Below are 54823 nucleotides of genomic sequence, written 5' to 3' on the forward strand. Positions count from 1 at the left end.
CGCGGCGAACGCGTCCTCGATCCGCGCGTTCACGACCGTCGCGCCGAGCGGCACGTAGCCCGACGAGATCCCCTTCGCGAGACACATGATGTCCGGGCGCACGCCCCACCCTCGGCTGCCGAACATGCTGCCGCTGCGGCCGAAGCCCGTCACGACCTCGTCGGCGATCAGCAGCACGCCGTAGCGGTCGCACACCTCGCGCACGAGCGGCCAGTAGTTGGCCGGCGGCACGATCACGCCGCCCGCGCCCTGGATCGGCTCCGCGATGAACGCGGCAACCGTGTCGGGGCTCTGGAACAGGATCTCGCGCTCGAGCATCTCCGCACAGATCCGGCCGAGTTCTTCCGGATCCTGGGTGAACGGATTGCGATACAGCCACGGCGTCTCGACGTGGAAGCAGCCGGGCAGGTTCGGCTCGTAGTTGCGGCGGAACACCGTGTTGCCGTTCACCGACGCGCCGCCGAAGTGCGTGCCGTGATAGCCCTGCTTCAGCGAGATGAACTTCGTGCGGTCGGCCTGGCCGCGCACCTTCCAGTACTGGCGTGCGATCTTCAGCGCGGTCTCGATCGAATCGGAGCCGCCCGAGCTGTACAGCACGCGGCGCATGCCTTCCGGTTCGAGCATGTCGATCACCTTCTTCGACAGCTCTTCCGCGCGCGGATGCGATATCCCGTCGAACAGCTGGAAGTATTCGAGCTCGTCGAGCTGGCGCACGATCGCGTCCTTCACTTCCTGGCGGTTGTGGCCGACGTTCACGTTCCACAGGCCCGCGACGCCGTCGACGAGTTTGCGCCCCTCTTCGTCGAACACATAGCAGCCGTCGCCGCGCACGATGCGGATCGGCTTGCGCTGCTTCATTTCGTTCGGGTGCACCATCGGATGCCAGAATTTCGCTTCGTTGTAGCTCATTGCAGTCTCCACTGTCGGATCGTTTGAACCCGGGTCGTTCGAGTTCCGGGTTCGGGGTTGGTGTCGCGCGTCAGTGCGCGATGCAGACGGATTTGGTTTCGGTGAAGCCTTCGATCGCGTACTGGCCGAATTCGCGGCCGATGCCCGATTGCTTGTAGCCGCCGAACGGCATCGACGGGTCGAGCGGGATATGGCAGTTCACCCACACGGTGCCGGCCTCGATCTGTGGCACGAGATTCATCACGCGCTTCAGGTCGTTGCTCCAGATGCTCGCGGCGAGGCCGTACGGCGACGCGTTCGCGAGGCGCACGGCGTCGGCCGCGTCGTCGAACGGCACGACGACGATCACCGGGCCGAACACCTCGTCGCGCACGATCGCGCTGTCCGGATGCGGATCGGCGATCACGGCCGGCTTCACGTAGTAGCCGGGCAATTCGTCGGCCGGCGTGCCGCCCGCGAGGAACGTGAGGCCGGCGCGGCGCGCGCCTTCGATGTGCTGGACGACCTTGTCGCGATGGTGCGCGGAGACGAGCGGGTTGATCTGCGCGGTCGTGTCGAGGCCCGCGCCGAGCTTCATCGACTGCGCGACGCCCGCAAGGCCGTCCGCGAGCTGCGCGAACTTGCTGCGATGCACGTAGATGCGCGACGCGGCCGCGCACACCTGCCCCTGGTTGAAGAACGCGCCGGCGGCGACGCCGTCGAGCGCCTGCGCGACGTCGATATCGTCGAGCATCACGATCGGGTTCTTGCCGCCGAGTTCGAGCGAGAAGCGCGTCATGTTCTGCACGGCCGCCGCACCGACCAGCTTGCCGGTCGCGGTCGAACCCGTGAACGAGATCTTCGCGATCGACGGGTGGCTCGCGAGCGCGGCGCCGCAGACGCGGCCGCCCGTGACGACGTTGAACGCGCCGGGCGGCACGCCGGCTTCAAGTGCGAGCTCGGCGAGGCGCAGCGCGGTGAGCGGGGTTTCCGGCGACGGCTTCAGCACGATCGTGCAGCCGGCCGCGAGCGCCGGGATCAGTTTCCACACCGCGATCATCAGCGGGAAATTCCACGGCACGATCGCGGCGACCACGCCGACCGGCTCCTTGCGCGTATAGGCCGTATAGCGCGCGCCGGGCGGGAACGGGATCGACACGTCGAGCGTCTGGCCGGTGATCTTGGTCGCCCAGCCGGCCATGTAGCGCGCGTATTCGACGCTCGCACCGACTTCGATCGCGCGCGACACGTGGATCGACTTGCCCTGGTTCAGCGTTTCGAGCTGCGCGAGCGTTTCGGCGTCGCGTTCGATCAGGTCGGCGAGTTTCAGCAGGATGCGTTCGCGGTCGGCCGGGCGCAGCCCGCTCCACACGCGCGCGTCGAATGCGCGCTTCGCACTGGCGACCGCGCGCTCGACGTCGTGTTCGTCGGCGTCGGCGACCGTCGCGAGCCGCTCGCCCGTCGCGGGTTCGTACACGTCGAGCCGCGCGGCCGCGTGCGCGGGCTGCATTTCACCGTCGATGAAGAGGCCGAAGTCGCGCGCAACGAAGGTGCGCACGGTGTCGCTGACGGCGACGAAGTTCGTGGTGCTCATGGGCGTCTCGATGATTGTCGTGGCTGGACCGCGGGCGCGTGGGCACGCGGGCGTCGGACCACTGTATCGAGGGGGGATCGCGCCCGGTGAGCGCAAATTGGCAGCGCGTGGGGCACTACGGAGCGGGTTCCAACCAGCGGAACGTCTGGCGGAGCGAGGCAGAAAGCCGGCCCGTGATCGGCGCAGGCTGCTGCCTGTTTTGGCGCCGGACCAAAGTCCGGTCGTTGAATCGTCAGTTTCTGAAACCGTGCGCCATCGACGCAAGGAAGTCGTACGCCTGGTAGTCCAGCCAATAAACGCCGAGCGCAAGCGGGATCAGGAAGTACAGCGAATCGTAGGTCCCGCTTCTTGCGGTTCTGATGATGAAAATCGGCAGCGCAATGCTCAAGGCGATGACTACAAGCGAAGCAGCAATGATCGCGACATCCATTTTTCCCGGCCCTCGATTGTTTTAGAAACGACGATCGCGCATGGTACTGCACGATCTCGAGGGCCCGCGAGCAGAACGCTTACAGGAACAGCGCCCCGACCAGTTCCGTGCGGTTCGACACGCCGAGCTTGCGATACATGCGCATCAGGTGCGTCTTGACGGTCGGCTGCCCGAGCGCGAGATCGCGCGCGATCTCCTTGTTCGAGCGGCCGTCGCGCACGAGGCGCGCGATCTGTTCCTCGCGGTACGTCAGCCGTTCCTCGCAGCCGATCCGGTTGATCCCGCGCCGCGCACGCAGCAGCGGGGCCAGCGCCGCTTCGGCGACCGGCTGCAACCTTGCCAGCGCGTCGATCTCGCCCGGCGCGAACCGTCCCGCCGTGCTGTTGCCGTCCGCGTCGCCTTTCCCGAAGCGCAGCAGCGAGAACGCGCCGACCGTGCGACCCGCGTCGCGCAGCCAGATCTCGACGACGTCGGCCACGTCGTGCCGCCGCAGGAAACGGGTCCAGTACGCGGACGCGTCGCGTCTTTCGTCAGGCAATTGGGAAGCGAGCGTGACGACCGCGCTGACGCCCGCCGCGCAGCGCGACGGATGCAGCGGATCGAGCATCCGGTAGCGCGCGACATAGATGCGATGCATCGATTCCGGCATCCCGAACAGCTCGAAATCAGCCGGCTCGCCGCTCTGGTCGAGCCGGTAGAACACGATCGCGGACGGGCTCGCGAACGCGTCGAACGCGTCCACGCAAGCGCGCAGCGCGCGTTGCCAGTCGGCGGCGTCGTGATCGGCGGAAACGGATGGGGGCGGCATGGTGGAATCGGCTGGCGGGCGAACGTATCGAATCTCGAAGTCCGGGCCAGCCTACCGGCGCCGAAAAGCGCCGGTGAGCACAAATCGGCAAATCGTCCCGGTTCAGTCGATTCGACCGGGACGATGCGCTCGCGCGCCGGGGCGCGCGCCGACTTTCAGCGCGCGTTCGCGGCGAACGTATCGCAGGCGCTCACCTCGCCCGACTCCATCCCGCGCCGCAGCCAGTACATGCGCTGCTCGCTGGTGCCGTGCGTGAAGCTTTCCGGCACGACGTAGCCCTGCCCTTGCTGCTGCAGGCGATCGTCGCCGATCGCGGCCGCCGCCTTCAGCCCCTGCTCGAAATCGCCGGGTTCCATCAGCCGCTGGTTCGCGTGCTGCGCATTGTTCGCCCACACGCCGGCAAAGCAGTCGGCCTGCAGTTCCATCCGTACCGACAGCGCATTCGAGCGCGCCTGGCTGGCGCGCCTGCGCGCGGCGTCGACCTTGTCGGAAATGCCGAGCAGGTTCTGCACGTGATGGCCGACTTCGTGCGCGATCACGTAAGCCTGCGCGAAATCGCCGCCCGCGCCGAAGCGCTTGCGCAGTTCGTCGTAGAAGCCGAGATCGATATACACCTTGCGGTCGGCCGGACAGTAGAACGGCCCCATCGCGGTCTGGCCCGTGCCGCATGCGGTCGGCGTCGAGTTCGTGAACATCACGAGCTTCGGCGTCTCGTACTGCGCATGCAGCTGGGTGTTGAACACGCCCGTCCACGTGCGCTCGATATTGCCGAGCACCTTGCGCGTGAACACCGCGCCCGAATCGTTTGCCGGCGCACCCTGGCTCTGCGCCGGCGCAGGCTGCGCCTGCTGCTGGCGGCCCTGCAGCGCCGACGCGCCTTCGAGCACCACGCGCGGGTCGATCCCGAAGAAATACGACGCGGCCAGCGCGACCACGATCGTGCCGATGCCGATCGTCGCACCGCGCCCGCCGCCGAAACCGCCGGCGCCGCGGCGATCCTCGACGTTCATGCTTTCTCTTTCGTCGTCCAGCCTCATTGCCGGCCCCTCCCTGTTCCTGTCGATGGTCCGGCCGCGCCAGCGCGCAACCGGGCGATCAGCCGTGGCGACACGATCCATCGGCAGACGCGGTATCCGCGCATCGGCCGCACGCTCGCGCCGAGCTCGCCGGCCTGCCGCGCCGCTCGCACGACGGCACCGGCCGGCCGACGCGCCGCGCGTCGATGCACGTGCACGCCCGCGCTATTTTGCCGGGCTTTCGTGACTTATCGCAGAAATGTGGAGGATAGAGCGATTCGGCGGCGAACATCGTCAGTCTTTGCAAAATGAGCCCCGACCGTTCCGGCCGGCCGGACGCCGCCCGCGTTCATCCTTTCGGCTGATACCGGCGCTTGCCGGCGCCGCCTAAAGTGACCGGCAACCCCACCTTTCCGGAGAACGACATGACGCACCCGCCCCCCAGCACGATCGCGATCACCGGCGCGGGCACCGGTATCGGCGCCGCGTGCGCGCGCCGCTTCGCCAGCCGCGGCGAGCGCGTCGTGCTGATCGGGCGGCGTCAGGCGCCGCTCGACGCGCTGGCCGCCGAAACGGGCGGCCTCGCGCTCGCCGGCGACGCCGCGAACACCGCCGACTGGGCCGGCTTCCTGCCGCGGATCGCCGAACGCTTCGGCCGCGTCGACGCGCTCGTCGCGTGCGCGGGCGGCCACGGCGTCGGCCGCGCGGACGAAACCGACGACGCGCAATGGCGCGATGCGATGCACGCGAACCTCGACACCGCGTTCGTCAGCGCGCGCGCGTGCCTGCCCGACCTGATCGCACAGCGCGGCAGCATCGTGCTGGTCGCGTCGATCGCGGCGCTCGCGGCCGGGCCCGGCGTATGCGGCTACACGGTCGGCAAGCACGCGCTGCTCGGGCTCGCGCGGTCGCTCGCGCGCGACTACGGGCCGCACGGCGTGCGGGCGAATGCCGTCTGCCCGGGCTGGGTCCGCACGCCGATGGCCGACGCGGAAATGGAACCGCTGATGGCCGCGCATGGCGACACGCTCGACCGCGCGTATGCGCGCGTCAGCGCCGACGTGCCGCTGCGGCGCGCGGCCGATCCCGATGAAATCGCGGCCGTGTGCGCGTTCCTCGCGTCGCCGGATGCGTCGTTCGTCACCGGCGCGACGCTCGTCGCCGATGGCGGCGCGATGGTCGTCGACGTGCCGACGCTCGCGTTCGACAAGCTTTGACGCGCGCGGGCGCGCCGCTCGCGTGACGCATCGTCGCGGGTGGCGGCCGGCGTTCCGCGCCCGTCCCGCGGCACTCGACCGCCCGGCACGCACCCCCGTTAGTTTCCCGCCCCGGAAATCCGCTACCATCGACCGATCCGGCCGCCCCGCCCGGCACCGCCTCACGGCTCTGACCTCGATGAACATCCGGTTTCTTGAAACCTTCGTCTGGCTCGCGAAGCTGGAAAATTTCCGGCTCACGGCCGAGAAACTGCACACGACGCAGGCCGCCGTGTCGAGCCGCATCGCGTCGCTCGAGGAAGCATTCGACGTGCGCCTGTTCGACCGCAACACGCGCTCGGCCACGCTCACGCCCGCGGGCCGGCGCATGCTCGCCTACGCGGAGCGGATCGTGCGGCTCGACGGCGAAATGCGCCGCGACATCGATGCGGCGAGCGACGCGGGCCTGATCCGGATCGGCGTGATCGAATCGATCGTGCATAGCTGGTTCCCCGCATTGATGGCGCAACTGCGCGAGCGCTATCCGCGCCTCGACGTCGAGATCACGAGCGACACGACGCTGCACCTGATCCGCCTGCTCAGCACCGACGGCGTCGACCTGATCCTGCAGACCGACCCGGTGCCGGGCCCCGACTTCACGAACCTGCCGCTGTGCGAATTCCCGGTGCGCTGGGCCGCGAGCCCGCGCCTCGGGCTCGGCGGCCAGCCGCTCGACGTCGCGCGCCTCGCCGAATTTCCGATCATCAGCTTCTCGCGCCACTCGGGGCCGCACGCGACGATCGAGCGGCTGTTCGCGGCCGTCGAGCGGCCGGCCAGCATCAACTGCATCACGTCGGTCGCCGCGATGATCCGCCTCGTCGCCGACGGCTTCGGCGTGGCCGCGCTGCCGCCCGCGATCATCGGGCGCGAGCTGCACGAAGGCGCGCTCGAACTGCTCGACGTCGAACCCGAATTCCCCGCGCTGCCGCTCGTCGCGACGTATCGCAGCCAGGGCCTGCCGGTTGCCGCGCGCATCGCGGAACTCGCGAGCGAAGTCGCGCGCGCGATGCCGGCCGCCGCGAGCCACGCCAAGCCGGCCGTACCGGCCGGGCCCGATAGCGTCGACGCCTCGCCCGCCCGCAAGACGGCAAAGACAAAGCCCCCTGCACAGGCGCAAGCGAAGCGCGCGACGAAAGCCGCGCCACCTGCCGCCACGCCCGCGAAACGCCGTCCGCGCCGCTCATAAGAAAACCTGTTCACCGCGAATTTGTTTTCTTGTTGGACGGGCACGGCGCGTCTTCGGGAAACTGCGGTTCCTGACACCCCCCGTCACGAGGAACCCCGCGATGACCCGCCTTTCCCTTCCGCATGGCCAGCTTTGCGTCTGGACGGATATCGACCCCGCGCACGAAGCCGACTTCAACGCGTGGTACGACCGCGAGCACATGCAGGAACGTGTCGCGATTCCCGGCTTCACGCACGCGCGGCGTTTTCGTGCGACCGATGGCGGCCCGCGCCAGTACCTCGCGCTGTACGTGACGGACGTGCTCGACGTGTTCCGCGGCGATGCGTACCGGCGAGCCTTCACGCAGCAGACCGCGTGGTCGCTCGCGAACTTCGAACGCATGACGGGCACGCAGCGGCGCGTCGGAGAACTGACGATCGAGGCCGGCGACGGCGAAGGCGCGCATCTCGCGCTGTTCGTGCTGCCGCCGGATCGCATCGACGTGCCGCAACTGCGCGGTCGCTTCGATGATGTGCTGCGCGAACCGGGCATCCACGCCGCGCGGCTCTTTCGCACCGCGCCCGACCTGTCCGCGCCGATCGGCGCCGATGCGGCCGCCCGCCCGGCCGCCGATGCGCTCGTGCTGATCGAAGGCAGCGATGCGGCCGCGACGCGCCGCGTGGCCGCCGCGCTCGCCGGGCACGACGACGTGCGCACCTTCGACCTGCTGTGGCGCGCCGCCGCGCCGCTGCCGGTTGCGCGCAGCGAAGCCGAAGCCGAAGCCAAACCGGCCGCCGCTGCCGCACTGCCTGCCTGAACGCCGAACGCCGCCGCCGGCCACCGCGCATCCGCCATGCGCGCCGCGGCGCCGGCTCCGCGCCTCACCCCGTCATCCGTCACGACATGCCCGATACCATGAGCACTCTCGCCCAGCCCGCCGCCCACGCGCCCCGCCGCGTCCGCACCAGCCGACTCGCGACCGCGAGCATGATCGGCACGTCGCTCGAGTGGTACGACTTCACGATCTACAACACGCTCGCCGCGCTCGTCTTCAACCACCTGTTCTTTCCGTCGGTCGATCCGCTGGCCGGCACGATCCTCGCATTCTCGACCTATGCGGTCGGCTACGTGTCACGCCCGCTCGGCGGTTTCGTGTTCGGCAACCTCGGCGACCGTATCGGCCGCCGCGCGGTGCTGATGCTCACGCTCGTGCTGATGGGGCTAACGACCGCGCTGATGGGCGTGCTGCCGACCTATGCGCAGGCCGGCATCCTGAGCCCGATCCTGCTCGTCGCGCTGCGCTTCGTGCAGGGCGTCGCGCTCGGCGGCGAATGGGCCGGCGCGGTGCTGCTGTCGGTCGAGCACGGCGACCAGAAACGGCGCGGGCTGTCCGCGTCGTGGACGCAGATGGGCCCGTCGTTCGGCACGCTGCTCGGCACCGGCTGCATCGCGCTCGTGACGCTGTCGACCACGTCCGGGGACTTCCTGTCGTGGGGCTGGCGCGTGCCGTTCGCGGCCAGCGCGCTGCTCGTCGTGTTCGGTTTCTGGCTGCGGCGCGGCGTCGACGAAACGCCGCAGTTCGAGCAGCTTGCCGAATCGCACGCGACCGCCGACGTGCCCGTCGCCGACGTGCTGAAGTATCACTGGAAGCGCCTCTTGATCGCGGGCGGTTCGCGGATCGGCTCGGACGTGCTGTACGCGCTGATCGTCGTGTTCACGCTGACCTACGTGACGACCGTACTGCACCTGTCGCGCCCCGTCGCGCTGACGGCCGTGATGGTCGGCACGGCCTGCAACGCGCTCGCGGTGCCGTTCTTCGGCGCGCTGTCGGACCGCTTCGGCCGCAGGCCCGTGTATCTCGCCGGCGCGATCGCCGGCATCGTGTGGGCATTCGTGTTCTTCGCGATGCTCGATTCGGCGCGCCCGGGTGCGATCGTCGCGGCCGTCGCGATCGGCCTCGTGATCCATGCGGTGATGTACGGCCCGCAGGGCGCGTTCGTGACCGAACAGTTCCCGACCCGCGTGCGCTACGCGGGCTCGTCGCTCGCGTACACGCTCGCCGGCATCGTCGGCGGCGGCTTCGCGCCGCTCGTGATCGCCACGCTGTTCCGGCAGACGGGCACGACGACGGCCGTGTCGCTGTACGTCACCGCCGCGCTCGTCGTCACGTCGATCGCGCTACTCGCCGCGCGCGAGACCGCGCACCGGCCGCTCGCAGATTGAGCGGCGCTGAAAGCCGATTCATTCCTTCGCACTTCAAACGGATACCCGCATGCAAGCCCTGTCGTTCAACGTGATTTCCCTGCACGGCGCGCCGGCGGCCGTCGACGTCGAGATCGAGCGCGTCGTGATCGCCGGCTGGGCCGGCCGCGACCCGGCCGCCATCCGCGCACACATCGACGAACTCGCGGCTCTCGGCGTCGCGCCGCCGTCGACCACGCCGTGCTTCTATCGCGTGTCGTCCGCGCTGCTCACGCAGGCGCCGTCGATCGGCGTGCTCGGCGCGCGCTCGGGCGGCGAGATCGAATGCGTGCTGGTCGACAGCCCGGCCGGCAGGCTCGTTACAGTCGGCTCCGATCATACGGACCGCGAAGTCGAGGCGTACGGCGTGGCGGTGTCGAAGCAGGTGTGTGCGAAACCGCTCGGCCGCGACGCGTGGCGCTATGCGGACGTCGCCGATCATTGGGATGCGATCGAGATGCGCTCGTGGCTCGTCTCGCGCAACGGCGAACGGATTGCGTACCAGCACGGCGCGGTCAGCGGCCTGCTCGCACCGGACGCGCTGTGGCAGCGTTTCGACGACCGCAGCACGATGCCCGCGCGCTGCGCGATGTATGGCGGCACCGTCACCGTGCATGGCGCGATCGCGGCGATGGCCGACGGCGACGCGTTCGAGATGGAACTGCACGATCCGGTGCTCGGGCGCAGCCTGCGGCACCGGTATGCGGTTGACGTGTTGCCGGTGGTGGCGTGACGGTTAACGGCGCGTGCGACGGGTACTGATGCGAACGACGCACCTGCACGTTTCGCCCGCGGCCGCCTCGCGCTCCGCCGTTGCTTACTTCAGACACCCGAGCCCGGCCAGCGTCGCCTCCACCGCCGTATCGAGCGGCGTCACCGGCTCGCGGCCGAGCACGGCAGTCACCCGCGCGTTATCCAGGCGAATCGGCTCGCGCCACAGGTAGCGCATCTCGAGCAATTCGCGCAGCGTCGTCATGAACGGCGCCGCCACCCACACGAGCCACCACGGGAAATTCCGCACCACCGGCTGCATCCCGTGCCGCTGCGCGACGCGACACACGGCCTGCGCCATTTGCGTGCCGTCGGCGTCCCAGTGCCCGCCGAGATGAAAACGCGCGAACGGCTCCAGCGTGTCGCGGCGCTCGATCAGCTCGACCATCGTGCGGGCGGCGTCCGGCACATACGACCATTGATGCCCGATGCCGCGCCGCCCCGGCACGCTGACGGTCGCCACCGGCTGCCCCGCCTTGACGAACCCTTGCGCAAACCAGCTGTTGCCGGTGAGCTTCGGCCCGAAGAAATCGCCGGCGCGCACGATGATCGTGCGCACACCGTACCCGACCGCGTCCTGCAGGCGTCGCTCCAGCGCGACGCGGATCGCACCCTTGCGCGTCGACGGGTGCTGCGGCGCGTCTTCATGCAGCACCGGAAACGCGTCGGCGCCGTAGTTGTAGACCGTCCCCGGCAGCACGACGGTTGCCTGCTCCGCCATCGCCGCCGCGATCGTGTTGTCGATCATCGGCAGCACCAGCGCGGACCAGTTCCGGTAGCCGGGCGGATTGACCGCGTGCACGATCACGCTGCAGCCGCGCGCGGCCCGGACGACGGCATCGCGGTCCATCGCGTCGCCGCGCATCCATGCAATGCCGTCACGCTCCACGACCTCGGCGTCGAGCCCGCGCTTGAGCGCGCGCACCTGCCAGCCCGCGTCGCGCAACTGCCGCGCGACTTCCCCGCCAATCCCGCCGCTCGCGCCGAGCACGAGTGCCTGTCGTTGCGTCCCGCCTGCGTTCGTCGTCATTGCCGCGCTCCTTGAATGATCCATCGTGAGACGCATTCTGGCGCGCCGGCGACTACAAAGGAATTGCCGAACCTGCTTGATCAGCTATACATTTATGCATGACCACCGACCTGAACTGGGAACGCTACCGCACCTTCCTCGCCGTGCTGACGGAAGGCTCGCTGTCCGGCGCGGCGCGCGCGCTCGGCATTACACAGCCGACGGCCGGCCGCCACGTCGCGGCGCTCGAGGCCGCGTTCGGCCAGACGCTGTTCACGCGCTCGCCGTCGGGGCTGCTGCCGACCGAGGCGGCGCTCGCGCTGCGCGGCCATGCGGAGGCACTGCGCAGCGCGGCGGCCGCGTTCGAGCGCGCGGCCGCGAGCCACGGCGCCGGCGTGCGCGGCATCGTGCGGATCTCGGCCAGTGACGTGATCGCCGTCGAGGTGCTGCCGCCCGTGCTCGCGCAATTGCGGCGCGACCATCCGGGGCTCGTCATCGAACTGGTGCCGACCGACCGCATCCAGGACGTGCTGAAGCGCGAGGCCGACATCGCGGTCCGGATGGCGCCGCCCGCGCAGGACGCGCTCGTCGCGCGGCGCATCGGCGAAATCGAAGTCGGGCTGTATGCGCGCGACGACTACGTGGCGCGCAACGGCGCGCCCGCGACGATCGACGAACTCGCGCATCACGCGCTGATCGGCTTCGATACGGTCACGCCGTTCATCCGCTCGGCGGGGCGCGGAATGCCGCTGTGGAAACGCGACGCGTTCGCGCTGCGCACCGACAGCAACCTTGCGCAGCTCGCGATGATCCGCGCCGGCTACGGGATCGGCTTCTGCCAGACGAGGCTCGCGAAACGCGACACGCGGCTCATGCCCATCCTGCCGGACGGGCCCGTGATGCGGCTGGAAACCTGGGTCGTGATGCACGAGGACCTGCGGACGAGCCCGCGCTGCCGAGCCGTGTTCGACGCGCTGGCCGACGGGCTGCGTGCGTATGTCGACGGAGAAGCCGCCGAGTAGACGGATCCCGGCGACGGGCGCGAATGCATCGCGCGGACCGCGCTACTCGTAGATTTTCCCGGCGAACAGGATGTCCGCGATGCGCCGCCACGGATTGTCGGGCACGTCGTAGAAGCGCAGCCCTTCCTCCGACGCCTCGGCCCAGTCGACCATCGCTTCCAGGTACTCGCCGATCGAGCGGTTTTCCCAGCCGAGCGCGGCGCGGGCGTACGGCGACGGCGGCACGTCGGCCTCGAGCTGCCGCTCCGTATTCCAGTCATGGCCGAGCACGCGCAGGAAGTGGATCAGCGAGCGCTCGTCGACCACGCGCTCCAGCGCGTCCTGCAGCTTCGCGGCCATCTGGCGTTGCAGTTCGTCGTTCATGCTTGTCGTCCCTTGGCGCGCCTCTCAGGTACGCACCGCCGCGTGTCGCGCGGCCCGGTTTTACATCAGCAATTGCCTCGACAACACCTCGCGCGCCTGCGTGACCGACTCGCGTTCGCCCGGCATCGGCGGCGTCAGCGAAAACACCGCGTCGGGCAGCGGCGGCAGCCGGTATTTCGCGCCGAGCCGCATCATGCCTTCGCCGATCGCCGACGCGCACAGGCAGCCGACGCCGAGCCCCGCCGCAAGCATCGACTGCAGCCCCGCGACACCCGACGCGCTGTGCACCAGTTGGTACGGCAGGTGCTGCTCGTCGAGCGAGCGCACCGCGACCTGATGCATCATGCAGTCGTCCGGCAGCAGCACGAGCGGCAGCGGCTCGGGCAACTGCTCGGCGAGCGCGGGCGACGCGACCCACGACAGCGGCTCGCGCCGCAGCACCCAGCGCGTATCGGCCGATGCCGGCCGGAACGGCCCGCTCGACAGGTTCATCACCACGCCGAGATCGACCTGCCCCCGCGCGTGCGCCGCCTCGATATCCGCGCTCTTCATCGCGCTCACGTGCAGGCTCAGTTGCGGGTAGCACTCCCGCAGCCGCGCGAGCAGGCCCGCGACCTCGTTGGTCCGGTAGTAGTCGGTGATCGCGACGCGCAGCTCGCCCTTGATCGCCTGCCCGCGCACTTCGTCGAACGCGGCCTCGTTCAGCGCGACGATGCGCCGTGCGTGCTGCAGCAGCCGCGAACCGGCCGGCGTCGGCTCGACGCCGCGCTTGCTGCGCACGAACAGCGGCACGCCGGCGCGCGATTCGAGCTTGCGCACCTGCTCGCTGACCGTCGACTGCGACAGGTGCAGCCGCGGCGCGGCGGCCGTCAGGCTGCCGGCGTCCGCGACCGCCGCGAAAGTGCGCAACTGATCCAGGTCGAAACCGCGCATCGCCGTTCTCCATCCATCGATTAACCCGATGGATGCTACCACTCTTTCCCGCTTTTCCGAATCATAGACCCCGCCCAGAATACGGGGCAACGGCTTGCCTGCCGCGCTCGCGCATACGGCCCTCATTTTTCGGATCCTGCTTTCATGACGAACCACACCCTCGCCCCCTGCGCGCCGGCCGGCGCGGCCTCCGCGGCGACGCCGCGCAGCCACCACGGCTGGGCGCTGGTGGTCCTGCTGGTTGGCGCGATTCTGCCGCCGCTCGACTACTTCATTGTGAATCTCGCGCTGCCGGCCATCCGCGACGGCATCGGCGCGCGCCCGGCCGAGCTGCAGCTCGTCGTGTCGGCCTATGCGTGTGCGAGCGCGGTCGTGCAGATCACGGGCGGCCGACTCGGCGACCTGTACGGCCGCAAGCGCATGTTCATGATCGGGATGGCCGGCTTCGTCGTTGCGTCGACGCTGTGCGGGCTCGCCGGCAGCGGCGCGGTGCTCGTCGGCGGCCGCGTGCTGCAAGGCCTGTTCGCGGCGATCCTCGCGCCGCAGGTGCTCGCGACGATCCGCAGCGTATTCAGTCCGCAGGAACAGGTGCGCGTGATGGGTTTCTACGGTTTCGCGTTCGGCCTCGCGGCCGTGATCGGCCAGCTCGGCGGCGGCGCGCTGATCAGCCTGCATCCGTTCGGGCTCGGCTGGCGCGCGATCTTCCTCGTCAATCTGCCGATCGGCATCCTTGCGCTGATCGGCAGCTGGCGCTTCATCCCCGAAAACCGGCCGCCGCGCGGCCAGCGCATCGACGTGCCGGGCACGGTGCTGATGTCGCTGTTCCTGCTGATGCTCGTGTACCCGCTCACGCACGGCCGCGAGGCCGGCTGGCCGCTGTGGATGATCGCGTGCCTCGTCGGCGCGCTGCCGATGCTCGGCGCGCTGCTGGCGGTCGAAACGCGCAGGCTCGCCCGCGGCCGCGACCCGCTGCTCGACGTGCGCCTGCTCCGCAACCCGGTCGTCACGCTCGGGCTCATGCTCGCGTTCCTGTTCTACATGCTGAGCGCGTTCTTCCTGAGCTACGGGATCTATCTGCAGGGCTGCCTGAACTGGTCGCCGCTCGCATCCGGCTTCGCGATCCTGCCGCTCGGGCTCGGTTTCCTCGCGAGCCCGCTGCTGATGCCGCGCCTCGTCGGCCGGTTCGGCGGTTATCGCGTACTGACGCTCGGCTTCGTCATGCTCGCGGCCGGCGTCGCGACCGCCGCCGCACTCGCCCGCGAAGGCGCGCCGGGGCCCGGCTTCTACGCGGGCATCGCGGCGATCGGCATCGGGCAAGGGCTCGTGCTGCCGTCAGTCGTGCGGATCGTGCTCGCGGAAGTCGATGCGGCGCGCGCGGGCGTCGCGTCAGGAATGGTCAGCGCGATGCTGCAGATCGGCGCGGCCGTCGGCGCGGCGACGATCGGCGGCGTATTCTTCGCGCGGCTCGGCGTGCATCCGGCCGCGCTCGACTACGTCGAGGGGTTCAGGACGTCGATGTTCACGCTGACGGCGGTATTGCTTGCGTGCATCGCGCTGTCGACGACGCTCGGGCCGCTGCATCGGCGGCGGCATGCAGCCGTGTGACGCGGGACGGAAATCGCATCGTTGGCGCAGCAGACACGGTGTGTGCAACCGCCCACCCGCATCAGGCTAATCGATGATGCTTGCGTTGCGCTTGCCGCGCTTCCCATTCGGCCAGCTCGACGCGGTAGCGCGCGAGCGCTTCGTCGTACAGGTCGAACACGCACGGCGAGCAGCCGCTGTTGCAGCAGTCTTCCAGTTCGGGTTGTACAGGCGGGGTCGGACAGGGATCGTCGACGGACGGATCCCCGGAAGGTTGGTTCGGCACGGCGTGTTCCGGTGAGGTGGAACGGTCAGTATAGGTCGATCCGGGCCGCCGCCGCTTCCAGCGGGCCGAACGCCTATACCGTCTTTCGTCCGATTTTCGTCGACGGTTCATGCGGTTCGCGCAGGCCGGGCCGAGCGAAGGCGAACACATCCATAATGGCGCGATGGCCGACGGCTTCGATCCGTTGCGCTCGGCCCGTTCCCGACCCACAGGAGCTGCGTCATGGCTGAAGCAGTGAATCCGCCGGAAGTCTGGGCGCCGTTCGGCGCGTTCTCGATGGCCGTGATCCAGGGTGACGGCCGGATCGTGCGTCTGAAGGGGCAGGTCGCGCTCGACCGCGACGGGCAGGTGGTCGGCGCCGGCGACATGCGCGCTCAGGTGCGCCAGACGCTCGACAACATCCGCGACGTGCTGGCCGCGATGGGCGGGCAGATGCGCGACGTGATCTCGCTCGTCCATTACGCGACCGACATCGATGCATTCATGCAGGCCGGCGACATCCGCAAGACGGTCTTCGCCGAGCCCTATCCCGTGACGACGACCGTCCAGGTCGCGCGTCTTTACCATCCCGACCTGCTGATCGAGATCGCGGCCGTCGCCGAGATTCCGCTGGCACGGTTTCGTCGCCCCCTGTCGCCCGCGTAAAGTGCGTCAGGCCTGCGCGAAATCGCGCGCCGGCCGGAGCATTCCCGACCGGCGCGCTTGCTCGCAACCCGCGCGCTTACTTCGCCGGCGCGCCCGGCTTCGCAGCCCCCGCGCCCGGCTTGTCGGCAAGCGGCTGCCACGCGGCGCCGAGCGAATACCAGTCGACGCGGCGCGTAAGCGTCATGATGCCGGCGAGGATCGCGAACAGCAGCAGCGAACCGAGCATCAACGCGTTGTCTTCCGACAGCAGCAGCCCGTAGAGCGCCGCATACAGCACCGTGAGCAGCGCCGCGAACGTCGCGCCGCGCTTCACGCTGTGCAGCACGAACGACAGGTAGAAGGCGAGCAACCCGATGCATGCGCCGCTCGCCGCGAGATAGGCATACGCGAACTTGATGTGTTCGGACAGGCTCAGCAGCAACAGGAAGAACAGCGCGAGCGACAGGCCGACCAGCGCGTACTGGATCGGGTGAATGCGCAGCCGCTTCACGAGCTCGTACATGAAGAAGCTCGCGAACGTGAGCATCACGAACAGCGCGCCGTACTTCGTCGCGCGTTCGGCCTGCAGATAGACGTTCACGGGTTCGATCACCGACACCGACGCCATTTCGATCGCACCTTCCCCGTTGCCGGTCGCGATCTGCTCGCGCGCCTTCGTGTTGAACGACGTCACGCGCCAGTTGCCGGTGAAGCCGCGCGCATCGACCGTGCGGTTGTTCGGCAGGAACGCGCCGTCGAAACTCGGATGCGGCCACGTCGATTTCAGCGAGAAATCGTTCTGGTCGCCCACCGGCGCGAACGCGACGGAATCCGCGCCGCGCAGCGGCAGGTCGATGCTGAACGGCACGGCCGCCCCCGCGCTTGCCTCCGTCAGCGCCGCGAGATCGACGTTCGCGTGCACGCCCTGGCGCAGGCTGTCCAGCCGCGTGCCCTGCTCGACGTCGAAGCGCGCGCCGCCGATGCGCAGGTCCGGCTGCGCGGTCAGCCCGCGGATGTCGCCGATACCGATCGCCACATAGGCGTCGTCGACCTTGAAGCTCACGTGGCCGTCGGCTTGCGGCAGCTTCTTCAGATCCGGCAACGGCAGCGTGCCGGTCATCCGGCTCGCCAGCTCGTACACCAGCGCCTTGTGGATGCCGCGATAGCGGACGCTGGTCGTCAGCGTGCCGTCGACGTTCAGCGTCTTCGGAAACACGAGCAAGCGCTTCGTCTCGCTTCGCAGGCTCGTCTTCGTCGCGCCGCCGGCCGGCGTGTCGTCGCGCACGCGCGCGACTTCCGTGTAATGCACGACGAGCACGGGGCCCGCCACCGTCTGCGGCCCCGCATAGCTCGACCAGATGCTCTGCAGCGCATCCCTGCGATACGCGGAGCGTTCCTGCACGATGCTTTGCACCATCTGCAGCGGGATCAGGATCAGCAGCGCGAGAAACGCGGTGATCGCGAATTTGAACAACAGGACTCGATTCATGGCCGACAAGTACCGGAGTAAAAGGGTATGGTCAGCATGAGCAGCCCCGGTGAAGGGCGATTGAAGCCGGTGTGAGGCCGGTGTGAAGCGAATGTGTGGCGAGCGTGAAGCGCGGTCAGCCCGCCGACGGCAGCGTGAGCGTCGCGCACGCGCCGCCTTCGTCGCGATTCGCAAGCGCGACCTGGCCGCGGTGCAGCATCGCGACTTCGCGGACGAAACACAGCCCGAGGCCCGTGCTGCGATCCTGCCCGTCTGGGCGCGGCAGCGAATAGAAGCGTTCGAACACGCGCGACAGTGCGTAGTCGGGCACGCCGGGGCCGTCGTCGACGACGCGCACGACCGCGACGTGCGCCCTGCCCGCCGGCTGCCGTTCGAGCGCGATGCGGATCGTGCTGCCCCGCGGCGCGAAATCCAGCGCGTTGTCGAGCAGGTTGCCGAGCGCCTGGCGCAGCAGGAACGGATCGCCTTCGACGACCGCCGGACCGGCCGTATCGCTCGCGTCGTTCGCGTCGATCCGCAGGTTCACGCCGCGCTGCCGCGCGCGCGGCTCGATATCGTCGACGAGCTGTTCGAGCACCGGCCGCAACGCGACCGGTTCGCGCACCGACAGGCGCTGCTTCTGCTCGACTTCGGCGAGCGCGAGCAGCTTGCGGATCATCTGTTCGAGGCGGCCGGCCTGGCGGCGGATGTTCTCGGTGAAGCGCCGCCGGTTCGCGACCGGCATGTCTTCCTGCAGCAGTTCGGCCGCGCCGCTGATCGCCGCCAGCGGGCTCTTCATTTCGTGCGTGAGCGTGTGGATGTAGGTCTCGACGTACTGCCGGTCCTCCAGCCGCTGATGCATGCTCTCCACCGCGCGCCCGAGCTCGGCCAGTTCGCTCGCACCCTGCAGCGGCATGTCGGCCCGCTCGCCCGCCGCGATTGCGCGCGCATAGCGCTGCAGGCGCCGCAGCCCGAGCACCAGCCACCAGGTGCAGGCCGCGCCGATCAGGATCGCGCCGCCCATCAGCACCGCACCGTACAGCATGATCTTGCGCTGGCTGCGCGCGATGAACGGCGCAACCGTCTGGTTCGGCTTCGCGATCGTCAGCACGCCGATGATCTCGCTCCCGCGCCGGATCGGCGCCGCGACGTGCATCACGGTGCTGCTCTTATCGTTCGGGTCGGCGCGCGTGCTGCGCGCGCCGTATTCGCCGCGCAGCGTCCGGTACACGTCGTTCCAGCGCGAATAGTCCTGCCCGACCGCGCCGCCGGTCGAGTCGTAGCGCACGATGCCGTGCGCATCGGTGATGTAGATGCGGTAGCTGATCGTGTTCTTGTGCATGCCCCACACGTTCGCGCTGACCGGGCTCTCGTGCAGTTTCTCGAGCTGCCGCGCGAATGCGCCGTCGGCGATATGCCCGTTCGCCATGTCGTCGGCGGCCAGCGTCGCCAATACCTGCGCGGTATCGACGAGCGTGTCCTCCATCGCCTCGCGCACGCCGGGCTTCACCTCCTGCACGAACACACGCAGCGTGATCAGCGCGGCGAGGCCGACGATCAGGAAAAAGCCGAAGAAGATGCGCAGGCCGATATGCATGGGCGGTGCCGGTCGTTACGGTTGCAGCGAATAACCCATCCCGCGGTGCGTGCGGATCGGGTCGCGCTCGGGATCGATCGCGCGCAGCTTTGCGCGCAGCGTCTTGATGTGCGTGTCGACCGTGCGGTCGGCCGAATCGAATGCCTCGTGCCACACGAGATCCATCAACTGCTCGCGCGAATAGATGCGCCCCGGATGCCGGACGAGCAGCGCCAGCAGGCCGAATTCGTAGCGCGTGAGATCCAGTGCGTGGCCGAGCCACGACACGCGCGCGCCGTCGGTGTCGAGCGTGAAACCCAGTGCGGTTGTCGCGGCGTGCGCCGCAACCGGTGCGGGCGTCGATTCAGGCGCGGCCGTCCGGTGGAAGCGCCGTAGGATCACGCGCACCCGCGCAGCCAGCTCGCGCGGCGAAAACGGCTTGACCACGTAATCGTCGGCGCCGATTTCGAGCCCGACGATCCGGTCGATCTCGTCGTGACGCGCGGTGAGAAAAATCACCGGCACGTCGGTGAACGTGCGCAGCCGCCGGCACACTTCGAAGCCGCCGAGATCCGGCAGGCCGACGTCGAGCACGACGAGATCGAAGCGCGTGTCGCGCAGGCGGTCGAGCGCCTCCTGGCCGAGCGTGCAGTGGACGGTCTGCATGCCGTCGGTGCCGAGGGCGTAGACGATCGTGTCCGCGATCGCCATTTCATCTTCGACGATCAGGATATTGGGCTGATTCATGGTCTCAGGCTGGGCTCGCGCAATCCGGTGCGACATTGTACGCACGGCCGCGCCCGGTTCGAGCCGTGACGCGGCGAGCCCCGTCCGGACGCGCTACGCCACGCGGCCGTTCACCGGAATCGACGCGCCGGTGATCGCCTGCGCGTCGGCCGACAGCAGGAACCCGATCGTCGCCGCGATCTGCTCCGGCCGCACCCAGCGCGTGAAATCCGCGTCGGGCATGTCCGCGCGGTTCGGCGGCGTATCGATGATGCTGGGCAGGATCGCGTTCACCGTCACGCCGCGCTCGAGCAGCTCGGCCGCCAGCGCCTCGGTGAGCCGCGCGACGCCGGCCTTCGCAGCCGCGTATGCGCCCATGCCCGCACCGGCCTTGAACGCCGCGCCCGCGCCGATGTTGACGACGCGGCCGGCCGGGCTCGCCAGCAGGTACGGCAGCGCGGCCTTCGACGCATTCAGCGCGGTCTTCACGTTCAGTTCGTACATGCGGTCCCACGTCGCGGCATCGCCGTCGGCGATCGTCTGCCACACGAATGCGCCTGCGATGTTCAGCAGCGCATCGACCCGGCCGAATTCGCGCTGCATGGTGTCGAACGCCCGCGCGGCGGCCTGCGGATCGACGAGATCGATGCCGCCGATGCGCAGCGCGTCGGCCGGCACGCCGGGCAGCGCCTGCGCGGCCGGCGCCGCGCCGCGGCCGATCAGCGCGACGCGTGCGCCGCGCTCGCCCAGCCACGCGGCCGTCGCGACGCCCAAATGGCCGAATCCGCCGGTGATCGCGACTGCCTTGCCTTTCAGGTCGTGTTCCATCGATGTGTTCTCCTGGATCGAGGGTTGCTTGATGATGTGTGATGCATCGGTCGTGCCGGCCGCTGCACGGGCGTGCGCGGCCGGCGTTTCGAGAGCGTAGCGCCGTTCACGCATCCGTGCGCGCGGCGACGAGGCTGCGGCGGCGCAGTTCCTCCGTCGTTTCGCCCCGGTTGCCCGGACGCCAGCCCGGCGGCGGCATCACGAAACGGATCGCGGTCCGCACGTCGCGGGCCGTCGTGACGTCGCGGGCGCGGCCCGGCAGGCGCGCATGCGGACGGCCGGGCATAATGCGCGAGGCCGTCAGGCGCGGCGCGCGGCGCGGGCCGCCGCGACCACGGTGCCGTGCTACCCGACGGCCCGCGCCGCCGCCCCGAATCCCGAACTTCAACCCGTCAATCCCATGCAAGTACTCGTCGTAGGAACCGGCAAGCTGGCCAGCGAACTGCTCGGCTCGCACCGGCTCGACCCGGCAACCTGTCGCGTGATGCCATGGTCGGACAGCGCGCGAACCGACGCGCGGCGTGGCGACGCCCGACGTAGCGACGCCCGATCGATCGTCGTGCATGCCGGTTCCGGCCGCGAACTCCCCGCCGCGATCGCGTTCTGCAAGGCCACCGCGTCACCGCTCGTCGAGCTGTCTACCGGCTCCGACCTCGAAACCGGAGCACACGATTTCCCGGTCGTGCTCTGTCCGAACACGAACATCCTGATGCTCAAGTTCATGAGCATGCTGGAAACCAGCGGCCACCTGTTTCGCGACTGCGAGATCAGCCTGACGGAGTCGCATCAGGCAGGCAAGACGTCCGTCCCCGGCACGGCCGTCGGCATCGGCGAGTCGCTCGGCATGCGGCCGGAAGACATCCGCTCCGTGCGCGACCCGGATGTGCAGCGCCGCGAGTTTGCGATCCCCGACGATCAGCTCGGCCGCCATGCGGTTCACCGCATACGCATCGACGACGGCGCGTGCAGCCTGCAGTTCGAATCGCGCGTGTATGGCGCGACGCCCTACGCGGATGGCGTGTCGCGCATCGTCGAGGCCGTACGGCAGCACGATCTCGAGCACCGCCGCTATTCGATCGTCGAGTTCATCAGCAACGGCTGGCTGTAGTCGCGGCGGCGTGCCGCGAGGCCGAGGACGGCGCGGCACGCAAGCACATGCCGGCCGCGATCTTGCCGTGGCCACCGCTTGCGCCGGTTCGCTCCCCCGCCATTACTCGCCACCAAGCACCGCCCCGCTCTCCGGCAAGGTCGCACCGCCGTCGACCACGATCGTCTGCCCCGTGATGTAAGCCGCGTCGGCCGACGCGAGAAACAGCATCGCGTTCGCGATGTCCTCCGGCTCGCCCATCCGCGCGAGCGGAATGTCGCGCGCGATCTGTGCGGCGACCGACGCGTCGCCGAGATTGCCGGCCGCCGGCGTGCGGATCATTCCCGGCTCGACGCCGTTGACCGTCACGTTGCGGCGCGCGAGCTCCAGCGCCGCCGCGCGAATGAAGCCGTTCACGCCGGCCTTCGACGCCGCGTAATGCGCGAGCCCCGGATAGACGACGCGCGGCCCCGTCACCGACGACGTGACGAGCAGCCGCCCGGCCCCCGCGCGCTCGAATGCCGGCAATGCGGCCTGCGCGAGCCAGAACAGCGCCGACAGGTTGACCGACAGCGTCCGTTCGAGCGTCGGCTCGTCGATCTGCGCGAACGGCGTCAGCGGAAAATACGCGGCGTTGTGGACGACGACATCGAGCCGGCCACCGTCGCGCTCGACCGCCGCGACCAGCGCGCCGAGTTCGTCGCGACTGGCGGCGTCCACCCGATACGCGCGCGCGTCGCCGCCCGCGCCGGCCAGCGCATCGGCCTGCGCGGCGGCGGCCTCGCCGTTCAGGTCGGCAAGCGCGACGAACGCGTCGGATTCCGCGAAACGGCGTGCGATCGCCGCGCCGATCCCCTGCGCGGCGCCCGTGACGAGCACGACGCGCCCGCTGAAATCCGCACGCAGGCGGCCGCTGCCCGGCACGGCGTTCATCGCCGCGCCTCGTCGCCGAGCGAATGCACGGTTTCGTTCAGCACCTGCGCATGGGCGCCGATCTGGAAGTTCGACAGCGTGCCGAAATCGCCGCCCTGGTAGCCGAAAATCTTGCCGTCGGTCTTGCGCTGCGCGAGGTCGATCAGCACGACGCCGAGCGTCGGCACCACCTTTTCGCGCCACACGAACAGGTACAGCTCGTCGGCGATCCGGAAGTAATGGCAGCGGTCGACATCGGCCAGCCCGCCTTCGACGCCCTGCAGGCACTGCCACGCGTAGAAGTTCTCGTTCAGGTAGATGTGCTCGTAGCATTCGGTCGGGCTGTAGCGGTACATCGTCCGCTTGCCTATCAGCTCGCGCGTGGGCCCGTGCAGCGCCCCCGGCTGCATGTGGCCGCCGAGCGTGCCGTGCCGGAACGCGGCATCGACACCCGTCAGCGGCAGCCCGCGCGCTACCCGCGTGAACGCGTCGATGCGCGTGTCGGCTTCGGTCGGCAGCGTGCCGACGACCGACGTCCATACGCCGTGGTCGAGATCGATCACGAGACTGACCGACGTCGCACGCGCAGCCGAATCGATATGGTCGACGAAGTACAGCCCGTTGCGCAGCCGCGTCACGCGGCACGGCTCGCGGCCGCCCGTGCCGGTCGCCGCATCGCGCCACTGCAGTGCGCCCGGCTCGAACGTATAGACGCGCCACGTACCCGCTGCGTCGCCAAGCGACAGCGTATGCCCGGCGAGCACGTCGACGGATGCGAGGATGTTCGCTTCGGGCGCGAAGCCGTCCGCGAGCGCGCCAACCTGAATGAATACCGGATCCTGTCGTTCCACTTGCCGTCTCCCGCGCAGCTTCAGGCCCGGCGGGCCGTGTACGCTGCTCATGTGCACATGGTGCGGGCTGCGCGCGCCGCGCGGTATCGGCCAAAAGGATGAAGGGCGCGCGGCGCCGGAACGCGCTAAAGTGCACGTGATCCGCGCCGCAACCGGCGCGAGGAGCGCACATGCACCGTGTCACCCACTACCGACGGACCGGCGAAGGCATCGAGGCGATCAGCCTCGAATCCGATCGTACGTTTCCGCGTCATGCGCACGACGAATTCGGGGTCGGCGTGATCGTCAGCGGTGCGCACCGGTCGTGGAGCGGCCGCGGGCAGGTCGACGCGCTGGCCGGCGACGCGATCATGGTCAACCCGGGCGAGATGCACGACGGCTCGCCGATCGATGCCGGCACGGGCCGGCGCTGGCGGATGCTGTACCTCGCGCCCGCACTGGTCGCGGGCGTCGCGGCTGAAGAAGGCCTCGGCGGCGTCGAGCTAGCCCATCCCGCGGTGCGCGACACGCGGCTCACGGCCGCGGTCGGCCGGCTGCATGCGCGCATCGTCGCGGGGGAAACCCAGCCGCTCGCCCGCGACGAGGCGCTCGTGATGCTCGTCGCCGGGCTGCTCGCCCGGCACGCGAACCGCACGCTGCCGGCGGCCGGCGTCGCGCCGGCGATCCGAGCCGCCCGGGAGCGGCTCGACGCGGCACCGGCCGCTCCCGTTTCGCTCGCCGAGCTGGCCGACCTGAGCGGCGTGAGCCGCTTCCAGTTGCTGCGCGGGTTTGCACGCGAGCTCGGCATCACGCCGCACGCGTACCTGATCCAGTCACGCGCGCGGCTAGCGCGCGCGCTGCTCGCCAGCGGCCTGCCGATCGCCGATGCCGCGGCCGAAGCCGGCTTTGCCGATCAGAGCCATCTGACACGCGCATTCGCGCGCCAGTTCGGGATCACGCCGGGGCGGTTCACTCAGGCCGTTTGACGCCGCCGTCATCCCGGTGCGAAGCCGCCGGGCAATCGCGCCTTCACCGGCCGTCGCCACATCGACGGCAGCAGTTTCCCGTATCGCCGGTGCAGGCACGCAGCGCAGTCAACGTGCCTCCGTCCTCGCTGCAATTTCGTTCAAGACGCGCACTGCCGCGGTACGCGACGATGCGGCGCATGAAGACACGACTGATTGGCTATCTCTATCTCGCCGCCGCGATGGCGGGCGTCGGCAGCACCGTCATCGCGAGCCGTCTCGCGGCCGGCGGCCTGCCGCCGTTCGCGGCCACCGCGTTGCGCTTCCTGATCGCGACACCGCTGCTGTTCGCACTGATGCGCGCGCAGCGCATGCGCTGGCCGCGCATTTCGACGCGCGATGCCGTGCTGCTCGTCATCCAGGCCGCGGCAGGCGGCGTCGGCTATACGGTGCTGCTGATCAGCGGCACGAAGCTGTCGTCGCCGCTCGATGCGGGCGTGATGCTCGGCACGCTGCCGGCGATGTCGACGCTGATCGCGGCCGTCGTGCTGCGCGAGCGGCAGACGCCGCGCGACTGGCTGGCCGCCGCGCTCGCGACGGCCGGCGTGCTGTTCGTCACGTTCGCGCCCGGCCAGGCGATGCCGTCGCCCCAGACGCTTGCCGGCGATGCGCTGGTGCTGGCCGCCGTCGCATGCGAAGCCGTATTCATCCTGCTCAACCGGCGGCTTGCCGCACCGCTGCCGCCGCTCGCGCTGTCCACCGCGATGTCGGGCCTCGGCTTCGTGCTCGCCCTCGTGCCGGCCGCGTTCGAATGGCGCGCGGCGGCAAGCGGCTGGACCGTCGGCGCCGTGTCGGCGATCGCCTATTACGCGCTGGTGCCGACCGTGCTCGGCTACCTGTGCTGGTATGCGGGTTCGGCGCGTACGAGCGGCACCGAGGCCGCGCTGTTCACGGCGGTCGCGCCGGTCTCGGCCGTGCTGTTCGCGGTCGCGCTGTTCGGCGAAACGCTGAACGGCACGCGTGTCGCCGGCATCGCGCTCGTCGTCGCCGGCATGCTCGTCGGCGCGACGCGGCGGCGCGAACCGCCCGCCGCAACAAGCGATACGCACCCGGCGAAGCCGGGTCAGCCGGCGAGCCCCGCGCCCGCCGTGCAGGCCGCCGCCGACTGACCCGCGTTCATCGCGTCATGGCGGCAACGACGGCCGCTCCGTCCCGTCGCATGGCCCGTCGATCCCCACGCTCCCGCGCCGCCGGCGACTGTAGGAATGTGTCCGTGCGCCGCAAAACCGTTGCACGCCACCCCGCAAGATGCAATATTCGCGTGGCCGGACCCTTTGACAACCATCGAACAACAATCCGCCACGCAATGAACAGGAAGGAAGCCAAAACAAGAATCGCGGTGCTGCTGTCCGCGGGAACGAGGAAGGCCGACGTGCTGGCCGAACTGTCCGGACAGGGGCTCAAGGATCGCGTGCTCGCGCACCTGATCGCGTCGCGCCCCGACCCCGAACGCTGCCGCAAGAACAAGGTACACGTCTGGATCCTGGTCGCGCTCGGCATCGCCCAGTTGGCGATCAGCCTGATGCTCGGGTATTACTTCTTCGCAACCGCTGCCGGCAATGGCCTCGTCGTGGTGTTCCTCGCGCTGACCGTGCCGCTGTCGCTGCTGTTCATCTGGGGCTTCGCGACCCATCGTGTCGGCGCGTATCACGCGTTCATCCTGCTGTCGCTGCTGCAGTTGCCGAAGACCATCGCCGAGCTCGGGCGCGATCCGTCGACCGCGCTGCCGAGCCTCGCGATCACGGTCCTTCTGGTGGGCTATGTCTGGTTCGTCCGCAACCGGCTGTTCCCCGACTACGGCTGGTTCACGCCGCGCAAGGTCGAAGGCCGCTACGCGTTCGTGGAACACGCCTGACGCCGCCTGCGTCGACGCGGGCCGAAAAAAAGGCGCCGGGCCGCCCCGCAATCGCGGGACGGCCCGGCGCCTTCTGCATTCCGGAACCGGCGGCTTACTTGGCCTTTTCAGCCGTGTCGCTGATCGCCTGGCCGCCCTTCGAAATGTCCTGGCCCACGCCGGCAACCGTATTGCAACCGGCGAGCGCGGCGGTCACCACCAGCAGCATTGCAGCAATCGTACGCGTCATTCTCATTCTCCTTCAGATCAACAAGCCCGATCGGGCGAATCATTTGCGGCATGGCGCCCGGCAAGATGCCGGGCACGGGGCCTGACCTGATTATACGGAGACGGATACCGCGCGCCAGCATGAACCCGTCGAGTGTTACGCGAGCCACACAGCCCGGCCGTGCAGATTTTCCTTGACTTCATTGCGCCACGAACTAATATACGCATCGCGTATATTTTTGTCAGGAGCCGCCGATGACCGTTCCCCAGCAAGCCTTCCTCCGCGACGCGATGCGCCGCCTCAACATGACCCGCGAAGCGTTCGCCAATCGTATCGGCGTCAGCCGGCGCGCGCTGGACACGTGGCTACTGCCCGACGATTCGCAGGAATCGCGCGGGATGCCCGAGATCGTCGAGCGCTTCGTATCGGAAATCGTCGAGCGTTCGACACCGGAAGGCGGCGGCTATACGCAAAGCGTAGACAATCAAGGGCTCGCGAAGCAATTCCTGTTCGAAGGCAAGCCGCAGTTGCTGTCGGTCGACCAGTTCTCGCGGGAATCGGTCGAGGCGCTGTTCCGCGTGGCCGACGTGATGCAGCCGATCGCGCGGCGCCACAAGATTTCGCGGGTGCTGGAAGGCGCCGTGCTCGGCAACCTGTTCTTCGAGGCCAGCACGCGCACGCGCGTGTCGTTCGGCGCGGCCTTCTGCCGGCTCGGCGGCTCGGTGTGCGACACGACGGGCTTCACGTTCTCGTCGATGGCCAAGGGCGAATCGATCTACGACACGAGCCGCGTGATGGCCGGCTACGTCGACGCGCTCGTGATCCGCCACCCGGAGAAAGGCTCGGTGGCCGAGTTCGCGCGCGCGACCAACCTGCCCGTGATCAACGGCGGCGACGGCCCCGGCGAGCACCCGAGCCAGGCGCTGCTCGATCTCTATACGATCCAGCGCGAGTTCTCGCGGCTCGGCAAGATCGTCGACGGCGCGCACATCGCGCTGGTCGGCGATCTCAAGTACGGCCGCACCGTGCACTCGCTCGTCAAGCTGCTCGCGCTGTACCGCGGGCTCAAGTTCACGCTCGTGTCGCCGCCGATGCTCGAGATGCCGGCCTACATCATCGACCAGATCACGACGAACGGCCATGTGATCGAGCAGACGACCGATCTCGCGGCCGGGCTGCGCGGCGCGGACGTCGTCTACGCGACGCGGATCCAGAAGGAGCGCTTCACCGACGAGTCGTTCGAAGGCTACACGCCGGATTTCCAGATCAACCAGGCGCTCGTCGACTCGGTCTGCAAGCCCGACACGCTGATCATGCACCCGCTGCCGCGCGACAGCCGGCCCGGCGCGAACGACCTGTCGGTCGACCTGAACCGCGACCCGCGCCTCGCGATCTTCCGGCAGACCGACAACGGCATTCCGGTGCGGATGGCGATCTTCGCGGTACTGCTCGGCGTCGAGAACCTCGTGCAGCATTCGATGCGTGACGCAACGTGGCGCCCGCCGGCGTATCTCGGGCCGGAGGACGCGGTGTTTCACGGGGTCGATTGAGGCGGAACGGCCGAGGGCGCGAAAGTCGGCGCCCCACGTTCAGCGAAAAGCGCGCCGGGCAGCCCGGCGCGCTTTATTTTTTCATGGCGGGTGACCCGCAACACAGCCACTCTAACTCGCCTGACAAGCCCGTCACACCTGGCCCTTCGGCCGGTACCCCCGCCCGGACCACCCCACAACCACCCCGTCACATTCGTCAACATTTCCTCGCAAACGAGAACAAGAATGCTTCTCATTTAATAGAAAATTACATAGAATGCCGGCTGAAAACAAATCGTAATAATTCCCGGCGGCATGCACATTTCCGTAGCGCACCGCCCCCGGGGCCACATCGCGAGGTCGAAGCGCACCATGAAATCCCGTCCCGACGAGTTGAAGCTCGGCAAATTCACCACCCTGTGCAGCGTGCTCGCCGCGAGCCCTGCGTTCGCGGACGGCACGCCGCCGCCCACCCCGGCCGGCACCGAAGGCCATCTCGCGCCGATCGAGATCCAGGGCAAGACCGAGCACAGCTACAAGGCCGACTTTTCCGCTTCCGCGAAATTCACCGCGCCGCTCGTCGACACGCCGAAATCCGTCACCGTGATCCCGCAAGAACTGATCCGGAACAGCGGCGCATCGACGCTGACCGAAGCGCTGCGCACCACGCCCGGCATCACGTTCGGCGCCGGCGAAGGCGGCAACCCGCTCGGCGACCGTCCGTTCATCCGCGGCTACGACACGCAGGGCAGCATGTTCGTCGACGGCATGCGCGACACGGGCGCCACCACGCGCGAGATCTTCAACACCGAACGCATCGAGATCACCAAGGGTTCCGACGGTGCGTTTGGCGGCCGCGGCGGCGCGGGCGGCAGCATCAACCTGATCACGAAGGCCCCGCACCTCGGCACGACGGCCGCCGCAAGCGCTGGCTTCGGCACGGACCGCTATCGCCGCTTCACGGCCGACGGCAACTGGCAGTTCGCCGATCACGCCGCGTTCCGCCTGAACCTGATGAGCCACAACAACGACGTCGCCGGCCGCGACGCCGTCAACAACGAGCGCTGGGGCGTCGCGCCATCGATCGCGTTCGGCCTCGGCACGCCGACGCGCGTGACCGCGAGCTATTACCACCTGTCGACGGACGACATGCCGGACGGCGGCATCCCGTACTTCTACACGACGTCGAACAAGCCCGCGAACGTCGGCACGATCTATCCGGCACCCGTCGATCGCCACAACTTCTACGGCCTGATCGACCGCGACTTCCGCAAGACCACGTCGGACATCAGCACGATCAGGATCGAGCACGACATCACGTCGTCGCTGACGATCCGCAACACCACGCGCTACACGGAATCGACGCAGGACTACATCTGGACGCAGCCGGACGACAGCCAGGGCAACGTGGTCAACGGCAAGGTCTGGCGCCGCAACAACAACCGCGACAGCTCGATCAACAGCCTCGCGAACCTGACCGAGCTGTTCGGCGAATTCCGCACGGGCCCGTTCAAGCACAGCTTCACGACCGGCATCGAGCTGACGCGCGAATGGGGCAAGCGCGACTCGTACACCGTCGCAACGGATACCGGCAAGATCTGCCAGAAAGGCATCGGCGCGGCATCGGGCTACAACTGCACGAGCCTGTGGTCGCCGAACCCGAACGATCCGTGGGCCGGCTCGATCACGCGCAACAACGACTACGCGCATGCGCGCACCACGACGAAGTCGATCTACGGCTTCGACACGATCGAGATCGCGCCGCGCTGGCAGGTCAACGCCGGCGTGCGTGTTGACGACTACTCGACCCGGTTCACCGACACCAAGGCCAACGGCGGCAAGACCACCACGCGCGACGACACGCTCGTGAACTGGCAGGCCGGCCTCGTGTTCAAGCCAGCGCAGAACGGCAGCATCTACGCGTCGTATGCGACGTCGTCGACGCCGGCCGGCATGCTGCTCGGCGAAGGCAGCGAAACCCAGTCGCTCACGCCGGGCCGTGGCGGCGTCGGCTCGAACGCCGACCAGATGGCGCCGGAAAAGAACCGCAGCATCGAGCTCGGTACGAAGTGGAACGTGCTGAACGACAAGCTCGCGCTCACCGCCGCGCTGTTCCAGATCGACACGACGAACGCGCGCGTGACGCTGCCGAACAACCAGTACGCGATGGTCGGCAACAAGCGCGTGCAAGGGCTCGAACTCGGCGTCGCTGGCCAGATCACGAAGCAGTGGCAAGTGTTCGGCGGCTACACGTACATGAAGAGCGAGCTGCGCGACAACGGCAAGGATGCCGCGAACAACGGCAACCGCTTCCCGAACACGCCGAAGCACAGCCTCACGATGTGGTCGAACTACGACGTGACGCCGAAGTTCACGGTCGGTGGCGGCGCGTTCTACATGTCGGAAGTCTTCGGCGATCCCGCGAACCTGCGCGCCGTGCCGTCGTACTGGCGCTTCGACGCGATGGCGCAGTACCGGATCAACAAGAAGCTCGACCTGCAACTGAACGTGAACAACCTGTTCAACCGCACGTACTTCGATCAGGCGTATCCGGCGCACTATGCGTCGATCGCGCCGGGCCGCTCGGCGTTCGTCACGCTGAACGCGCGCTACTGATCGATGGAGGCCGTGTCACTGAAGGCGCTCGCGTCGGTATCGCCGCGCGAGTTCGCCGACATCCTGGCCGGGCCGCCCGAGCGCGCCGCCGCGTGGGTCGCGGCGGCGGCCGGCAACGGCATCGTCGATGCGCAAGCCGTCTACGGGCAGTACCTGCTCGACGGGCACGGCGTCGCGCGCGATCCGGCTGCCGCGCTCAACTGGTTCCGGCACGCTGCGCGCGCCGGCCACCCGATGGCGATGAACATGCTCGGCCGCTGCTACGAGTTCGGCTGGGGCACCGCCGCGTGCGCGCCGGTCGCCGTGTACTGGTACCGGCTCGCCGCGCAGGCGGGGTTCGACTGGGGCATGTACAACTATGCGACCGCGCTCGCGCTCGGCAACGGCGTCGACGAGAACCGCACCGACGCGCTCGACTGGTTCCGCCGCGCGGCCGCGCTCGGCCATGCGAAATCGATCAACCTGATCGGCGGCTTCTACGAGGACGGCTGGGTCGTGTCGGTCGACACCGACGCCGCGTTCGACCACTATCGCCGCGCAGCCGTTGCCGGCGACTTCCGCGGGCAGTTCAATTTTGCGCGGTTGCTCGCCGAGCGCGGACGCATCGACGAAGCGCTCGCCTGGCTCGCGCGCGTGCCGGCCACCGCGACACCCGCGTTCATCGCGAAGATGCGCGCGTATCTCGCGTCGTCGCCGGTCGACGCTTTTCGCTCGGCGGCGATGTAACTGGCGCCGCTCGCCATGGAATCCGAATCATGATGCTTCACATCCCCGGCGTATTGACCAAGGCGCAAGTCGCGCAATGCCGCGACCTGCTCGATGCGGCCGAATGGGTCGACGGCAATGCGACGTCCGGCGCGCAGTCGGCGCTCGCGAAACGCAACCGGCAATTGCCGGAAGGCTCGCCGGCCGCGCGCGCGGTGGGCGACGCGATCCAGGATGCGCTCGCGCGGCATCCGCTGTTCTTTTCGGCGGCGCTGCCGCTGAAGGTGTTTCCGCCGCTGTTCAATCGCTATGAAGGCGGCGAGACGTTCGGCACGCACGTCGACAACGCGATCCGGCTGCTGCGCGGCACGGATTTCCGCGTGCGCAGCGATCTGTCGGCGACGCTGTTTCTCGAGGAACCCGATGAATACGACGGCGGCGAGCTGTGTGTCGAGGATACCTACGGCGTGCATCGTGCGAAGCTGCCGGCGGGCGATCTCGTGCTGTATCCGGCATCGAGCCTGCATCACGTGACGCCCGTGACACGTGGCGAGCGCGTCGCATCGTTCTTCTGGATCCAGAGCATGGTGCGCGACGACGGCGACCGCACGCTGCTGTTCCAGCTCGATACGCAGATTCAGGCGCTTTCCGCGGAGAAAGGGGCGAAGGATCCGACGGTCATTGCGTTGACTGGGATTTATCACAACCTGTTGAGGAAGTGGGCGGATGTGTAGCGCGGACCGGTAACGCTGCCCGCTCCGGCAGACGCGCCGCCGACGCGCGCCTCCCGATGCTTGCGCCGTGTCGGAATGCGGGTCTAAAATGACCATCGTCAAGTGACCATGCTCATATCATGATGCCGCACGCTCCCGTTTCGAAATCCGAATTCAAGGCTCGCGCACTCGAATATTTCCGGCTCGTCGAGGCATCGGGCGAAAGCCTGATCGTCACCGATCACGGCAGGCCGACGCTCGAGATCCGGCCGTATCACGCACGCGAAGCCCAGCCGTTGGACATATTGCGCGGCTCGGTCATGCGCTACGACAATCCTCTCGATCCGATTGCGGAAGATGATTGGGAGGCGTCGCGGTGATCGTGCTGGATACGCATGCATTGGTGTGGTGGGTGGCGGGCGACCCTTCGCTCAGCAAGAAAGCGAGAAGCGCGATCGACCGCGCGCTGGGCGAAGGTGCGCTCGCCGCATCCGCAATCTCCGCATGGGAGATCGCGATGCTGGTGCGCAACGACCGCCTCGCACTGACTATGGATGTCGACGCGTGGCTCGCCACCGTCGCGCAGATCGACGGCATGCGCTTCGTGCCCGTCGATGCCGATATCGCCGCGAAATCCACCGCCCTGCCCGGCACATTCCACAAGGATCCGGCCGACCGCATGATCGTCGCGACCGCGCGGCGGCTCGGCGCGCCGCTCGTCACCCGAGACGAAAAAATCCGCGCTTACGCGCACGTCAAGACGCTCTGGTAACCCGCACATAACCCTTGAACCGAGCCGCAACACAGCCCCGTTCCCGGATTCCGCTCCATCGGCGATTCGTCTGACCAGATCGATGGCCGCGGCCGCACAAAACCGCCAGACGCTGATCGAAGCGCTGACCGGCGCCGGCTTCACGAATTACCCGTCGGAATGGTGGCACTGGTCGTTCGGCGAACGCTATTGGGCCGTCATGCGGAGGGAATCGCACGCAATTTACGGCCCTGTCGAGGAAAGCATGCTCGACGAAGCCGCGCGCTGACATTCTTTCCGGCGGAAACGGCGCGCCTCGGTAACATCCTCACTTGCCGATCCCCGCTCGCTCCCGCACAATCGCAGCACCTGCCTCACACCCCCCGCGCCGATGTCCTATGCGTCACTTGCCACCGGCGTCCTGCTCGCAGGCGGCCTTGGCCAACGCTTCGACCCGAGCGGCCTGCACAGCAAGCTGCTCGCGCTGCTTCCCGACGGCACACCGGTGGCGGTCGCGGCCGCCCGCCACCTCGCGGCGGCCACGGCCGACGTGATCGCCGTCGTGCGTCCCGGCGCCGAAAAACTCGCGATTCTGCTGAACGAAGCCGGCTGCCAGGTCGTCTACGCGCCCGACGCGTTGCGCGGCATGGGCGCGAGCCTAGCGGTCGGCGTGCGCACGTCTCCCGAAGCGAACGGCTGGCTCGTCGCACTCGGCGACATGCCGTGGATCGCACCTTCCACCTACGAAGCCGTCACGCGCGCGCTCGACGCCGACGACGCGTCGATCATCGCTCCCGTGCATCGAGGCAAACGCGGCCATCCGGTCGGTTTTGCCGCGCACCACTTCGATGCGCTCGCCGCCCTCGACGGCGACACCGGCGCCCGCGCGCTGTTCGCCAGCGCGCCGGTCAAGCTGATCGACGTCGACGATCCCGGCATCCTGCGCGATGTCGATACGCCGGCGGATTTGCGCTGATACCGGCTCGCGCCGGCCGCGCAGCGCATTGCACCTACCTGTCGCCGCGAAATCCGGCGCGATACCTGCAGACACCCGAATATCGCCGGCAATCCAGATGCAGCCGCGAGAAATCCCGCTGCAAACGCTCGCCCGATTGCCTATAACGGAGACGAGGCGCGCCCGCCGCGCCACCGTCGTCACGCATTGCGCGAGCGCTCCATGGACCACACGACCCCGATGCCCGAGTCCCCGGCCGACCCGAACCGCGATCCGGAAGACGATCCGCTGTCGCCACCTCCGCCGGGACATCCGCACGACAACCCGCAGCAGCCCGACGGACCGCCAAGCAAGGATCCCGTTTAACCGGCATCGACCCAGGCAGCGCATCCGGCCGCATCATCCGGCCTGCGCCGGCACGCGCGACGACGTGCGACGACGAACGGCAACCCTCTGTCGCCCATCGTCGCCCGAGCGCCCGCTACCGCGCCGTATACCCGCCGTCGATCGGCAGCGACACGCCGCTGATCATCGACGCCGCATCGCTCAGCAGGAACAGGATCGGTTCGACGACCTCGTCCGGCTCCGCGAATCGCCCGAGCGGAATCGCCGCCAGCATCGGCGCGCGTTTCCCGGGTTCGCTCCACGCGAACTGCGCCATCGGCGTGAGCGTGACGGTCGGGTTCACGCTGTTCACACGAATGCCGTGCGGCCCGAGTTCGATGCACAGCACGCGCGTGATCGCGTCCATCGCCGCCTTCGACGCGCAATAGCTCAGATGCGCGGGCAGCCCCACGAGCGCGGCCTGGCTCGAGACGTTGACGATGCTGCCCCGCGCGCGTGCCGGGCCACGCCCGTCGCGTTCGATCATCTTTCGCGCGACGGCCCGCGCGACGAGCGCCGCGCCGCGCGCATTGACGGCCATCACGCGATCGAAATGCGCGGCGCCGACCTCGAGCGCCGGTTCGAGCGACGCGATTCCCGCGCAATTGACGAGTCCATCGAACACATCGTGCGCGGCAAGCGCCGCGTCGATCGCATGCTCGTCGCCGCAGACATCGATGCGCAACGTATCGCACGCGGTCTCGCCGGCCAGCGCATCGAGCGCGGCCATGTCGCGCCCCGCGGCGACGACCCGCGCGCCCGCCTGCGCCAGCGCGACCGCGCACGCGCGCCCGATCCCGCTCGACGCGCCCGTGACGAGTACCTGCAATCCGCTGAAATCGAATCGTGTCTTCATGATGGCGTGTGCAATCCGTGCATGATCGGTTTGAGCGCGGGATACAGCGCCGTGTAGAGCGCAAAGCGTGCCGCATACACTTTCGAGCGTCCCGCATCGGACCGCGCGCGCTCGACGAGCGTGACCCAGCCGCCCTGCGCGCCGTCGTGCGACACGAGCCCGGCCCCGACACCCGCAAGCAATGCCGCACCCATCGCGGCTTCGACGTCCTGCTCGATCGTCCACACCGGAAAACCCGTCACGTCCGCGATGATCTGCATCCACAGCGCCGAATGCGCGGCACCGCCGACGACGATCAGCCGGTCGTCCAGCGCCACCGCCCCGCGCCGGCCGGCCTCGATGTTGTGACGCAATGCGAATGCGACGCCTTCGAGCACCGCACGGTAGAGATGTGCTCGCGTATGCGCGAGACTCAGCCCGACGAACGCACCGCTCGCCTTCGCATCCCATACCGGGCTGCGCTCGCCCATCAGGTACGGCAGGAACAGCACGCCGTCGGCGCCGGCCGGCACGCTTTCGGCCGCTTCCTCGAGCAGCACGTGCGGATCGCCGTGCGGCAGCAAGCGCGCGGCATCGATTTCCGCATGACAGAACTGGTCGCGAAACCACGCGACCGACGCACCGGCCGTGATCGCGCCGCCGAACACGTACAGGTCGCGCTGCCCGTTGAACACATGCGGCATGCTGACAAGCCCGTGCCGCGCATCGACATGCCGGCTCACATAGCCCCAGCACATGCTGGTGCCGATCATCGCGACGTGCTGCCCGGTGCGCGTCGCGCCGGCCGCGAAGGTCGCGACGGCCGCATCGACGCCGCCCGCGACGACGGGCGTGCCGGCCGGCAGGCCAAGCTGCCCGGTCCACTGCGACAGCAGCCCGCCGACGATATCCGTCGAATCGACGAGCCGCTCGGGCATCATCGTCGCCGGAATGCCGAGCATGTCGAGCGCGTCGTCGGACCACTCGCGGCGCGCGACGTCGTACACGCCGCCGATGTTGCCGGCCGAACTGTGATCGACCGCGACTTCGCCAGTCAGCAGGTAGATCACATACGCGTTCGGCGGCAGGAAATAGCGCACGTTCGCCCACACGTCCGGCCGCCGGTCGCGCAGCCACAGCATCTTCGTAAAGCCGTAATAGCTGTCGACGCCGTTGCCGGTGATCACGCGCAGCCGCGCGACGTCGACGTTCTCGTTCACCCAGTCGACTTCCGCGGTCGCACGCCGGTCCATCCAGATCAGGCACGAATGGAGCGGCCGCATGTCGCTGTCGACCGGAATGCCCGAGCCGCCGTACAGGCTGCTCACGCACACCGCGCGTATCGCGTCGGCCGGCACGCCCTGCGCACGCGCATCGCTCACGCAGCCGGCGATGCATTCGAGCACCGCGTCGAACCACACCTGCGGCCACTGCTCGGCCCACAGCGGGCGCGGCGTATCGGGCTGGTAGCCGGCCGAACGCCGCGCGACGATCGTGCCGTGCCGGTCGACGAGCAGCGCCTTGGTGCTCTGCGTGCCGATATCGACGCCTATGACGTATTCCATGATGTCTCCGGTGAGGCGCACGCCGGGCTTCAGCGGGCCGGCTTCAGCAGCACCTTGATCGATTCGGGCGATTTCGCGACGCGGATCGCATCGTCCCAGTCTTCCAGCGCGAACCCGTGCGTGACGATGCCTTTCGACGTGACGAGCCCGCGCGCAAGCAGGTCGATCGCGACCGGATAGCAGTATGGCCCGAGGTGCGCGCCGCGCACGTCGAGCTCCTTGCGGTCGCCGATGATCGACCAGTCGACGGTCGCATCCTCGCCGAACACGCTGAATTCGACGAAGCGGCCGAGCTTGCGGATCAGGTCGAGCCCCTGGCTCACGCCGGCCGGCGCGCCGGTGGTTTCGATGTAGACGTCGCAGCCGTAGCCGTCGGTGAGCGCGCGGACGATCTCGCGCGCATCGTCGCGCTTCGGGTTGATCGTCACGTCGGCACCGTACTGCCGCGCGAGTTCGAGCCGTTCGTCGATCAGGTCGATCACGACGAGTTTCTTCGGCGTCTTCAGGTGCGCGACCTGCGTCATCATCAGCCCAAGCGGGCCCGCGCCCGCGATCACGACGACGTCGTCGAGCTGGAGGTCGCCGCGGTTCACGGTATGGATCGCGCACGACAGCGGCTCGATGATCGCGGCATCCTCGAGCGACACGCCGAGCGGAATCCTGTGAACGATCGCGGTCGGCGGAATGCGCATGTATTCGGCCATCCCGCCGTCGGCGACCTCGCGCTGGAAGCCGAAGATGTTGTGCACTTCGCACATCCAGTACTGCCCCGACTTGCAATAGCGGCACTTGCCGCACGGCACGATCTGCTCGGCGATCACGCGGTCGCCCAAGGCGACGCCGAAATGCTCGGCCGCGCCGTCGCCGAGCGCCTCGACATGGCCGAAGAATTCATGGCCTGGAATCACGGGCGCCTTCACCCACGGGCTCGGGCCGCCCCAGAACATCTTCGCGCCCGTATAGCACTTGCAGTCGCTCGCGCAGATCCCGCATGCGGCGATACGGATCACGAGCTCGTTCGCGCCGGGGCGCGGCTTCGCGACCTGTTCGACGCGATAGTCCTCGGGGCCGTGGCAGACGACCGCGGTCATCCGCGGCTGGGCTTCGGGTGTCGTCATGAGTTGTCTCTTTCGTTAATGATTCGGATCACTGATAAATCGGTCGTTACCTCGACCGTTCGCGGCTGATATAGATCGCGAGCAGGATGATTCCGCCCTTGATCACGTTCTGCACATACGGGTTCACGCCGATCATGTTCAGCCCGTTGTTGAGCACGCCGAGCAGCAGCGCGCCGACCAGCGTGCCGAGGATCGCGCCGCGCCCGCCGGAGATCGACGTGCCGCCCATCACGACGGCCGCGATCGCGTCGAGCTCGAAGCCCACGCCCGCGTTCGGCTGCCCGCTCATCAGCCGGCCGGTCAGCACGATCGCGGCGAGCGCCGACGTGAGCCCGGCCAGCGTGTAGACGATCAGCTTCACGCGCGCGACGCGCACGCCGGTAAGCCTCGTCGCCTGCTCGTTGCCGCCGATCGCATACACGTAGCGGCCGAACGGCATGCGATCGAGCAGCAGCCACGCGATCGCATAGACCACCAGCATGATCAGCACGGGTGCCTGGATGCCAAGCACCTTGCCGCTGCCGAAGAACGCGACCCAGTCGGGCAGTCCGTCGATCGGATAGCCGCCCGTGTAGATCAGCGCGAGGCCGCGCGCGATGCCCATCGTCGCGAGCGTGACGATGATCGGCGGCATCCCCGCGAACGCGACGAACACGCCGTTCAGGAAACCGAAACCGAGGCCGACCGCGATGCCGATCGCGAGCGCGGCGACCGCGTTGACGCCCGCGACCATCAGGCCGGCCGCGAGCGTGCCCGACAGCGCCATCACCGAGCCGACCGACAGGTCGATCCCGCCGGTCAGGATCACGCAGGTCATGCCGACCGCGATGATCGCGTTGATCGATACCTGGCGCAGCACGTTTTCCAGGTTCGCGGCGGACAGGAAACTCGGGCTCGCGATCATCATCGCGATGCACACGACGACGAGGCCGACGAGCGGATAGAACAGCGTCGAGCGTCGCAACCGCACCCACATCGCGCGTGGCGGCGGCGCCTCGCCGGCGGCGGCCGCGAGCGTCGTGGAAGGCGTGGAAGGCGTGGAAGGCGTGGAAGAATAATCAGGCAGGTTCATGGGTCGCTCCTCGCGTGCCGGCCGTGGCATGGGTCATGACCGTGTCGGGATCGATCTCGTCGCCTGCGAGCGTCGCCTCGATGCGCCCTTGCCGGAACACGGCGACGCGATCGCACATGCCGACGATCTCCGGCAGTTCGGACGAGATCATGATGATGGCGTAGCCGCGCGCGGTGAGTTCGCGCATCAGCCCGTAGATTTCGGCTTTCGCGCCGACGTCGATGCCGCGCGTCGGCTCGTCGAAGATCAGCACGGTGGTGTGATGGTTCAGCCAGCGCGCGATCACGACCTTCTGCTGGTTGCCGCCGGACAGCGTCGCGACCTCGGTATGGATCGACGGCGCCTTCACGCCGACGCGCCGCATCACGTCGTGCGTCGTGCGCGCCTCGCCGCGGCGATCGATCAGCCAGCGCATCGACCGGTACTTGCCGAGGTTGTTCAGCGAGATGTTGTCGCGGATCGAGAACGACGTGACGAGCCCCTCCGTCTTGCGGCTTTCCGGCAGGATGCCAATGCCCGCGCGCAACGCGTCGGCCGGATCGGCGAGCTTCGCCGCCGCGCCGCGCACGCGCACGTCCTTGCGGTGCGCACGGGTCGCGCCGATCACCGCGAGCGCCGTTTCCGTGCGGCCCGAGCCGACGAGCCCGGCGAAGCCGAGAATCTCGCCGGCCCGCAGCGCGAAGCGGTTCACCGGGCCGCCGCGCTCGATCTGCAGCGCATCGACTTCGAGCACGGCCGGCGCGTCGGCCGGCAGCGCGGGCTTCGGCGGAAAGCTGTTTTCGATCCGGCGGCCGACCATCATCCGCACGAGCTGCCCGACGTCCGTGCGCGCAACGTCGGTTGTCGCGACATACCGGCCGTCGCGCAGCACCGTGATGCGGTCGCACACCGTGAAGATCTCGTCGAGGTGATGCGAGATGAAGATCATCGCGACGCCCTGCCGCTTCAACTCGCGCATGATCGCGAACAGGTGCTCGGCCTCGGCCGGCGTGAGCGTGGCGGTCGGCTCGTCGAGGATCAGGATGCGCGCGTCGAGCGACAGCGCCTTGCCGATCTCGACGAACTGCTGCTGCGCGACCGACAGCATGCGGATCGGCGCATCGAGATCGATCGCCACGCCGAGGCGCGCGAAGATGGCGGCCGCCGCATCGCGCATCCGCCTGCGGTCGCGCGCCCCCCAGCGGTTGCGCAGCTCGCGGCCGAGAAACAGGTTGTCGACGGCGTCCAGGTGCGGGATCAGGCTGAATTCCTGGAACACGATGCCGACGCCCGCCGCCACCGCGTCGCGATAGCCGGCGAAATGGCGTGCGGCGCCGTCGATCTCGATCGTGCCGGCATCCGGTTGATGGATGCCGCACAGGATCTTCATCAGCGTCGATTTGCCCGCGCCGTTCTCGCCGAGCAGCGCGTGGATCTCGCCGCGCGCGATCTCCAGGTGAATGTCGGACAGCGCCTTCACGCCCGGAAAGCTTTTCGTGATGTGGCTGAGACTGAGTATCGTGTCCATCGGCTTCTCCATGCGAAGGGCAGCGGCCAGGCCGCCCTTCGCGTCGCATCGCACGCCGTTCACCAGCTGAAACCCTTCGCGTTGCTGCGATCGACGACCTTCACGTCGACCGGGATCGCCTTCGGCACCGTCGCGCCCCACTTGCGCGCGATCGCGATGCCGAGCGCGATGCGCACCTGGTCGGCCGGGAACTGCGCGGTCGTCTCGATGAACTTCGAATTCGGCTTCTGGATCGCGGCGATCGCCTCGGGCGCGCCGTCGACGCTCGTCAGCCTGATGTCCTTGCCGGAACCCTCGATCGCGGCGAGCGCACCCATCGCGCCGCCGTCGTTCACGCTGAAGATGCCCTTCAGCTTCGGATGCGCGGAGATCAGGTTCTCCGTCACCGACAGCGCGGTCGCGCGCTCCTGCTTGCCGTTCTGCGTGTCGACGAGCTTCACGTTCGGGTATTTCGCGAGCCCGGCCTTGCAGCCGCGCACGCGTTCGAGGATCGGCACGACCGGAATGCCGTCGAGGATCGCGACCTCGCCGCTGCCGCCGATCGCCTTCGCGAGGTAGTCGCACGACATCACGCCCGCGTCGTAGTTCTTCGAACCGACGAACGAATCGACCGGGCCGTTCGCGTTCGCGTCGACGGCCACGACCACCGCGCCGGCCTTCTTCGCCTGCGTGATCGCCGACTGGATGCCGGTCGAATCGGTCGGGTTCACGAGCAGGATGTCGATCTTCTTCTGCAGCATGTCCTCGACATCGCTCACCTGCTTGCTGACGTCGTGATGCGCGTCGGTGACGACCACCTGCGCGCCGATCGATGCGGCCGCATCGTTCAGCGCCTTCTGCATCGTCACGAAATACGGGTTGTTCAGCTCCTGGAACGTCATGCCGATCCGCAGCGGCGCGGCCTGCGCGGCCGGCGTGACGGCAAGCAGCAGGACCGCGGCGGCGAGCGCGGTGCAGGCCGCCATGCGGGCGGCGCGGCGGGGGGATGAGGCGGGCGATGCGTGCGTCATGACGGTGTCTCCGATTGTGTGCGGCTTTTTCGTGGTTGAACGAGCCCCTCGCGACGTGAGCGACGCGATCGGCCGGGTGAAACGGTGTGGAAAAGGTCAGGCGGGCGGCGGCCCCGCGATCATCCGGGCTGCGGCGCGAGCTCGGGTACGCCGGGCGTCACGACGCGCGGCGGCAGCGGGTTGCCGATGGGCGCCGCATGCAGCGCGAGCTCGCGGCTGCGCGCGTTCAGGCGCTGCAGCGCGCGGAATTCGGACGGCGCCATCCCCTTCACCGCGCGGAACTGGCGGTTGAAGTTCGAGACGTTGTTGAAGCCGGCCTGGAAGCAGATGTCGGTGATGTTCGCGTCGTCGGCGAGCAGCATCTGGCACGCGGATTCGATCCGCAGACGATTCACATACTGGACGAACGGCATGCCCGTCTGGCGATGAAACGCCCGCGAGAACGCGCTGACGCTCTGCCCGGTCAACTGCGCGAGATCGGATTCGCGCAGCTCGGACGCGAGGTTCTTGCCGATATACGACAGCGCGTGGCTGAGCCGTGTGGGCGTGACATCGGCCTGGTCGTATGCGGGGCTCGCGAGCAGCGTGCGCTCGGCCGCGCCGCAAAGCCGTTCGAGGATCGTCATGAACAGCGCGATGCGGCGCATGCCGCGCGCGGCCAGCAATTCGTCGAACAGCGGCGCGATCGCGGCGCTCGTCGCAGCGTCGAAGCCGACCCCGCGCCGCGCGTCGTCGAGCAGCGCCTGCGCGTCGCGGCATTCGGGAAACGCGTCCATGCAGCGGCGCACGAATGCGGGGTCGAACTGGATCACGAGATTGCGCCGCTCGACGGTTTCGCCTTCGGCCATGTCGCTGACCCAGTTGTGCGGCAGGTTCGGGCCGAGCAGCACGAGATGGCCGGGGCCGAACGAGCCGATGTGATCGCCGACGAAATACTTGCCGCGCGTCGCGACGATCAGGTGCAGCTCGAATTCGGGATGGAAATGCCAGCGGATCGTGCGATATGGATAGCCGTGCGACCAGACCTTGAACGACTCGTCGCGTCGCACTTCGACCACTTCGAGATCGGGGTGCATCATGTTGGCGTCTCCATTCCCATGATTCGCTGGCCGGCCTGTTCGGCTGTTCGCGCGTGCGCCGCGTGTTTCGCGCGGCGACGCGACCGGTCGCATGGGAAGCAATGTAGGTCGATCGAGCGCGCGGCTCCACCAACTTTACGCCTGATTTCCGATACTTTTTTGCGCGATCCGGCCGCAAACGGCGCCGGACGGCAAATTTGTGCAGCGCGGAACGGCCCGGGGCGGCCGCCCGCTCCGTTGCTTACGCGGCAGCGCGCTCGCGCGCCGTGCGCAACTCGTACACCTTCAGGTGGTTGTACGCGATCCGCAGCAACGACAGTGCATCGGCCGCCTGCGGGTCGCGCCGCGCGAGCAGGTCGCCGATCACGTGATCGGCTTCGACGCGCGCATGGTTCTCGACATCGCGCAGCATCGACGCGGTCAGCGGCGACGGCGTCAGCACCATCCGCTGCATCCGCTCGATGGCCGCCGGGTCGGGCCGGTAGCCCTGATGTTCGGCAATCGCGCTGCATTCGCCGAGCATCGTCTCGAGCAGGCGGCGGCCGTCCGGCGCGGCGAGAATGTCGCCGACCGAGCCGCGGAACAGCGACGTGCTCGCGGCAAGCGTCGCGAGGAACACCCACTTCTCCCACATCCGCGCGACCACGTTGTCGCTAAGCGTCGCGTCGAAGCCCGCGCCGCCGAGCACGTCGGCCACCGCGCGCACGCGCGGCGATTCGCCGCCGGCGAGTTCGCCGAAGGTGACCCCGTGCGTGTCGTTCAGGTGCACGATGCGCTGCTCGCGATCGAGCGTGGCCGCGATCACGCACAGCCCGCCGAGCACCTGCGCGGCGCCGAAGCGCTCGCGCAGCACGTCGAGGTGACGCATCCCGTTGAGCATCGGCAGGATCAGCGTCTGCGGCCCGACGAACGGCGCGAACGAGAGAATCGCGTCGTCGAGGCTGTACGCCTTGCAGCTCAGCAGCACGAGGTCGAACGGCGCGATCGCGGCGCCCCCGGCGCCCGCATCGCTCGCGCGCACGGTCTGCACGTTCGCGAGCGTCAGGTCGCCGCGCGGGCTGCGGATCAGCAGCCCGTCGCGCGCCAGCGCGGCCGCGCGGCCGTCGCGCACCAGAAACGTCACGTCGCGCCCCGCCGCGGCCAGCCGGCCGCCGAAGTATCCGCCGACCGCGCCGGCCCCTACCACCAGAATCCGCATCGTTGCCTCCTTTCGGTTTCATTCAGCGCCGCGCCGCCGCCCGCCCGGGCGCTCCGCGCGCAATCGCCCCAACAGTATAGCGACCCATTTTATGCATATGCATAGATGCCCGCATCGGCATCGCAGGCATGGGCGGCCGTTCCGGCGGCCCGTCGTTCTAAGGGATTTCCCGCCTACGGCGACGCTCGCCGCGCGCCGTCAAGACACTTATCCCGTCACGCCGTTCCGGCGAGTCTTCTCGACTGACCGACCACACACCATGCGCAACCTTTCCCTGAATCAGAAACTCGCCTCGATGATCGTCATCCTGTGGCTCGGCCTGCTCGTGATCGCCGGGCTCGGCGCGTGGCAGACGCGCGCATCGATGATCACGGACCGCCGCGACCAGCTCGCCTCGCTGATCGCGCAGGCCGCGAGCGTGACCGACCATTACTACAAGCTGTCGCAGCAGAACGCGATGCCGGAAGCCGACGCGAAGCAGAAGGCGCTCGAAGCGATCGCCGCGATGCGCTACGGCGCCGACGGCTATATCTCCGTCAACGATTCGAAGCCCGTGATCGTGATGCATCCGATCAAGTCCGAGCTCAACGGCAAGGACGTGTCGAATTTCACCGATCCGACCGGCAAGCACCTGTTCGTCGAGATCGTGAAGGCCGGCAACCAGGAAGGCGGCAAGGGCTTCGTCGAGTATCTGTGGCCGAAACCGGGCGCCGACAAGCCGCAGGAGAAGACCAGCGCGGTGCAGCGCTTCGCGCCGTGGGACTGGTATCTGGTGACGGGCATGTATATGAACGACGTGCGCACGGCGGTGCTCGCGAGCGTCGGCCGCTGGCTCGCGATGACGGCCGTGCTCGGCGGGATCGCGACCGCCGTGATGGTGCTGGTGCTGAAAAGCGTGCGCGCGAACCTCGGCGGCGAGCTGGAAGTTGCGCTCGACGCCGCGCAGCGCATCGCGCAGGGCGACCTGACCGCGCGCGTCACCGTGAAGCACGACGATCGCGGCAGCCTGCTGCATGCGCTGCACACGATGCAGGGCGGGCTGATCGACATGGTGTCGCGCGTGCGGATGGGCACCGAGAACATCAACGTCGGCGCGAGCGAGATCGCGTCCGGCAACACCGATCTTTCGCAGCGCACCGAAGAGCAGGCGGCCGCGCTCGTGCAGACCGCGTCGAGCATGGACCAGATGACCGCGAACGTGAAGCAGAACGCGGACAGCGCCGCACAGGCCGCGACGCTGGCCGGCGAGGCCGCGCAGGTCGCGACGCGCGGCAGCGCGGTGGTCGACGACGTCGTGCGCACGATGAACGAGATCACCAACCGCTCGCACAAGATCGGCGACATCATCGGCGTGATCGACGGGATCGCGTTCCAGACCAACATCCTCGCGCTGAACGCGGCCGTCGAGGCGGCGCGCGCGGGCGAACAGGGCCGCGGCTTCGCGGTGGTCGCGGCCGAAGTGCGCTCGCTCGCGCAGCGCTCGGCGACGGCCGCCAAGGAGATCAAGTCGCTGATCGTGTCGTCGAACGAGACCGTCGAACACGGCGCGACGCTCGTCACGCACGCGGGCGAGACGATGGCCGAGCTCGTGCAGTCGGTGCGGCGCGTGAACGAGATCCTCGACGAAATCAGCCATGCGTCGCGCGAGCAGAGCGCCGGGATCGAACAGGTCAACCGCGCGGTGGGCGAGATGGACCAGGTCACGCAGCAGAACGCGGCGCTCGTCGAAGAGGCCGCGGCCGCCGCGCATTCGCTGCGCGATCAGGCCGAAGCGCTGCGCGACGCCGTCACGCGGTTCGCGCTGCCGGCCTGACGGCGCAGGCCCGGCGCACGCGCGCTCACGCGGCGCCGCCGGGCCGCGATGCGGCCGCGCCGGTGCCGAGCCCCAGCCCGGCCGCCCGCTGGATCAGTTCGACGTCGTTGCTCGCGCCGAGCTTCTTCATCGCGCTGATCTTCTGCGCACTGACCGTCTGCTTGCCCTTGTTCAGGCGCTCCGCGATCGTCTTGATCGGCATGCCCGACAGATAGAGGCGAATCACCTCGATCTCGCGCGCCGACAGTTTCACCGGAGGCTGGTCGCGCTCGCCGAACGCGTCGACCGCGCGCCTGACGAGCGGCGACAGGTAGCGCCCGCCGCTGTAGCTCGAATGGATCGCCGTGACGATATGGCCGACTTCGTCGAACTTGCTGACGATGCTCACGCCGCCGATCTCGAGGATCGACCGGAAGATCAGCGGGTTCTCGTTCGCGACCAGCGCGACGATCCCCGTGTTCGGGCGTGTGCGCCGCAGCCAGTCGAACAGCGCGAGACCGTCCATCTGCTCGTTGCAGCGGATCGAATAGTCGACGAGCACGATATCGCAGTCGACACCGCCGAGCGACGCGACCAGCTCGGCCGCACTCCGGTAGACCGCGGCGAGCTCGATCGCACAGGCGCTGCCTGCGACCTGCTCGATGCCGGCCAGCGTCAACGGCCAGTCGTATGCGAAGACGATGCGAACACTGAATTTCCTCATGCGCAATTCCAGGTGGTTCACCGGCCGCGCGGCAAGGAGCGCGCGCGGCCGGTTGGCGTTGAAAGGACGTTCAGGCTATTTTTAGCCTGAACGTCGATTCTAAGAAGCCGGGCGCGGGCGGGATATCGGACGAGATACGGATCGGCCGCCTGGGACGTAATACAAGTTTGATATTTGCGCGGGTTCGAGCGGCCGGCGTCCGGCGCCGGGCGGCCGCCGGCATCGGCCGGATGGCCGGCGTTGCACGCCGCGCGGGCCATGCGGCCCGCCAGCAGGTAAAATTGCAGCCTTTGCATGCCACTCCGGGCCGCCGGCGGCGAGCGACGCGCCGATGCCGGCCGCGCGCCACCGCCCTTTTGCCGGCTGCCCGACCACCCCGCTTCCCTCATGACCGAATCCGATCTGCAATCCGACGACACCTCCATCCACGAAAGCGGCCTCTGGCGCGACAACGGCTGGACGGCCCGCATCATCAAGAACGAAGATGACGACGGCTGGGCCGTCGAGATGATCAAGGACGGCGAGTCCGAACCCGCGCTCGTCGGGCCGTGGACCATGGGCCGCGACAAGAAGAACCCGAAGCCGATGGACGCGAACGCGTTCCGCACGCTCGTGAAGACCGTGACCGAGGTGCTGATGCGGCACGAGCAGCAGCGGCGCGCGATGCTGCACAAGGAAGTGACGGTCCAGGGCGAGGACGGGCAGGACGTGTCGGTGACGCTCGATATCGTGCCGGACGAATTCGAGCCGTACGCGCAGCTCAAGGCGCTCGATCCGTACGGCGCGCTGCTGGCCGACGCGAAGGTGTCGGCCGGATTCAAGCTCGACAAGGCCAGCGCCGAGCGCTGGGTCGCATCGGGCTTCGAGCGGCCGGCCTGACCGGGCGCGGCACGCCGACGCGCGCGATCAGGCGCCGACGCCCTGCCGCGCGCGCCGCAGCCGGCGCGCCGCCAGCTTGCGCCGCACCAGCTGCTCGAACTGCTGCGTCGCGGCCTCCGGATCGCGCGCGGCCAGCCCGAACGCGTTGCGCGCGAGCTGGATCGGCGTCAGCACGATGCCCCACGGCAGCCCCCACCAGCCGAGCACGGCCGACGCGAGCAGCGCGACCGCCTGCTTCTTGCGGCCGCAGCGGCGGCAGCATATGTGGCGCCGGGTCGCCCAACGCGTGACGAACACCAGCGACACGACGCGATGCGACGCATGGACGTCGACCGGATGGTCGTCGCGACGGCAGAGCGGGCACGGCCCGTAACGCCAGTCGTGCACGTACTGCCAGACCTTCGCGTCGGGCACCCGTTCGGCCTCGACGACGATCGGGTGCGCCTGCGCGCACGCCGGGCTGCAATAGCGGCGGCCGTCGATCGACCGACCGCCGACCAGGAACGTCCTGCCGCAGTGACTGCACTCTGCCACGATGACCTCGGATAAGCGTGATGCGCCGCGTGCCGGCCGCGCGCGCATCGATGCGCCGGCGGTCCGGACGGGCCGTTTCCTGTCTTAACGGCCGCCGCCGCCCGGTCTTGAGCGGATGCGCGCCGCCGCGCGTCAGCCGTGCAGCCCGTGCGCGGTCATCAGGCGATACAGCGTCGCGCGCGAGATGCCCAGCTCCGCCGCGACGTCCGCATGCTGGTGCCGGTGGCGCATCAGCGTTTTCTCGATCGCGTGCCGCTCGGCCTGCCGGCGCGTTTCCGCCAGCGTCGGCAACCGCCGCGACGTGTACTGGCGCAGTTCGAGATCGGCGGCCGAGATCATCGGGCCGTTGGTCATCACGACCGCGAACCGGATCCGGTTGATCAGCTCGCGCACGTTGCCGGGCCACGCATAGTTGTGGATCGCCTCGACCGCGCACGGCGTGAAGCCGCGAATCCGGTGCGAACCGTCGTCGCGATAGCGCTGCAGCACGTGGTCGGCGAGCAGCATGATGTCGCGGCCGCGCGCGCGCAGCGGCGGCTCGTCGATACGCAGCACGCACAGGCGGTAGTACAGGTCGGCGCGGAACCGGCCCGTCTGCATCGCGGCCTCGAGATCGACGTGGGTCGCCGACACGATCCGCACGTCCACCGGAATCGGCACGTGCCCACCGAGCCGCTCGATCCTGCCTTCCTGCAGGACCCGCAGCAGGCTCGCCTGACTCTCGAACGGCATGTCGCCGATTTCATCGAGAAACAGCGTGCCGCCGTGCGCGGCCTCGATACGGCCGATCTTGCGCTGGTGCGCGCCCGTGAACGCGCCGCGCTCGTGGCCGAACAGCTCGGCCTGCAGCAGCGTGGACGGGATGGCCGCGCAGTTCACGACGACGAACGGCGCCTCGGCACGCAACGACTGCTGGTGGATCGCCGCCGCCGTCAGTTCCTTGCCGGTGCCGGATTCGCCGGCGATGAACACGGTGGCGTCCGTGTTCGCGACCTTGCGGATCGTCGCGAACAGCCGGCGCATCGCATCGCACGCGCCGATCATCGTGCCGCCGGGCGGCGCCGCATCCGCGGCCGGGTCGCCGTCCGCGAGCTTCAGCATCCCGTACGCATGGCCGACGAGATAGCCGATCGTCGCGTAGGCCGTCGCATTGCGCACGTAGTCGAAACAGCAATGGCGGATCAGCCGCGCGACGATGAGCTCGCGCAACCGCTCGTCGTCGGCCAACGCGACCCAGCCGACGCGCGGGTCGCGCAGCAGCGCCTCGAACGACGCGACATCGGGCGACGCGAAGCTGGCGAAATCGACGATGCCCGCATGCGAGCGGTTCGCCTTGACGAGATTCAGTGCGTCCGCAACGGTTTTCGCGCGCCACACGTCCCAGCCGCGCGACTCGAGGCAGTCGACGAGCGCGGCATCGTGCTGCTGCGACAGGTAGACGAGCGGCCGCGACGGCACGACATGGTTGTGCCGGACGGCGGCGAACGGCGCCGTACCCGCGTCGCGTTCGAAATCCAGCGGGTCCGACACCCTCATCTGGCAGCAATGGTTCACGATGGCCTCGTCGCGTAGGGTTGGTTGTCGGAACAGAGCCGTTGCCGGATCGCGTACGGCGGGGCCGATGATCCCGCTGCGCGACGCCGGCCCGTCCCGGTTCGACGTTTCGTTATCGGCAGAAAACAACGCGCTGCGTGTAGATTTGCGGCTCGACGACCGGCTTCGCGGAACGATTGAGGTCGTCGCGATAGGCCCGGTAGGTCTTGCCGTTCACCGTCACTTCCGTCGCACGGGCCGTCTCGATCCTGTCGAGCCCGTTGCGCTGCCACTCGCTCACCCGGTCCGCCGCCGACACGCTCGACTCGCCGGCGATCTTCTGCGTGATCGCGCTGCCGTCGCTCCACGGCTGCGTCTGCATGTCCTCGGCATGCTGCATCGCGCCGACCGTCTTGCCGCTCGGCGCCGGCCCGTTCCGCGCTTCGAACGGCGTACCCCGCCCGTACACCGGCGATTGCCACGACGGCGCGTGACCTTCCTCCGGCATCATGTAAATCATCTGCGGGTCGCCGATCATCATCATCGGCGCGCATGCCGTGTTGTCGGGACGGCCGAGCGTCGTCAGCGCCTGCGCGACGCTCGCGGCGTTCGCGAGGGTCTGCTCGTTCAGGATGACAAAGACCGCAGGGTTCTGAAAAACCGCCTGCGCAGCGGCTTGTGCGCTGTACAACAGTAGAGCGACCAAAAAGATCCTCATGATTGAGGCCTCCTTGCATCCTCGTCGGGCAAAAAGAGGTGTTGACCTCGGGGATGGGACCAACACCCGTCAAACAGGCAACGACCGCCGGGCATCGGGTCCGAACGACTCCCGTGCAACCTGCGTTCCGGTTACACGGGAGACCGACCCGCGTGCTCACGACGACGTGCTCGTCGAGATGACAGTCGGAGCCGGCGCAACCGGTAAAGCCGGGGCAGCCTGCTGGTCGAACGTGGCCGGCGGCAACGCCTGCGCGGGATCGGTCAGCGCGGGCATGTCGACGGACGGCGCAGGTGCGGCCGAGGATTCGACCGCGTCCGGCACCTTCGCGTCGGCTGCCGGCATGTCGGCAGGCGCCGCGGCTGCGACAGGCTGCGCGGGCTCGGGGGCCTTGTCGGCAACCGACGGTGCAGGCTCCGGTGCCTTCGTGTCGGCGACCAGCGCGGCAGGCGCTTGCGACGCCTTGTCGGCGACAGCCGATGCGGCGATGACGGCTGCAGCCGGCACGGCTGCCATCGCGGCCGCGGCTGCGGGCACGGCGGCGACAGCCGGCGCAGCAACAGCCGGTGCGGCTGCGGCGACCGCCGGAACTGCGACAGCCGGCACCGCGGCAACCGGCGCGATCGACGGCACCGGCACAGGCACAGGCGCTGCCTGCACCGAGGTCGTTTCCACCGGGCGAGTCTGCGCGGGTGCCGGCGCGGCGGAGCCGAGCGGCGGCAAGCCCATGCGGTTGCGCACGATCGGATCGCGATACTTCACGTCGTCCGCGACGGTCGCTTCGACGCTCGGCGCCACGTTCGAACGCGCGAGCGGCGCGGTCGTGCCCGGGCACAGGTGCCCGGTCGCTTCCACCGCGCGCCGGTTCGCGTCGCTCTGGCAGAGCAGCGCGAGCGCCACGTCGGTCAGGCCCATCGCACGGAATTCACGCGCATCGAGACGCCGGACGCACGCCTGGTCGACCAGCGTCGTACCGCCCGTCGCGCCGAATCCCGGGAACGACACGCCGACGCTCACCGACCCCATGCAGGTGTCGGACAGCGTGGTCGTGAGGCCGGGCGCCTGGATCGCCGGGTTCGTCTTGATCGTCTGCGTCCCCGAGTAGTTGACGTTTTCCGATGTCTGGGTGTTGTACGGGTTGGTGCCGGGCGAGCCGGACGACTGGAGCGAACTCACGCTCTGCGGCGTCACGCTCGAGCCGCCGCTCGTGCCGGACGGCATCGTGACGTTCACGTTCACGCTCGAATTGCCGCTGCCGCGAACCCCGCTGGAGCTGGTGGCGTTGCCGCCGCGCGAGCTCGTGGTGTTCGTGTTCGTGCTCATGCTCGAGCCACCGCCCTGGCTGACCGCCGTCGACGACGTCGAGGACTGCGCGCTCGACGTCGAATCGGCGGTTTGCGCGTGGGTGCCGATCGCGGACATCGCGAACATCGCCGCACATGCCACCTTGATCTTGTTGCTGTTCATTTCACTCTCCGGACGAGGTTTGACCTCCCACCCAGCCAACCGCACTAATTCCCCTGAATCCCTTCAGCTTTGCCTGCTTCCCCGAACTGCTTCCAGCCGCTGCCCAGCTGGGACCACGAGCCGGCCGACATGCCCTGCCACTGCTGGGCGTCCGGTCCGCCGATGGCACTGCCCGACGAAAGCGTTTGTTGTTCTGACGGTTTGGTTGTCTGGTCAGGGTGGTTTGACGTCTGCAAATTCGATTGCACGTCGTCGGCAATACGGTCAGCGCCATACGCCGTCAGAGACGCGAGCATCAGAGCGGCGGCAATCAGTTTCTGCTTCATGCCAACTCCTTACGTGACAACGATGCGGGAAAAGAGACCAGCGTCGCTGGGAAACTGGCCCCCCCCCACACCTGACTAATGACTGCTTCCGGTCGCGCTCGAACTGCCCTGGCTTCCGCCCGATGCGGACGGCGAACCGGCCGGACCGGTACTCCACACGGTCGACGAGTTGTAATGATTCGAACCCGTGATCGCGCCTGAACCGCCACTGCCTGTCAGGCCGGCAGCACCCGCGTTGGCATAGCCCTGGTCGTTCCCGCCCGTGGCCGTGTAGTGGTTCGCGCCGAGTACGATCGTGGCGGTCACCCCTCCCGACAGCGCATTTGCGTTCTCGTTCGTGCTGCTGTTTCCGCCGTACGAGCCTGCGGCACCGATACCGCCGCCTGCCGCGAACGCGCCCCCGTTCGTGCCCGAACCGCTGGCCGTCGAGGTCGAGTTGTGGAAGGCGGATGCCGTGCCGACGGAACCAGCGGGTGTGACGGTACTGCCTGCGTTCGCGCCCGCCGTCGAAGTCGAATTGCTGGTATAGCTGCCGGACCCGACCAGCACCGAACCTGAAACACCCGCCGCAACGGATTGCGTCTGGTTGGTCGTGGAGAGCCCCGCTGCCAATGCAGCCGACGATAAGACGGTGAGCGCTGTCGCTAAAATAACGTTGGCTTTCATAGCAATTCCTTGCTGTGATGAAGTTCGGCGGTGGCGGAGCCGGGTCTCCCCCCATCGAGCGGAACCCGGCATCCGTGCCGCCAGCCAATGACGAACGCTGCGCGTCGCGGCTTAGTGGTGGTACGTCCAGCCGATCGAGCCGGCATTCGCGCCGCTGGTGCCGCCGGCCTGCGAGCCGCCGAAGCCGAAACCGCCAACCGACGACGATTGGGTGTGGCTCGTGTACGAGATCGAACCGCTGCCCGGGCCGCCGGCGATTGCGCCCGCTGCGCCGAGCGCCGCGCCGGAATCGGTCGCGGTGAAGTGGCCGAACCCGACAACTCCGGCCATCGTCGAACCGCCGCTCGTCGAGCTGCTGCTCGACACCGTGCCGCTACCTGCGAACGCTGCACCCGAAACGGCCAGGACTGCTACTGCAATGAGAAGCTTCTTCATGGTCGACTCCATAACGGCGTGGATGGAATGAGCCAGGAAGATCGCACGCCATCAACCTCCCTGATTTTAGTGATCCTGAAAATAAGGATCACTATTCAATTAATAAAATTAACTGCCATTCCAATTAATGCACTAGGCAATTTTGGCCAGCAGAATTCTAGCTTCTTATTTTTAAGTTTCCAAAATTTATTAACAGGTGTTTTCGATGAATTTTATGAACATTGAATCAGGATCGAAAACACCAAAATAAAATCAACCGGAATGACGCGCACATCCTTCCGGATCGCGATATTCGACACCCCGCCGGACAGCATACCGGCACGCGGCATCCGTTTCCGGAGTCGAAAAATCGCGAACATATTTACCACCGAAAAATGCAGCGTCGTTCAAAATGCTCTTTTTATTCGAGCGACGACGAGCCTGCATTGCAGCCAGGTGGCATGTCTTCTCCCTGAGCTACCGACGAAAGGTCGTCCGGATAATCCGGACGACGGGCGTTCGATTTAATCCGGCCGGAGCCGGCATTGGCCAGGCGCGATCGAAACCGCCCTGCACGGCCGAAGACGAATCGGCATCACGCTGTCCGGCACGAACAGCCTGATCCATCCGGGTGAACTGAATGAAGGCGAGCACCGCTGTCGCCCGATTGCCGCGCGGCGCGACAACCGCTCCAGCACGCGAAGCGCGCGGAGGCCAAGAAATCGGCATGGAGAAACCCGCGAAGCTGGCACCGTGTCGCGAGCAACACCCCGGCCTGTCCGACTACCCCGCTCGTGCGTAAAGTACGCACCGATCAAGCGACTGCTTTTGGTCTTCATCGCTGTTTCCCCGACTGCTTATTGACGAGTTGGTCGCCCCATCTCTTCGTTACGTCATGTCGACCGCTCGCCGGTGCGTCCCATGCCGCAAGCAGCGTGCCACGCGTTATTCCACCGCGCATTGCGCGCGGCGAACGCCCCTCACGCCGGCACGTATCGCCAGGAACGGCATTTTTTGTTTCAGGAATGTATCGCAACAACGATTCGGCACCCGCCGCGATCATTGCGCGCCGCGAAGCAATCCCGGGATTAGACGGACGAATCCGGCACGCGGACCCTCGCCGAACGGCCAGGCGAACGAGTGTTTCAATCTTGAGAAGCGCGTCGTCGCGCTGGCCGGTCGGCGCCGGTCTTTCCGCTTGCAAACCACGCGTCACGGCCCGTGCAGCCGGCCTCCGCGGTCCGGAAGAACAGGAATCGCAGCGTGGCGGCGCCCTGCTCCGCAAGCCCGTGCGACCGCCGCGGAAATGCCGGCGACACGCATTCACCCCGATGACCGAAACGAATTTGATTCATCCGTGAAAATACCGACACGATCACGCGTCGATCGACAGGCGGAGCGATCGGTAAAAAATAAATTGTGCACCGGTCGATGAAGGTGCCGCCCGGCCATTTATTTCATAAAAATTAAAACGAATGAAAACGTTCGATCCCAATTGGGCCCAGCGCATCAAATTTCAACTTCCATTCAATCTGCCTTTCACACCCGGATCGCCGGATAGACGATGCCTTAAAAAAACGTTTTCAATCCGGAATCGGTGCGATTCTCACCCATGAAACATGCGCATTCAACGCCTGTTTGACACCATCAACCCCGCAAAAGCCTGATTTATTGCGAGTTTCTTCGTATCGAATCGCATCGATCCGGCATTCATCCGAGTCGCTTTCCTGTCCCCACGATTCACGCACGAAACACAATGTCGCGCGCCACGCGTCGATCGCACGGCCGCGCCCGCGCACATTGGGTCTGCGCCGTCACTGGCATGCCGATTGCCTGACATCCGGCTCCAATCGAGCGGCACGCCACGGCACGAAGCACACGGACGGCGGCCAGCTCGTCAATCAGCGTGTCGGGGAAAAGGCGATGAAGATCACCACCGATCGATCGACGTTCGCGTCGTTCAAGCATCAACGGGGTTGTCAGCGAAACCGGAGCGCCTGTCGCGGCGCTTCGTCGACATCGGTACATGCGGACCGGCGCTTGCCGAAACGATGCCCGTGCAGCGGGATGGAGCGTGTGCGCGCAGCCGTCGAGCAAATCGACGCAGGGTTCCTGGAGATGCTCGACGATGGATAGTATGGGCGGGCGGCCGACTACACGCTGCCGGTAATGGTCACGGAGCTCGGCGTCGACGGGTCGAATTCGCGCAAGCGCGACGAGCTCGACGA

59 protein-coding genes (1 of these 59 running past the window's edge) are annotated in these 54823 nt (G+C 68.1%); 25 read left to right on the top strand and 34 right to left on the bottom strand.

What is annotated here, in order from left to right; genetic code table 11:
* From BFF94_RS11190 to ypfJ, 5 genes are all read right to left on the bottom strand, one after another.
* A protein-coding gene (locus tag BFF94_RS11190) for an aspartate aminotransferase family protein (RefSeq protein ID WP_128844982.1) crosses the window boundary here: on the bottom strand, positions 1–909 show its 5' portion. The gene continues 432 nt to the left of window position 1, outside the view; 909 of the gene's 1341 nt are visible here — the first part of the coding sequence; the start codon lies at positions 907–909; its stop codon lies off the left edge, out of view.
* A 70-nt stretch (positions 910–979) separates the two neighbouring features.
* Positions 980–2482, bottom strand: a complete 1503-nt coding sequence (locus BFF94_RS11195; protein WP_128844985.1) for an aldehyde dehydrogenase family protein — start codon at positions 2480–2482, stop codon at positions 980–982.
* 232 nt (positions 2483–2714) lie between these two features.
* Entirely contained in the window at positions 2715–2912 is a 198-nt protein-coding gene (locus BFF94_RS11200; protein WP_128844987.1) for a hypothetical protein, read from the bottom strand.
* A gap of 79 nt (positions 2913–2991) precedes the next feature.
* On the bottom strand, positions 2992–3720 hold the full coding sequence (locus tag BFF94_RS11205) for a helix-turn-helix transcriptional regulator (RefSeq protein WP_128844989.1): 729 nt from the start codon (positions 3718–3720) through the stop codon (positions 2992–2994).
* Between the two features lie 155 nt (positions 3721–3875).
* Complete coding sequence (gene ypfJ, locus BFF94_RS11210) at positions 3876–4757, bottom strand: KPN_02809 family neutral zinc metallopeptidase (protein WP_128844991.1); 882 nt, start codon at positions 4755–4757, stop codon at positions 3876–3878.
* A 404-nt stretch (positions 4758–5161) separates the two neighbouring features.
* On the opposite strand from ypfJ, the gene BFF94_RS11215 reads away from it, so the two are divergent.
* The 5 genes from BFF94_RS11215 (at position 5162) to BFF94_RS11235 (ending at position 10131) form a co-directional block, all read left to right on the top strand.
* Positions 5162–5953, top strand: coding sequence for an SDR family NAD(P)-dependent oxidoreductase (locus BFF94_RS11215; protein WP_219139325.1), 792 nt, complete (start codon positions 5162–5164; stop codon positions 5951–5953).
* Positions 5954–6131: 178 nt separating this feature from the next.
* Complete coding sequence (locus BFF94_RS11220; protein ID WP_219139326.1) at positions 6132–7178, top strand: LysR family transcriptional regulator; 1047 nt, start codon at positions 6132–6134, stop codon at positions 7176–7178.
* 100 nt (positions 7179–7278) lie between these two features.
* Complete coding sequence (locus tag BFF94_RS11225) at positions 7279–7974, top strand: DUF4286 family protein (RefSeq protein ID WP_219139327.1); 696 nt, start codon at positions 7279–7281, stop codon at positions 7972–7974.
* A gap of 86 nt (positions 7975–8060) precedes the next feature.
* Entirely contained in the window at positions 8061–9380 is a 1320-nt protein-coding gene (locus BFF94_RS11230) for an MFS transporter (protein WP_128845854.1), read from the top strand.
* A gap of 49 nt (positions 9381–9429) precedes the next feature.
* Complete coding sequence (locus BFF94_RS11235; protein ID WP_219139328.1) at positions 9430–10131, top strand: DUF2848 domain-containing protein; 702 nt, start codon at positions 9430–9432, stop codon at positions 10129–10131.
* Between the two features lie 84 nt (positions 10132–10215).
* Here the strand turns inward: BFF94_RS11235 and BFF94_RS11240 are convergent, their stop codons facing one another.
* Entirely contained in the window at positions 10216–11199 is a 984-nt protein-coding gene (locus tag BFF94_RS11240; protein ID WP_219139329.1) for an NAD-dependent epimerase/dehydratase family protein, read from the bottom strand.
* 98 nt (positions 11200–11297) lie between these two features.
* On the opposite strand from BFF94_RS11240, the gene BFF94_RS11245 reads away from it, so the two are divergent.
* On the top strand, positions 11298–12200 hold the full coding sequence (locus BFF94_RS11245) for a LysR family transcriptional regulator (RefSeq protein ID WP_219139330.1): 903 nt from the start codon (positions 11298–11300) through the stop codon (positions 12198–12200).
* Positions 12201–12242: 42 nt separating this feature from the next.
* Here BFF94_RS11245 and BFF94_RS11250 read toward each other — a convergent pair whose 3' ends face one another.
* Both BFF94_RS11250 and BFF94_RS11255 read right to left on the bottom strand, forming a co-directional pair.
* Positions 12243–12563, bottom strand: coding sequence for a DUF7660 family protein (locus BFF94_RS11250; protein WP_128843866.1), 321 nt, complete (start codon positions 12561–12563; stop codon positions 12243–12245).
* A gap of 60 nt (positions 12564–12623) precedes the next feature.
* Entirely contained in the window at positions 12624–13496 is an 873-nt protein-coding gene (locus tag BFF94_RS11255) for a LysR family transcriptional regulator (RefSeq protein ID WP_219139331.1), read from the bottom strand.
* A gap of 144 nt (positions 13497–13640) precedes the next feature.
* On the opposite strand from BFF94_RS11255, the gene BFF94_RS11260 reads away from it, so the two are divergent.
* Positions 13641–15101 carry an MFS transporter gene (locus tag BFF94_RS11260; protein WP_219139332.1) on the top strand — a complete coding sequence of 487 codons (1461 nt, stop codon included), beginning with the start codon at positions 13641–13643 and terminating at the stop codon, positions 15099–15101.
* A 61-nt stretch (positions 15102–15162) separates the two neighbouring features.
* Here the strand turns inward: BFF94_RS11260 and BFF94_RS11265 are convergent, their stop codons facing one another.
* Complete coding sequence (locus tag BFF94_RS11265; protein ID WP_128843863.1) at positions 15163–15366, bottom strand: oxidoreductase-like domain-containing protein; 204 nt, start codon at positions 15364–15366, stop codon at positions 15163–15165.
* A gap of 222 nt (positions 15367–15588) precedes the next feature.
* Between BFF94_RS11265 and BFF94_RS11270 the strand changes: the two genes are divergently transcribed.
* The gene (locus BFF94_RS11270; RefSeq protein ID WP_128843862.1) at positions 15589–16011 is read left to right on the top strand and encodes a RidA family protein; all 423 of its coding nucleotides are present in this window, start codon (positions 15589–15591) and stop codon (positions 16009–16011) included.
* A gap of 76 nt (positions 16012–16087) precedes the next feature.
* On the opposite strand, the gene creD is transcribed toward BFF94_RS11270, so the two are convergent.
* From creD to BFF94_RS11295, 5 genes are all read right to left on the bottom strand, one after another.
* Positions 16088–17479, bottom strand: a complete 1392-nt coding sequence (gene creD, locus BFF94_RS11275) for a cell envelope integrity protein CreD (protein WP_128843861.1) — start codon at positions 17477–17479, stop codon at positions 16088–16090.
* A 115-nt stretch (positions 17480–17594) separates the two neighbouring features.
* Positions 17595–19055 carry a two-component system sensor histidine kinase CreC gene (creC, locus tag BFF94_RS11280; protein WP_128843860.1) on the bottom strand — a complete coding sequence of 487 codons (1461 nt, stop codon included), beginning with the start codon at positions 19053–19055 and terminating at the stop codon, positions 17595–17597.
* A gap of 15 nt (positions 19056–19070) precedes the next feature.
* Positions 19071–19781 carry a two-component system response regulator CreB gene (gene creB / locus BFF94_RS11285; RefSeq protein WP_128843859.1) on the bottom strand — a complete coding sequence of 237 codons (711 nt, stop codon included), beginning with the start codon at positions 19779–19781 and terminating at the stop codon, positions 19071–19073.
* Between the two features lie 93 nt (positions 19782–19874).
* Positions 19875–20588: an SDR family NAD(P)-dependent oxidoreductase gene (locus tag BFF94_RS11290; RefSeq protein WP_219139333.1), complete on the bottom strand. Its 714-nt coding sequence runs from the start codon at positions 20586–20588 to the stop codon at positions 19875–19877.
* 106 nt (positions 20589–20694) lie between these two features.
* The gene (locus tag BFF94_RS11295; protein ID WP_246637276.1) at positions 20695–20874 is read right to left on the bottom strand and encodes a hypothetical protein; all 180 of its coding nucleotides are present in this window, start codon (positions 20872–20874) and stop codon (positions 20695–20697) included.
* Between the two features lie 114 nt (positions 20875–20988).
* Between BFF94_RS11295 and BFF94_RS11300 the strand changes: the two genes are divergently transcribed.
* Positions 20989–21696: a dihydrodipicolinate reductase C-terminal domain-containing protein gene (locus BFF94_RS11300; RefSeq protein ID WP_128849131.1), complete on the top strand. Its 708-nt coding sequence runs from the start codon at positions 20989–20991 to the stop codon at positions 21694–21696.
* A 102-nt stretch (positions 21697–21798) separates the two neighbouring features.
* Here BFF94_RS11300 and BFF94_RS11305 read toward each other — a convergent pair whose 3' ends face one another.
* Together BFF94_RS11305 and BFF94_RS11310 are read right to left on the bottom strand one after the other, a co-directional pair.
* On the bottom strand, positions 21799–22608 hold the full coding sequence (locus BFF94_RS11305; RefSeq protein WP_219139334.1) for an SDR family oxidoreductase: 810 nt from the start codon (positions 22606–22608) through the stop codon (positions 21799–21801).
* Positions 22605–23438 (bottom strand): MoaF C-terminal domain-containing protein, encoded by an 834-nt coding sequence (locus BFF94_RS11310; RefSeq protein ID WP_128849385.1) that lies wholly within the window; start codon positions 23436–23438, stop codon positions 22605–22607. Before BFF94_RS11310 ends, BFF94_RS11305 begins: the two co-directional genes overlap by 4 nt.
* Positions 23439–23608: 170 nt before the next feature.
* Here BFF94_RS11310 and BFF94_RS11315 point away from each other — a divergent pair, with 170 nt between their 5' ends.
* The 3 genes from BFF94_RS11315 to BFF94_RS11325 all read left to right on the top strand — a co-directional run bounded on the left by BFF94_RS11315 (position 23609) and on the right by BFF94_RS11325 (position 26297).
* Positions 23609–24403, top strand: a complete 795-nt coding sequence (locus BFF94_RS11315) for an AraC family transcriptional regulator (protein WP_219139335.1) — start codon at positions 23609–23611, stop codon at positions 24401–24403.
* 179 nt (positions 24404–24582) lie between these two features.
* Positions 24583–25551, top strand: a complete 969-nt coding sequence (locus BFF94_RS11320) for a DMT family transporter (protein ID WP_219139336.1) — start codon at positions 24583–24585, stop codon at positions 25549–25551.
* Positions 25552–25748: 197 nt separating this feature from the next.
* Positions 25749–26297 (top strand): permease, encoded by a 549-nt coding sequence (locus tag BFF94_RS11325; protein ID WP_128843426.1) that lies wholly within the window; start codon positions 25749–25751, stop codon positions 26295–26297.
* Between the two features lie 94 nt (positions 26298–26391).
* Here the strand turns inward: BFF94_RS11325 and BFF94_RS11330 are convergent, their stop codons facing one another.
* On the bottom strand, positions 26392–26526 hold the full coding sequence (locus BFF94_RS11330; protein WP_021158165.1) for an entericidin A/B family lipoprotein: 135 nt from the start codon (positions 26524–26526) through the stop codon (positions 26392–26394).
* A 233-nt stretch (positions 26527–26759) separates the two neighbouring features.
* Here BFF94_RS11330 and BFF94_RS11335 point away from each other — a divergent pair, with 233 nt between their 5' ends.
* From BFF94_RS11335 to BFF94_RS11375, 9 genes are all read left to right on the top strand, one after another.
* The gene (locus BFF94_RS11335) at positions 26760–28055 is read left to right on the top strand and encodes an aspartate carbamoyltransferase (RefSeq protein ID WP_128843425.1); all 1296 of its coding nucleotides are present in this window, start codon (positions 26760–26762) and stop codon (positions 28053–28055) included.
* Between the two features lie 351 nt (positions 28056–28406).
* Complete coding sequence (locus BFF94_RS11340; protein ID WP_128843424.1) at positions 28407–30650, top strand: TonB-dependent receptor; 2244 nt, start codon at positions 28407–28409, stop codon at positions 30648–30650.
* A gap of 3 nt (positions 30651–30653) precedes the next feature.
* A complete protein-coding gene (locus BFF94_RS11345) occupies positions 30654–31376 on the top strand; it encodes a tetratricopeptide repeat protein (protein ID WP_219139337.1) in 723 nt (240 codons plus the stop codon).
* Positions 31377–31405: 29 nt separating this feature from the next.
* A complete protein-coding gene (locus BFF94_RS11350; protein WP_128843423.1) occupies positions 31406–32089 on the top strand; it encodes a Fe2+-dependent dioxygenase in 684 nt (227 codons plus the stop codon).
* A gap of 119 nt (positions 32090–32208) precedes the next feature.
* Positions 32209–32448, top strand: a complete 240-nt coding sequence (locus BFF94_RS11355) for a type II toxin-antitoxin system Phd/YefM family antitoxin (RefSeq protein WP_128843422.1) — start codon at positions 32209–32211, stop codon at positions 32446–32448.
* A complete protein-coding gene (locus BFF94_RS11360; protein WP_128843421.1) occupies positions 32445–32840 on the top strand; it encodes a type II toxin-antitoxin system VapC family toxin in 396 nt (131 codons plus the stop codon). The genes BFF94_RS11355 and BFF94_RS11360 overlap by 4 nt, the downstream gene beginning before the upstream one ends.
* An 82-nt stretch (positions 32841–32922) precedes the next feature.
* Entirely contained in the window at positions 32923–33108 is a 186-nt protein-coding gene (locus BFF94_RS11365; protein ID WP_128843420.1) for a M15 family metallopeptidase, read from the top strand.
* Positions 33109–33210: 102 nt separating this feature from the next.
* Positions 33211–33795 (top strand): nucleotidyltransferase family protein, encoded by a 585-nt coding sequence (locus BFF94_RS11370; RefSeq protein ID WP_128843419.1) that lies wholly within the window; start codon positions 33211–33213, stop codon positions 33793–33795.
* A gap of 201 nt (positions 33796–33996) precedes the next feature.
* A complete protein-coding gene (locus BFF94_RS11375; RefSeq protein WP_164497737.1) occupies positions 33997–34140 on the top strand; it encodes a hypothetical protein in 144 nt (47 codons plus the stop codon).
* Between the two features lie 115 nt (positions 34141–34255).
* Here the strand turns inward: BFF94_RS11375 and BFF94_RS11380 are convergent, their stop codons facing one another.
* From BFF94_RS11380 to panE, 8 genes are all read right to left on the bottom strand, one after another.
* Positions 34256–35014 carry an SDR family oxidoreductase gene (locus BFF94_RS11380; protein WP_219139338.1) on the bottom strand — a complete coding sequence of 253 codons (759 nt, stop codon included), beginning with the start codon at positions 35012–35014 and terminating at the stop codon, positions 34256–34258.
* Positions 35011–36558, bottom strand: coding sequence for an FGGY-family carbohydrate kinase (locus tag BFF94_RS11385; RefSeq protein WP_128843967.1), 1548 nt, complete (start codon positions 36556–36558; stop codon positions 35011–35013). The genes BFF94_RS11380 and BFF94_RS11385 overlap by 4 nt, the downstream gene beginning before the upstream one ends.
* Positions 36559–36587: 29 nt before the next feature.
* Positions 36588–37676, bottom strand: coding sequence for an alcohol dehydrogenase catalytic domain-containing protein (locus BFF94_RS11390; protein ID WP_128843968.1), 1089 nt, complete (start codon positions 37674–37676; stop codon positions 36588–36590).
* Between the two features lie 46 nt (positions 37677–37722).
* Positions 37723–38748 carry an ABC transporter permease gene (locus BFF94_RS11395; RefSeq protein ID WP_128843969.1) on the bottom strand — a complete coding sequence of 342 codons (1026 nt, stop codon included), beginning with the start codon at positions 38746–38748 and terminating at the stop codon, positions 37723–37725.
* Positions 38735–40255: a sugar ABC transporter ATP-binding protein gene (locus BFF94_RS11400; RefSeq protein WP_128843970.1), complete on the bottom strand. Its 1521-nt coding sequence runs from the start codon at positions 40253–40255 to the stop codon at positions 38735–38737. Before BFF94_RS11400 ends, BFF94_RS11395 begins: the two co-directional genes overlap by 14 nt.
* A 59-nt stretch (positions 40256–40314) precedes the next feature.
* Positions 40315–41265, bottom strand: a complete 951-nt coding sequence (locus BFF94_RS11405; RefSeq protein WP_128843971.1) for a substrate-binding domain-containing protein — start codon at positions 41263–41265, stop codon at positions 40315–40317.
* Positions 41266–41384: 119 nt separating this feature from the next.
* Positions 41385–42344 carry an AraC family transcriptional regulator gene (locus BFF94_RS11410; protein WP_128843972.1) on the bottom strand — a complete coding sequence of 320 codons (960 nt, stop codon included), beginning with the start codon at positions 42342–42344 and terminating at the stop codon, positions 41385–41387.
* Between the two features lie 241 nt (positions 42345–42585).
* Positions 42586–43542: a 2-dehydropantoate 2-reductase gene (gene panE / locus BFF94_RS11415; RefSeq protein ID WP_219139339.1), complete on the bottom strand. Its 957-nt coding sequence runs from the start codon at positions 43540–43542 to the stop codon at positions 42586–42588.
* A gap of 259 nt (positions 43543–43801) precedes the next feature.
* On the opposite strand from panE, the gene BFF94_RS11420 reads away from it, so the two are divergent.
* Entirely contained in the window at positions 43802–45355 is a 1554-nt protein-coding gene (locus tag BFF94_RS11420; RefSeq protein ID WP_219139340.1) for a methyl-accepting chemotaxis protein, read from the top strand.
* A 25-nt stretch (positions 45356–45380) separates the two neighbouring features.
* Here BFF94_RS11420 and BFF94_RS11425 read toward each other — a convergent pair whose 3' ends face one another.
* Positions 45381–46058, bottom strand: coding sequence for a LuxR C-terminal-related transcriptional regulator (locus BFF94_RS11425; RefSeq protein WP_219139341.1), 678 nt, complete (start codon positions 46056–46058; stop codon positions 45381–45383).
* A 17-nt stretch (positions 46059–46075) separates the two neighbouring features.
* Positions 46076–46354: a hypothetical protein gene (locus tag BFF94_RS11430; protein WP_158062116.1), complete on the bottom strand. Its 279-nt coding sequence runs from the start codon at positions 46352–46354 to the stop codon at positions 46076–46078.
* A gap of 91 nt (positions 46355–46445) precedes the next feature.
* Here BFF94_RS11430 and BFF94_RS11435 point away from each other — a divergent pair, with 91 nt between their 5' ends.
* Positions 46446–46937, top strand: coding sequence for a hypothetical protein (locus tag BFF94_RS11435; RefSeq protein ID WP_128849397.1), 492 nt, complete (start codon positions 46446–46448; stop codon positions 46935–46937).
* Between the two features lie 27 nt (positions 46938–46964).
* Here BFF94_RS11435 and BFF94_RS11440 read toward each other — a convergent pair whose 3' ends face one another.
* The 7 genes from BFF94_RS11440 to BFF94_RS11470 form a co-directional block, all read right to left on the bottom strand.
* Entirely contained in the window at positions 46965–47471 is a 507-nt protein-coding gene (locus BFF94_RS11440; protein ID WP_219139342.1) for a hypothetical protein, read from the bottom strand.
* Positions 47472–47603: 132 nt separating this feature from the next.
* Positions 47604–49025, bottom strand: a complete 1422-nt coding sequence (locus BFF94_RS11445; protein WP_128842950.1) for a sigma-54 dependent transcriptional regulator — start codon at positions 49023–49025, stop codon at positions 47604–47606.
* A gap of 112 nt (positions 49026–49137) precedes the next feature.
* Positions 49138–49722 (bottom strand): hypothetical protein, encoded by a 585-nt coding sequence (locus BFF94_RS11450; RefSeq protein WP_128842951.1) that lies wholly within the window; start codon positions 49720–49722, stop codon positions 49138–49140.
* A 156-nt stretch (positions 49723–49878) separates the two neighbouring features.
* On the bottom strand, positions 49879–51189 hold the full coding sequence (locus tag BFF94_RS11455; RefSeq protein WP_219139343.1) for a chemotaxis protein CheA: 1311 nt from the start codon (positions 51187–51189) through the stop codon (positions 49879–49881).
* A gap of 44 nt (positions 51190–51233) precedes the next feature.
* Positions 51234–51515, bottom strand: coding sequence for a hypothetical protein (locus tag BFF94_RS11460; protein WP_128842952.1), 282 nt, complete (start codon positions 51513–51515; stop codon positions 51234–51236).
* A 75-nt stretch (positions 51516–51590) separates the two neighbouring features.
* Positions 51591–52181, bottom strand: a complete 591-nt coding sequence (locus BFF94_RS11465) for a hypothetical protein (RefSeq protein ID WP_128842953.1) — start codon at positions 52179–52181, stop codon at positions 51591–51593.
* A 111-nt stretch (positions 52182–52292) separates the two neighbouring features.
* A complete protein-coding gene (locus tag BFF94_RS11470; protein WP_128842954.1) occupies positions 52293–52616 on the bottom strand; it encodes a hypothetical protein in 324 nt (107 codons plus the stop codon).
* Positions 52617–52643: 27 nt separating this feature from the next.
* Between BFF94_RS11470 and BFF94_RS11475 the strand changes: the two genes are divergently transcribed.
* Both BFF94_RS11475 and BFF94_RS37825 read left to right on the top strand, forming a co-directional pair.
* Complete coding sequence (locus BFF94_RS11475; protein ID WP_128842955.1) at positions 52644–52841, top strand: hypothetical protein; 198 nt, start codon at positions 52644–52646, stop codon at positions 52839–52841.
* Between the two features lie 1677 nt (positions 52842–54518).
* On the top strand, positions 54519–54731 hold the full coding sequence (locus BFF94_RS37825) for a hypothetical protein (protein WP_246637277.1): 213 nt from the start codon (positions 54519–54521) through the stop codon (positions 54729–54731).
* Positions 54732–54823: the final 92 nt, after the last annotated feature.

This window comes from Burkholderia catarinensis (assembly GCF_001883705.2).
Classification (GTDB): Bacteria; Pseudomonadota; Gammaproteobacteria; order Burkholderiales; family Burkholderiaceae; genus Burkholderia; species Burkholderia catarinensis.

Bases quoted from the DNA above. Each gene is read 5' to 3' on its own strand.
- BFF94_RS11405 (WP_128843971.1), bottom strand. From the start codon at position 41,265: ATGACGCACGCATCGCCCGCCTCATCCCCCCGCCGCGCCGCCCGCATG.
- BFF94_RS11465 (WP_128842953.1), bottom strand. From the start codon at position 52,181: ATGAAAGCCAACGTTATTTTAGCGACAGCGCTCACCGTCTTATCGTCG.
- BFF94_RS11400 (WP_128843970.1), bottom strand. From the start codon at position 40,255: ATGGACACGATACTCAGTCTCAGCCACATCACGAAAAGCTTTCCGGGC.
- BFF94_RS11435 (WP_128849397.1), top strand. From the start codon at position 46,446: ATGACCGAATCCGATCTGCAATCCGACGACACCTCCATCCACGAAAGC.
- BFF94_RS11475 (WP_128842955.1), top strand. From the start codon at position 52,644: ATGAGCCAGGAAGATCGCACGCCATCAACCTCCCTGATTTTAGTGATC.
- BFF94_RS11245 (WP_219139330.1), top strand. From the start codon at position 11,298: ATGACCACCGACCTGAACTGGGAACGCTACCGCACCTTCCTCGCCGTG.
- BFF94_RS11385 (WP_128843967.1), bottom strand. From the start codon at position 36,558: ATGGAATACGTCATAGGCGTCGATATCGGCACGCAGAGCACCAAGGCG.
- BFF94_RS11345 (WP_219139337.1), top strand. From the start codon at position 30,654: ATGGAGGCCGTGTCACTGAAGGCGCTCGCGTCGGTATCGCCGCGCGAG.
- BFF94_RS11195 (WP_128844985.1), bottom strand. From the start codon at position 2,482: ATGAGCACCACGAACTTCGTCGCCGTCAGCGACACCGTGCGCACCTTC.
- BFF94_RS11325 (WP_128843426.1), top strand. From the start codon at position 25,749: ATGAACAGGAAGGAAGCCAAAACAAGAATCGCGGTGCTGCTGTCCGCG.
- BFF94_RS11215 (WP_219139325.1), top strand. From the start codon at position 5,162: ATGACGCACCCGCCCCCCAGCACGATCGCGATCACCGGCGCGGGCACC.
- BFF94_RS11380 (WP_219139338.1), bottom strand. From the start codon at position 35,014: ATGAAGACACGATTCGATTTCAGCGGATTGCAGGTACTCGTCACGGGC.
- BFF94_RS11260 (WP_219139332.1), top strand. From the start codon at position 13,641: ATGACGAACCACACCCTCGCCCCCTGCGCGCCGGCCGGCGCGGCCTCC.
- BFF94_RS11470 (WP_128842954.1), bottom strand. From the start codon at position 52,616: ATGAAGAAGCTTCTCATTGCAGTAGCAGTCCTGGCCGTTTCGGGTGCA.
- creB (WP_128843859.1), bottom strand. From the start codon at position 19,781: ATGAATCAGCCCAATATCCTGATCGTCGAAGATGAAATGGCGATCGCG.
- BFF94_RS11375 (WP_164497737.1), top strand. From the start codon at position 33,997: ATGGACCACACGACCCCGATGCCCGAGTCCCCGGCCGACCCGAACCGC.
- BFF94_RS37825 (WP_246637277.1), top strand. From the start codon at position 54,519: ATGAAGATCACCACCGATCGATCGACGTTCGCGTCGTTCAAGCATCAA.
- BFF94_RS11240 (WP_219139329.1), bottom strand. From the start codon at position 11,199: ATGACGACGAACGCAGGCGGGACGCAACGACAGGCACTCGTGCTCGGC.
- panE (WP_219139339.1), bottom strand. From the start codon at position 43,542: ATGCGGATTCTGGTGGTAGGGGCCGGCGCGGTCGGCGGATACTTCGGC.
- BFF94_RS11340 (WP_128843424.1), top strand. From the start codon at position 28,407: ATGAAATCCCGTCCCGACGAGTTGAAGCTCGGCAAATTCACCACCCTG.
- BFF94_RS11430 (WP_158062116.1), bottom strand. From the start codon at position 46,354: ATGCAAAGGCTGCAATTTTACCTGCTGGCGGGCCGCATGGCCCGCGCG.
- BFF94_RS11450 (WP_128842951.1), bottom strand. From the start codon at position 49,722: ATGAGGATCTTTTTGGTCGCTCTACTGTTGTACAGCGCACAAGCCGCT.
- ypfJ (WP_128844991.1), bottom strand. From the start codon at position 4,757: ATGAGGCTGGACGACGAAAGAGAAAGCATGAACGTCGAGGATCGCCGC.
- BFF94_RS11370 (WP_128843419.1), top strand. From the start codon at position 33,211: ATGTCCTATGCGTCACTTGCCACCGGCGTCCTGCTCGCAGGCGGCCTT.
- BFF94_RS11390 (WP_128843968.1), bottom strand. From the start codon at position 37,676: ATGACGACACCCGAAGCCCAGCCGCGGATGACCGCGGTCGTCTGCCAC.
- BFF94_RS11320 (WP_219139336.1), top strand. From the start codon at position 24,583: ATGAAGACACGACTGATTGGCTATCTCTATCTCGCCGCCGCGATGGCG.
- BFF94_RS11355 (WP_128843422.1), top strand. From the start codon at position 32,209: ATGATGCCGCACGCTCCCGTTTCGAAATCCGAATTCAAGGCTCGCGCA.
- BFF94_RS11295 (WP_246637276.1), bottom strand. From the start codon at position 20,874: ATGCCCGGCCGTCCGCATGCGCGCCTGCCGGGCCGCGCCCGCGACGTC.
- BFF94_RS11200 (WP_128844987.1), bottom strand. From the start codon at position 2,912: ATGGATGTCGCGATCATTGCTGCTTCGCTTGTAGTCATCGCCTTGAGC.
- BFF94_RS11365 (WP_128843420.1), top strand. From the start codon at position 32,923: ATGGCCGCGGCCGCACAAAACCGCCAGACGCTGATCGAAGCGCTGACC.
- BFF94_RS11335 (WP_128843425.1), top strand. From the start codon at position 26,760: ATGACCGTTCCCCAGCAAGCCTTCCTCCGCGACGCGATGCGCCGCCTC.
- BFF94_RS11305 (WP_219139334.1), bottom strand. From the start codon at position 22,608: ATGAACGCCGTGCCGGGCAGCGGCCGCCTGCGTGCGGATTTCAGCGGG.
- creD (WP_128843861.1), bottom strand. From the start codon at position 17,479: ATGAATCGAGTCCTGTTGTTCAAATTCGCGATCACCGCGTTTCTCGCG.
- BFF94_RS11425 (WP_219139341.1), bottom strand. From the start codon at position 46,058: ATGAGGAAATTCAGTGTTCGCATCGTCTTCGCATACGACTGGCCGTTG.
- BFF94_RS11250 (WP_128843866.1), bottom strand. From the start codon at position 12,563: ATGAACGACGAACTGCAACGCCAGATGGCCGCGAAGCTGCAGGACGCG.
- BFF94_RS11455 (WP_219139343.1), bottom strand. From the start codon at position 51,189: ATGAACAGCAACAAGATCAAGGTGGCATGTGCGGCGATGTTCGCGATG.
- BFF94_RS11420 (WP_219139340.1), top strand. From the start codon at position 43,802: ATGCGCAACCTTTCCCTGAATCAGAAACTCGCCTCGATGATCGTCATC.
- BFF94_RS11290 (WP_219139333.1), bottom strand. From the start codon at position 20,588: ATGGAACACGACCTGAAAGGCAAGGCAGTCGCGATCACCGGCGGATTC.
- BFF94_RS11315 (WP_219139335.1), top strand. From the start codon at position 23,609: ATGCACCGTGTCACCCACTACCGACGGACCGGCGAAGGCATCGAGGCG.
- BFF94_RS11300 (WP_128849131.1), top strand. From the start codon at position 20,989: ATGCAAGTACTCGTCGTAGGAACCGGCAAGCTGGCCAGCGAACTGCTC.
- BFF94_RS11460 (WP_128842952.1), bottom strand. From the start codon at position 51,515: ATGAAGCAGAAACTGATTGCCGCCGCTCTGATGCTCGCGTCTCTGACG.
- BFF94_RS11270 (WP_128843862.1), top strand. From the start codon at position 15,589: ATGGCTGAAGCAGTGAATCCGCCGGAAGTCTGGGCGCCGTTCGGCGCG.
- BFF94_RS11225 (WP_219139327.1), top strand. From the start codon at position 7,279: ATGACCCGCCTTTCCCTTCCGCATGGCCAGCTTTGCGTCTGGACGGAT.
- BFF94_RS11220 (WP_219139326.1), top strand. From the start codon at position 6,132: ATGAACATCCGGTTTCTTGAAACCTTCGTCTGGCTCGCGAAGCTGGAA.
- BFF94_RS11330 (WP_021158165.1), bottom strand. From the start codon at position 26,526: ATGACGCGTACGATTGCTGCAATGCTGCTGGTGGTGACCGCCGCGCTC.
- BFF94_RS11205 (WP_128844989.1), bottom strand. From the start codon at position 3,720: ATGCCGCCCCCATCCGTTTCCGCCGATCACGACGCCGCCGACTGGCAA.
- BFF94_RS11350 (WP_128843423.1), top strand. From the start codon at position 31,406: ATGATGCTTCACATCCCCGGCGTATTGACCAAGGCGCAAGTCGCGCAA.
- BFF94_RS11255 (WP_219139331.1), bottom strand. From the start codon at position 13,496: ATGCGCGGTTTCGACCTGGATCAGTTGCGCACTTTCGCGGCGGTCGCG.
- BFF94_RS11235 (WP_219139328.1), top strand. From the start codon at position 9,430: ATGCAAGCCCTGTCGTTCAACGTGATTTCCCTGCACGGCGCGCCGGCG.
- BFF94_RS11230 (WP_128845854.1), top strand. From the start codon at position 8,061: ATGCCCGATACCATGAGCACTCTCGCCCAGCCCGCCGCCCACGCGCCC.
- BFF94_RS11395 (WP_128843969.1), bottom strand. From the start codon at position 38,748: ATGAACCTGCCTGATTATTCTTCCACGCCTTCCACGCCTTCCACGCCT.
- creC (WP_128843860.1), bottom strand. From the start codon at position 19,055: ATGCATATCGGCCTGCGCATCTTCTTCGGCTTTTTCCTGATCGTCGGC.
- BFF94_RS11410 (WP_128843972.1), bottom strand. From the start codon at position 42,344: ATGATGCACCCCGATCTCGAAGTGGTCGAAGTGCGACGCGACGAGTCG.